This is a genomic window from Komagataeibacter sp. FXV3 (assembly GCF_015155755.1).
Lineage (GTDB): Bacteria > Pseudomonadota > Alphaproteobacteria > Acetobacterales > Acetobacteraceae > Komagataeibacter.
On sequence record NZ_VWPI01000167.1, the window covers coordinates 1 to 56304 of the forward strand.

Annotated in this window: 56 protein-coding genes and 1 pseudogene (1 of these 57 only partly in view); 24 read left to right on the forward strand and 33 right to left on the reverse strand. The window is 60.0% G+C overall.

Going from position 1 to position 56304, the window contains the following annotated elements:
- The first annotated feature begins 182 nt into the window (after window positions 1-182).
- Window positions 183-3266 (forward strand): secretion protein, encoded by a 3084-nt coding sequence (locus F1542_RS15760; protein ID WP_014106826.1) that lies wholly within the window; start codon window positions 183-185, stop codon window positions 3264-3266.
- Window positions 3267-3434: 168 nt separating this feature from the next.
- On the opposite strand, the gene F1542_RS15765 is transcribed toward F1542_RS15760, so the two are convergent.
- Window positions 3435-4667 carry a type II toxin-antitoxin system HipA family toxin gene (locus F1542_RS15765; protein ID WP_019087396.1) on the reverse strand — a complete coding sequence of 411 codons (1233 nt, stop codon included), beginning with the start codon at window positions 4665-4667 and terminating at the stop codon, window positions 3435-3437.
- The gene (locus tag F1542_RS15770) at window positions 4667-5044 is read right to left on the reverse strand and encodes a helix-turn-helix domain-containing protein (protein ID WP_019087395.1); all 378 of its coding nucleotides are present in this window, start codon (window positions 5042-5044) and stop codon (window positions 4667-4669) included. The genes F1542_RS15765 and F1542_RS15770 overlap by 1 nt, the downstream gene beginning before the upstream one ends.
- 211 nt (window positions 5045-5255) lie before the next feature.
- On the opposite strand from F1542_RS15770, the gene F1542_RS15775 reads away from it, so the two are divergent.
- Window positions 5256-6416, forward strand: a complete 1161-nt coding sequence (locus F1542_RS15775) for a pyridoxal phosphate-dependent aminotransferase (RefSeq protein WP_172155752.1) — start codon at window positions 5256-5258, stop codon at window positions 6414-6416.
- Window positions 6417-6626: 210 nt separating this feature from the next.
- On the opposite strand, the gene F1542_RS15780 is transcribed toward F1542_RS15775, so the two are convergent.
- Window positions 6627-7016, reverse strand: a complete 390-nt coding sequence (locus F1542_RS15780) for a hypothetical protein (protein WP_007396668.1) — start codon at window positions 7014-7016, stop codon at window positions 6627-6629.
- A gap of 326 nt (window positions 7017-7342) precedes the next feature.
- Here F1542_RS15780 and F1542_RS15785 point away from each other — a divergent pair, with 326 nt between their 5' ends.
- From F1542_RS15785 to F1542_RS15835, 11 genes are all read left to right on the forward strand, one after another.
- Window positions 7343-7801 carry a DotD/TraH family lipoprotein gene (locus tag F1542_RS15785; protein WP_039998412.1) on the forward strand — a complete coding sequence of 153 codons (459 nt, stop codon included), beginning with the start codon at window positions 7343-7345 and terminating at the stop codon, window positions 7799-7801.
- The gene (locus F1542_RS15790) at window positions 7794-8834 is read left to right on the forward strand and encodes a type IV secretory system conjugative DNA transfer family protein (RefSeq protein WP_172155697.1); all 1041 of its coding nucleotides are present in this window, start codon (window positions 7794-7796) and stop codon (window positions 8832-8834) included. The genes F1542_RS15785 and F1542_RS15790 overlap by 8 nt, the downstream gene beginning before the upstream one ends.
- Entirely contained in the window at window positions 8831-9994 is a 1164-nt protein-coding gene (locus F1542_RS15795) for a type IV pilus twitching motility protein PilT (RefSeq protein WP_193733882.1), read from the forward strand. Before F1542_RS15790 ends, F1542_RS15795 begins: the two co-directional genes overlap by 4 nt.
- A complete protein-coding gene (gene icmT / locus F1542_RS15800) occupies window positions 9994-10242 on the forward strand; it encodes an IcmT/TraK family protein (RefSeq protein ID WP_010511855.1) in 249 nt (82 codons plus the stop codon). Before F1542_RS15795 ends, icmT begins: the two co-directional genes overlap by 1 nt.
- A complete protein-coding gene (locus tag F1542_RS15805; RefSeq protein ID WP_129552106.1) occupies window positions 10239-10661 on the forward strand; it encodes a hypothetical protein in 423 nt (140 codons plus the stop codon). The genes icmT and F1542_RS15805 overlap by 4 nt, the downstream gene beginning before the upstream one ends.
- The gene (locus tag F1542_RS15810; protein ID WP_193733883.1) at window positions 10658-11167 is read left to right on the forward strand and encodes a lytic transglycosylase domain-containing protein; all 510 of its coding nucleotides are present in this window, start codon (window positions 10658-10660) and stop codon (window positions 11165-11167) included. Before F1542_RS15805 ends, F1542_RS15810 begins: the two co-directional genes overlap by 4 nt.
- Window positions 11164-12345 carry a hypothetical protein gene (locus tag F1542_RS15815; protein ID WP_193733884.1) on the forward strand — a complete coding sequence of 394 codons (1182 nt, stop codon included), beginning with the start codon at window positions 11164-11166 and terminating at the stop codon, window positions 12343-12345. Before F1542_RS15810 ends, F1542_RS15815 begins: the two co-directional genes overlap by 4 nt.
- The gene (locus F1542_RS15820; RefSeq protein WP_193733885.1) at window positions 12320-12925 is read left to right on the forward strand and encodes a hypothetical protein; all 606 of its coding nucleotides are present in this window, start codon (window positions 12320-12322) and stop codon (window positions 12923-12925) included. The genes F1542_RS15815 and F1542_RS15820 overlap by 26 nt, the downstream gene beginning before the upstream one ends.
- Window positions 12926-12928: 3 nt before the next feature.
- On the forward strand, window positions 12929-15271 hold the full coding sequence (locus tag F1542_RS15825) for a type IV secretory system conjugative DNA transfer family protein (RefSeq protein WP_193733886.1): 2343 nt from the start codon (window positions 12929-12931) through the stop codon (window positions 15269-15271).
- Window positions 15268-16578: a DUF1173 family protein gene (locus tag F1542_RS15830; RefSeq protein WP_193733887.1), complete on the forward strand. Its 1311-nt coding sequence runs from the start codon at window positions 15268-15270 to the stop codon at window positions 16576-16578. The genes F1542_RS15825 and F1542_RS15830 overlap by 4 nt, the downstream gene beginning before the upstream one ends.
- Before the next feature lie 1125 nt (window positions 16579-17703).
- Window positions 17704-19248 (forward strand): Fic family protein, encoded by a 1545-nt coding sequence (locus F1542_RS15835; RefSeq protein ID WP_193733888.1) that lies wholly within the window; start codon window positions 17704-17706, stop codon window positions 19246-19248.
- Between the two features lie 389 nt (window positions 19249-19637).
- On the opposite strand, the gene F1542_RS15840 is transcribed toward F1542_RS15835, so the two are convergent.
- The 5 genes from F1542_RS15840 to F1542_RS15860 all read right to left on the reverse strand — a co-directional run bounded on the left by F1542_RS15840 (window position 19638) and on the right by F1542_RS15860 (window position 25421).
- Window positions 19638-20123: a MucR family transcriptional regulator gene (locus F1542_RS15840; protein ID WP_193733889.1), complete on the reverse strand. Its 486-nt coding sequence runs from the start codon at window positions 20121-20123 to the stop codon at window positions 19638-19640.
- Window positions 20124-20749: 626 nt separating this feature from the next.
- Window positions 20750-23968 (reverse strand): MobF family relaxase, encoded by a 3219-nt coding sequence (mobF, locus tag F1542_RS15845; RefSeq protein WP_193733890.1) that lies wholly within the window; start codon window positions 23966-23968, stop codon window positions 20750-20752.
- Window positions 23968-24189 carry a hypothetical protein gene (locus tag F1542_RS15850; protein WP_232272588.1) on the reverse strand — a complete coding sequence of 74 codons (222 nt, stop codon included), beginning with the start codon at window positions 24187-24189 and terminating at the stop codon, window positions 23968-23970. Before F1542_RS15850 ends, mobF begins: the two co-directional genes overlap by 1 nt.
- Before the next feature lie 126 nt (window positions 24190-24315).
- Entirely contained in the window at window positions 24316-24609 is a 294-nt protein-coding gene (locus F1542_RS15855; protein ID WP_019086977.1) for an HU family DNA-binding protein, read from the reverse strand.
- A 59-nt stretch (window positions 24610-24668) separates the two neighbouring features.
- Window positions 24669-25421, reverse strand: coding sequence for a BRO family protein (locus F1542_RS15860; RefSeq protein ID WP_026018818.1), 753 nt, complete (start codon window positions 25419-25421; stop codon window positions 24669-24671).
- Window positions 25422-25475: 54 nt separating this feature from the next.
- Between F1542_RS15860 and F1542_RS15865 the strand changes: the two genes are divergently transcribed.
- The 6 genes from F1542_RS15865 to F1542_RS15890 all read left to right on the forward strand — a co-directional run bounded on the left by F1542_RS15865 (window position 25476) and on the right by F1542_RS15890 (window position 29059).
- On the forward strand, window positions 25476-25658 hold the full coding sequence (locus F1542_RS15865) for a hypothetical protein (protein WP_078524625.1): 183 nt from the start codon (window positions 25476-25478) through the stop codon (window positions 25656-25658).
- Between the two features lie 153 nt (window positions 25659-25811).
- The gene (locus F1542_RS15870; protein WP_078524626.1) at window positions 25812-26387 is read left to right on the forward strand and encodes a hypothetical protein; all 576 of its coding nucleotides are present in this window, start codon (window positions 25812-25814) and stop codon (window positions 26385-26387) included.
- A 3-nt stretch (window positions 26388-26390) separates the two neighbouring features.
- On the forward strand, window positions 26391-27221 hold the full coding sequence (locus F1542_RS15875) for a hypothetical protein (protein WP_078524627.1): 831 nt from the start codon (window positions 26391-26393) through the stop codon (window positions 27219-27221).
- Window positions 27221-27715: a hypothetical protein gene (locus tag F1542_RS15880; protein WP_019091963.1), complete on the forward strand. Its 495-nt coding sequence runs from the start codon at window positions 27221-27223 to the stop codon at window positions 27713-27715. Before F1542_RS15875 ends, F1542_RS15880 begins: the two co-directional genes overlap by 1 nt.
- A gap of 110 nt (window positions 27716-27825) precedes the next feature.
- Complete coding sequence (locus F1542_RS15885; RefSeq protein ID WP_193733891.1) at window positions 27826-28638, forward strand: hypothetical protein; 813 nt, start codon at window positions 27826-27828, stop codon at window positions 28636-28638.
- Window positions 28639-28651: 13 nt separating this feature from the next.
- Window positions 28652-29059, forward strand: a complete 408-nt coding sequence (locus F1542_RS15890; protein WP_193733892.1) for a hypothetical protein — start codon at window positions 28652-28654, stop codon at window positions 29057-29059.
- A 115-nt stretch (window positions 29060-29174) separates the two neighbouring features.
- Here F1542_RS15890 and F1542_RS15895 read toward each other — a convergent pair whose 3' ends face one another.
- From F1542_RS15895 to F1542_RS15910, 4 genes are all read right to left on the reverse strand, one after another.
- Complete coding sequence (locus F1542_RS15895; protein WP_193733893.1) at window positions 29175-29477, reverse strand: hypothetical protein; 303 nt, start codon at window positions 29475-29477, stop codon at window positions 29175-29177.
- A gap of 70 nt (window positions 29478-29547) precedes the next feature.
- Window positions 29548-30228, reverse strand: a complete 681-nt coding sequence (locus F1542_RS15900) for a hypothetical protein (protein ID WP_019087277.1) — start codon at window positions 30226-30228, stop codon at window positions 29548-29550.
- Window positions 30229-30750: 522 nt separating this feature from the next.
- Window positions 30751-31185 (reverse strand): cupin domain-containing protein, encoded by a 435-nt coding sequence (locus tag F1542_RS15905; RefSeq protein WP_193733894.1) that lies wholly within the window; start codon window positions 31183-31185, stop codon window positions 30751-30753.
- A 77-nt stretch (window positions 31186-31262) separates the two neighbouring features.
- On the reverse strand, window positions 31263-32282 hold the full coding sequence (locus F1542_RS15910; protein WP_193733895.1) for a zinc-binding alcohol dehydrogenase family protein: 1020 nt from the start codon (window positions 32280-32282) through the stop codon (window positions 31263-31265).
- A gap of 100 nt (window positions 32283-32382) precedes the next feature.
- On the opposite strand from F1542_RS15910, the gene F1542_RS15915 reads away from it, so the two are divergent.
- Window positions 32383-32796, forward strand: a complete 414-nt coding sequence (locus F1542_RS15915; RefSeq protein WP_193733896.1) for a helix-turn-helix domain-containing protein — start codon at window positions 32383-32385, stop codon at window positions 32794-32796.
- Between the two features lie 154 nt (window positions 32797-32950).
- The gene (locus tag F1542_RS15920; protein ID WP_346011983.1) at window positions 32951-33556 is read left to right on the forward strand and encodes a nuclease-related domain-containing protein; all 606 of its coding nucleotides are present in this window, start codon (window positions 32951-32953) and stop codon (window positions 33554-33556) included.
- Here F1542_RS15920 and F1542_RS15925 read toward each other — a convergent pair.
- From F1542_RS15925 to ssb, 6 genes are all read right to left on the reverse strand, one after another.
- Entirely contained in the window at window positions 33550-33984 is a 435-nt protein-coding gene (locus F1542_RS15925; RefSeq protein WP_193733897.1) for a hypothetical protein, read from the reverse strand. The two genes, F1542_RS15920 and F1542_RS15925, sit on opposite strands and share 7 nt — an antisense overlap.
- A 130-nt stretch (window positions 33985-34114) precedes the next feature.
- Window positions 34115-36166 carry an ATP-dependent helicase gene (locus F1542_RS15930; protein ID WP_193733898.1) on the reverse strand — a complete coding sequence of 684 codons (2052 nt, stop codon included), beginning with the start codon at window positions 36164-36166 and terminating at the stop codon, window positions 34115-34117.
- Window positions 36163-36498: a hypothetical protein gene (locus F1542_RS15935; RefSeq protein ID WP_193733899.1), complete on the reverse strand. Its 336-nt coding sequence runs from the start codon at window positions 36496-36498 to the stop codon at window positions 36163-36165. Before F1542_RS15935 ends, F1542_RS15930 begins: the two co-directional genes overlap by 4 nt.
- Window positions 36499-36507: 9 nt before the next feature.
- A complete protein-coding gene (locus F1542_RS15940; protein ID WP_193733900.1) occupies window positions 36508-36720 on the reverse strand; it encodes a hypothetical protein in 213 nt (70 codons plus the stop codon).
- 82 nt (window positions 36721-36802) lie between these two features.
- Entirely contained in the window at window positions 36803-38005 is a 1203-nt protein-coding gene (locus F1542_RS15945) for a DUF3991 and TOPRIM domain-containing protein (protein ID WP_193733901.1), read from the reverse strand.
- Between the two features lie 579 nt (window positions 38006-38584).
- Window positions 38585-39055, reverse strand: a complete 471-nt coding sequence (ssb, locus tag F1542_RS15950) for a single-stranded DNA-binding protein (protein WP_025812349.1) — start codon at window positions 39053-39055, stop codon at window positions 38585-38587.
- Window positions 39056-39418: 363 nt separating this feature from the next.
- On the opposite strand from ssb, the gene F1542_RS15955 reads away from it, so the two are divergent.
- Window positions 39419-39931, forward strand: a complete 513-nt coding sequence (locus F1542_RS15955; protein ID WP_193733902.1) for a hypothetical protein — start codon at window positions 39419-39421, stop codon at window positions 39929-39931.
- On the opposite strand, the gene F1542_RS17240 is transcribed toward F1542_RS15955, so the two are convergent.
- The 12 genes from F1542_RS17240 to F1542_RS16015 form a co-directional block, all read right to left on the reverse strand.
- Window positions 39928-40248, reverse strand: coding sequence for a hypothetical protein (locus F1542_RS17240; RefSeq protein WP_227672805.1), 321 nt, complete (start codon window positions 40246-40248; stop codon window positions 39928-39930). The two genes, F1542_RS15955 and F1542_RS17240, sit on opposite strands and share 4 nt — an antisense overlap.
- A 182-nt stretch (window positions 40249-40430) precedes the next feature.
- Entirely contained in the window at window positions 40431-40820 is a 390-nt protein-coding gene (locus F1542_RS15965; protein WP_193733903.1) for a hypothetical protein, read from the reverse strand.
- Window positions 40817-41200, reverse strand: coding sequence for a hypothetical protein (locus F1542_RS15970; RefSeq protein ID WP_227672806.1), 384 nt, complete (start codon window positions 41198-41200; stop codon window positions 40817-40819). The genes F1542_RS15965 and F1542_RS15970 overlap by 4 nt, the downstream gene beginning before the upstream one ends.
- Before the next feature lie 57 nt (window positions 41201-41257).
- A complete protein-coding gene (locus F1542_RS15975) occupies window positions 41258-42157 on the reverse strand; it encodes an ArdC family protein (RefSeq protein ID WP_193733904.1) in 900 nt (299 codons plus the stop codon).
- 72 nt (window positions 42158-42229) lie between these two features.
- Window positions 42230-42385 (reverse strand): hypothetical protein, encoded by a 156-nt coding sequence (locus tag F1542_RS15980; RefSeq protein ID WP_193733905.1) that lies wholly within the window; start codon window positions 42383-42385, stop codon window positions 42230-42232.
- 264 nt (window positions 42386-42649) lie between these two features.
- On the reverse strand, window positions 42650-43120 hold the full coding sequence (locus F1542_RS15985; RefSeq protein WP_193733906.1) for a DUF3085 domain-containing protein: 471 nt from the start codon (window positions 43118-43120) through the stop codon (window positions 42650-42652).
- Between the two features lie 123 nt (window positions 43121-43243).
- A complete protein-coding gene (locus tag F1542_RS15990) occupies window positions 43244-43552 on the reverse strand; it encodes a hypothetical protein (RefSeq protein WP_193733907.1) in 309 nt (102 codons plus the stop codon).
- Window positions 43553-43583: 31 nt separating this feature from the next.
- Window positions 43584-44615 (reverse strand): phosphoadenosine phosphosulfate reductase family protein, encoded by a 1032-nt coding sequence (locus F1542_RS15995; protein ID WP_193733908.1) that lies wholly within the window; start codon window positions 44613-44615, stop codon window positions 43584-43586.
- Between the two features lie 157 nt (window positions 44616-44772).
- Window positions 44773-45186 (reverse strand): hypothetical protein, encoded by a 414-nt coding sequence (locus F1542_RS16000; RefSeq protein ID WP_010511890.1) that lies wholly within the window; start codon window positions 45184-45186, stop codon window positions 44773-44775.
- Window positions 45179-45517: a hypothetical protein gene (locus F1542_RS16005; protein WP_193733909.1), complete on the reverse strand. Its 339-nt coding sequence runs from the start codon at window positions 45515-45517 to the stop codon at window positions 45179-45181. Before F1542_RS16005 ends, F1542_RS16000 begins: the two co-directional genes overlap by 8 nt.
- 183 nt (window positions 45518-45700) lie before the next feature.
- A complete protein-coding gene (locus tag F1542_RS16010; RefSeq protein WP_193733910.1) occupies window positions 45701-47626 on the reverse strand; it encodes a ParB/RepB/Spo0J family partition protein in 1926 nt (641 codons plus the stop codon).
- Between the two features lie 177 nt (window positions 47627-47803).
- The gene (locus F1542_RS16015) at window positions 47804-52903 is read right to left on the reverse strand and encodes a lactate dehydrogenase (RefSeq protein WP_193733911.1); all 5100 of its coding nucleotides are present in this window, start codon (window positions 52901-52903) and stop codon (window positions 47804-47806) included.
- 549 nt (window positions 52904-53452) lie between these two features.
- Here F1542_RS16015 and F1542_RS16020 point away from each other — a divergent pair.
- On the forward strand, window positions 53453-54127 hold the full coding sequence (locus F1542_RS16020; RefSeq protein ID WP_227672807.1) for a ParA family protein: 675 nt from the start codon (window positions 53453-53455) through the stop codon (window positions 54125-54127).
- Complete coding sequence (locus F1542_RS16025) at window positions 54124-54822, forward strand: hypothetical protein (RefSeq protein ID WP_007400691.1); 699 nt, start codon at window positions 54124-54126, stop codon at window positions 54820-54822. The genes F1542_RS16020 and F1542_RS16025 overlap by 4 nt, the downstream gene beginning before the upstream one ends.
- A gap of 289 nt (window positions 54823-55111) precedes the next feature.
- On the opposite strand, the gene F1542_RS17385 is transcribed toward F1542_RS16025, so the two are convergent.
- The 3 genes and pseudogenes from F1542_RS17385 to F1542_RS16035 all read right to left on the reverse strand — a co-directional run.
- Window positions 55112-55246, reverse strand: a complete 135-nt coding sequence (locus tag F1542_RS17385) for a hypothetical protein (RefSeq protein WP_010512539.1) — start codon at window positions 55244-55246, stop codon at window positions 55112-55114.
- A gap of 137 nt (window positions 55247-55383) precedes the next feature.
- A pseudogene (locus F1542_RS16030) lies at window positions 55384-56067 on the reverse strand (IS630 family transposase); the annotation flags it as partial.
- 87 nt (window positions 56068-56154) lie between these two features.
- A protein-coding gene (locus F1542_RS16035) for a replication protein RepA (RefSeq protein ID WP_010515665.1) crosses the window boundary here: on the reverse strand, window positions 56155-56304 show its 3' portion. 789 nt of this gene lie beyond the right edge of the window; the window shows 150 of its 939 coding nt (coding positions 790-939); the start codon falls outside the window, past its right edge; it ends in the stop codon at window positions 56155-56157.

Genomic DNA, 56304 nt, shown 5'->3' on the forward strand with positions numbered 1-56304 from the left:
ACAATGGCTCTGGACATATAACCATGACAGACCCAACATGGGGAACAGCGGGCTAACCCCCGCCCAGAAACTAAAAACAGCTGCCTGAATTCTCATTCAGCACCCCACTAAAAATGGGGGGATTACCAGGGAATGGCTTGATGCCGATCCCCAACCGGTCATGACATGACAGGATCATATCAATGGGCGGTATTCTTTCCAGTCTGCTGGCCGGCATCAGCCTCGGGCTGCGCCAGCCCCTTGCCTCATTCTGCGATGTGGAAAGTACGCACGGGGACCATCTCATCACCAAACGCGGTGAATATGTCTCCGTACTGCGCATCAATGGCCTGCGTCGCATGTGCACGCGGCAGGAAGTGGAAGCGCTCGCCGAGCAGCAGCGTATCGAATTGCAGGGTCTCCTTGAAGAACGTGGCCATGCCATTGTGGGATGGTATATTTCCGATCCCGAGCGCTCAGGTATCGAGATTGACCGCCTGAGCCTCAATGGCTGCCGGTCCATAGCCCGACAGATCGGAGCGGACCTTTCGGACGTCATCGAAGAGAGGCGCCGGCGCTGGCCAAACGTCATGCGCTGGGAGGCCACCTGTTACGTCCTGTGGACCCGGCCCAGCGTGCTGACACGTGAGGACCGCAAACAGGTGGCAGAGGAACGCAGGACCCTTGCCTCCCAGTTTCCCCGCGTGGGCAATACCCAACGTTTTGCCCTGCGCTCCGACATTATGGCCGCCCGTCATGAATCGTTCATTTCGCGCGTCCAGGCAGCCTTGCAGGGGTTCGACATTTCCTGCGAATTCCTCGGTCCACATCAGGCATTGCAGGTCGCGCGCGAAGCGACCTATCGTGAAACGGCGGGCTCCGCCTGGAAACCGACCTTGTTGGGTGACCGGGTAATGCCACGGCTTCCGGACGATCTGGATGACCCGCAGCCACATCCGCAGGGCCTGCTCTGGCCAGCGATCCGGGACCAGATCTTCAATGCCGACGCCGAAACGAAAGGCGGACAGCTCGTGACCGTGGGGGATTATACATACGCCCCGGTCGACATGACGATTGGCCCAGAGGATCCGCGCCCGTTTTCCGAACTCTCCAGCGTGCTTGGCCGCAAGAGACTGCCGTGGCGCAGCGCCATGATCCTGGAGGGTGGCGGCCGCGCCGCCTTCGGCTTCAAGGAAGCCGGAGCCGGGTTTCTGGCGATGTTCCCCGGAAATAGCGACATTCGACGGGCGTTTGCCGCACTCAAGCTGGAGCGCCAGAAAAACAACCATAATTCCGTGCGGATGCGCATGACCGCCACAACCTGGGCTCCGGTTGGAGCAGAGGCGAAGCTGCGACGGCAGGCGTCGGATCTCTCCCAGGCAATTGATGCGTGGGGCAACAGCAAGACAACGCGGATCTCTGGCGATCCGCTGGAAGCGGCCATGGGTTCTGTCCCTGCCCTGGCGCTCGGTTCGACTGCGACCTCATCGCTCGCTCTTGTCGGTGATGCGTTCTCCATGATGCCGTGGGCACGCAGTGCGTCACCGTGGCAGAGGGGATCCATTCTCTTCCGCAAACCCGATGGTTCAATCTGGCCCTATGATCCGACCGGGGGCGGGCTACGCCCATCCGTCGTAGACATTATCGTAGCTCCGCCTGGCGGCGGAAAATCCGTTCTGGCCAATACCATTCTGCTGGGCTTGATCCTCAGCAGCGCCGCGATCAGCAGCCACGGCACGAAGCTCCCCTATATCGGCAAGCTCGATATCGGGCCGTCCTCGCGCGGACTGATCGAGATGCTGCGCAACGCGCTTGGCCCCGAACGCCAGCACGAGGCGGTTTACGTCAAAATGCAGGCAATCCCGGGCTTCGAGGTCAATGTCTTCGATACCCAGGTCGGGCTGGAATATCCCCTGCCACTCGAGCGCGTCTTCCTGCAGAATTTCATCTCGCTCCTTGCCACGCCGCTGGATGGCAGGCCGTGGGAGGGCATGGACCATCTGGTAGAGGACGTGATTGATGAAGCCTACCGCCTCTGCACCGGGGTGCAGGGGGGCACGCCTAAAATCTACACTCCGGGGATCGAGCCCGACGTCGATGCCGCAATAACATCGCTGGGCATCAGCCTGCCCCACCATGCGGGAGAGGACGATCCGACATGGTGGCGGGATGTCGTCGATGCCCTTGTCAATCTCAGGGAATACCGCCTTGCAGGTTTTGCCCAGCGCCATGCCGTACCAGTCCTGCAGGATCTGCTGATTGCGGCCCGCAGCCCGGAAATCGAAAAACGCTATTCCAAGATCACCCTGGAAACTGGAGAAAGCCTGATCGACACGTTTGATCGCTACATCATGAACGTGATCAAGAATTTTCCCATGCTGGCGTCCCCGACAAGGCTGGATATGGGGGACGCGCGCGTGATCGTTCTCGATCTTGCCGAGGTGGCACCATCCGGCTCTCCCGCGGCCAACCGCCAGACAGCGCTCATGTATATGCTTGGCCGCCATATCCTGGCCCGGAATTTCTTTCTCCATCCCGATTATGCCGACGACCCGCATATGCCCCCGTCCATGCGGGACTATCATCTCGCCCGCTTCACTGAGATGTATGAAACGACGAAGCGTGTCGACTTCGATGAGTGGCACCGTACCGAACCAGCGCCCCAGGTAGACAAGCAGGCTGTCCGCGACGGCCGCGAGGGGCGCAAGCACAACGTCCAACTCGCCTTCATTTCACAGAACCATACCGATTTCAGCGAGGACCTTTACAAGATATCAACCGCCCGATGGGTCCTCAAATGCGGTGATCAGGAGACGGCAGACAGCCTTATCCGACGCTTTAAACTGTCCGATGCCAGCGCCTATGTGATCCGCAACGCACTGCCGGGACCGGCAAAGAATGGTGCGCCGTTCTTCGTGGACATGTCGGCCGGAGAAGCAAAGTATGAACAGCTTCTGGTGAACGTCCTGGGGCCAATCGAACTCTGGTCTTTCTCGACGACGCCTGGCGACACGGCGCTCCGTTCGCGCCTTTACAAACGGATCCACTTTGCCCGAGCCCTGCGGATGCTCGCCACCGTATTTCCCTCGGGAACAGCAAACAGCGAGATCGAACGCAGAAAAAGCGAGCGCATGAATGTTTTCGGTCTCGCGACCGATGAAGCGTTTGCCGGCGTTCTGGATGAACTGGCGGATGAGATCGTGGAAGGTAGAGGCGTGGCCGCAGGATTGTATGAAACCCTGCGCGCCATTGATGAACAATCGGAACTCGAATTTACCATTGGGTAGAAGGTGACCGATATTTTCCTGACGGCCTCACATCCCGATCATTGCGGACACAATGATGTTGACCATGCTGTTCGATCAATAGCGCGGCGGCGTCTGGCAGGGATAGATTCGACAAATTTATGTGTCGAATCTGGCATATTATACGATATTATCAGTCATATGTGACTATCAGATCGTTAGCGCGATCCCGATCTGATCGTTTATGAAGGCGGCTTCATAATGACGCGCCATCGCCCCGGAAACACCAACCTCTCGCAGAACAGGCCTCCACTCATCCGAAATTCGCCGCGCTGTCACGCGGATCATCTGCCGGGCCTCAGCAGGGGTAATTTCGAAGAATTCACACGCCTCCAGTGCCAGACGGATGGACCGATCATGCGGACCGCCCTCCAGTATCGCCGTTTCCAGATGCGGGTTACGGTCGGGTGCTGGATTCACATCGAAAACGGGGGATAACCGCCAGTGTCCAGCGCCCACATAGAGAAATCCGTGATTTTTCAGATGATCGTCCTTATTTGACACGAGAATAGTATAAACCAGACGCAGGAAGAGTTCGCGGAACTCTGCCTGGGGATCGGCGGCATAGGTCCGGATAAAATCGACAATCTCCGTATAGGAACCCAGTTCCGTTCCGGTTTTCCCCAGAGCAGTCCTCGCCGAAATATAAGGAATCCGGCCAGCCCCACGCCGATCAAACCGCTGGATCAGAGCCACAGGAAACGGCGTTTCAGCCAGTTCCAGCCTGACCTCTGGCGTCCGGATTCCGCATGCTCTTGCCAGACGAAGCGTGGCAACTTCAATACGTTCTATTGGCCACTGGTCGTGAACCGAGGTAAATTTTGCAAGCCAGAGCACATCGCCGTCCCGAACATTGGCCTTCGGTCGCGCCCCACCCGAACCACCTGCACCAGCGAGCGCCTGCATATCCCTTTCGGATATGTCCTTGCCCTGTTCATATGCCCGCGCGATAGCCGTAATAGCGGCAAGATCGACCAGACGCGGTATGATGTCATCGGCGCCGCCACGAATGATTTCTCCGTTATCATCGGCGAAACGAAGCGCACCCTGCCGACATACGTCATCCGACAGTGTGAGATATTCAAACTCGGAAAGCCCATTACCGTAGGCACGCTCGAGAAGCCTGCGCCCCCAACTGTCGGGCGCAGCATCAGCAAAGACACCCGCAAGGGCATCGCGCACGTTCCCTGGTTGGCCAGCTGCATGAAACGGCCCAGAGCCAAGGGGAAAGGTTGGCTGGATGGCAAAGGCCCGAGAATTCTCGACCCAGGCCGGATCATAAGTGAAGGTCGAAAACTGCCGTGGACCTGCCTGCGTAAAACGCAGTTGACCCACGGGAGTCAGGCTGTTGCCAAGAACGACATGGGCGCTGAAATCAGGCATCAGAACGAAGCACCGTCCATATCAATAACATCCGCTCCCCCATGCGTGGCCTTATCCTTATCCTGCTGCCTGCGTAACGTGGTCGCAGAAGACCGGCCTCGACGAGGCTGACGTTCAGCAGCCAACGCCAGTCCCAGATCATCCTTGCGGATATCAATCAGGTCGGCCAACCGGTCCAGAAGACCAAGCACGACAAGCACGTCAGCCAGAGTGCCGATCCCCACACCCGGGTCTCCCTTTTCCAGGCGCGCGATGGAACTTGCTGACGTGCCGGCACGAGCGGCTAGGTCGGCTATCGCTATGCCGCGCCGCAGGCGCGCGCCACGAAGGTCACGCCCCAGTCGTTCAAGAGCCGCGCGGGATTTTGGTGAGCCCATTACTATCACTCATATTTGACAGATAATGTGCCTTATACAGTCATATATGGAATTCTGCAAACTCCAGCCTCTGCCCTTCACAACACGTTCCTGGCAGGAACTGGCACGTCGCGTAGAAAACGCTGGGCAGACCGCCTGATTTCCAGAGGCAGTTTCTGGTCGCAGGGCGATCATCGCCCTATAAGTCTATTTTCTCCACCTCGAGGTCATGATGCCTGTGCCGCCAATCGATCCCTTCCACGCGCTGTCCATCAGCGCACTGGCGCATGAACTGGCCGCACAGGGGCGCAGCATCATTCATATGGAATTTGGTCAGCCTTCCACCGGCGCGCCAAGCGCGGCGATCGAACGCGCCCAGCACATACTGGCGACCGACCCCATGGGCTATTGGGAAAGCCAGCCCCTGAAGGAACGGATCGCCCTGCACTATGACGAAACATATGGCGTTTCGCTCCGGCCTGAACAGATTATCCTGACCTGTGGCGCATCACCCGCGCTGGTTCTGGCGCTCATGACCAGTTTTGTGCCCGGCGCGCATGTAGCCATGGCGCGACCGGGTTATGTGGCCTACCGCAATGTCGTGCGCTCGCTCCATATGAAACCGGTTGAAATTCCATGTGGGGAAAAAGAACGCTTCCAGTTGACCCCCGACGCCATTGCCGCGCTTGAACCTGCTCCCGACGGGTTGATCCTGGCCAGTCCCGCCAACCCCACCGGTACCATCCTGTCTCCTGATGAAATACGGCGCATTGTTGACGTCTGTCGCGCGCACGGGATCTGCATCATATCGGATGAAATCTATCACGGCCTGAGCTTTGGCGAACGCGCGCACAGTATTCTGGAATATGATCTCGATGCGCTGGTGGTAAACAGTTTTTCCAAATACTTCAGCATGGCGCCGTGGCGGCTGGGGTGGCTGGTTGTCCCGCCAGCCAAGGTGGAAGCCGCCCGCGCGCGAATGGGTAATCTGTTCCTGCCGCCCGCCGCCCTCAGCCAGCACGCGGCCCTTGCCGCCTTCGACTGCCGCGATGAGCTTGAAGGGCATATGGAAACCTACCGGCGCAATCGTGACCTGCTGCTGCGTGCCCTGCCCGAAATGGGGCTGCGCCATATCGCGCCACCAGATGGAGCGTTCTATATCTATGCCGATATCCGGCACCTGACGGATGACAGCATGGCGTTTTGCAAGCGCCTGTTGCTGGATACGGGTGTTACGACAGCACCGGGCATTGATTTCGACCCCATAGACGGGAAATACTTCATCCGTTTCAGCTTTGCGGTCGCAACGGACCAGATTGAAGAAGCCATCCGCCGCATGGTCCCATGGTTTCGTCACCAAAAGGACCGCTTACCCGTCAATGCAGTGACTTAAAGGGGGATATACGTCTGGAGCGCGTATAGCTGTGTTTCTGATCAGGAGACATGCGAATACGCACTTACCGCGACTCACTACTACGGACCATGCAGGGGGTTTCTTCCAACTTAAGTTCTGCGACACACGTCTTGATTATAGTCAGCCCCGGCTGCATGCCTTACCCAGATCAATACATTCATACCAAACCATTAACTGCCTGCGATATTACTACCTCAAGCCACTGCTGGAACTGAAATGCGAGGTGGCAAAACTATGCTTCAGCACGATCCCGTTACTCAACACAACAGTCAGCATCTTGCTTTTGTTATTTGATCTTTCTCCAAGCATGCCAAGTCCGACTACGTCCTGCGCTATTGAAAGACCATCCTCCCTGCCGGACGTAAAACTATAAATCCAGACCTCATAGCCATCTTCATAGGTTTTCTGCCCCGGTTCACCGTAAATCTGACGCACCTGGGATGAAGTTGTCACACCATCATGAATATTCTGATCAACTTCCGCGATGGTTGTTTTTTTTATGGAAGCATCACCCGTGGACGAACAGGCACTCGTGCCTGCAATGATCGCCATCACGATGGCCGTTCTGATGATCTTCATCCTGCACTCTACCCTCTCGGCTACATATCATCGACATACCTCATTGTGTCTCATCGATACAGATTGTTCAGCGCACATCAGATGCTTGGTAGGACTGTCAGCAACATGGATGGCTGCCGGTGATCCCCTCACGTTCAGAGCCGAAAACAGAAAAGGGTTGCTCCTGTCCCACGCAATTCTGCGCGTCAATCCGGCGACAGCATACCCCAAAAGAGGACACGAATCTGTTCTCGGGGCCTGCATGAAAGAAAAAGCAACGCAGCCAATTTTTGCTGTAGCAGTCGCAAGATGATCTTCGAAGCTGCTCCCATTATCCGGAGAAGCTCATGAAACATTCTCTGCTCATTTTTCTTTTGCCCATGGCGCTCAACGCCTGTGCGCAGAGCCTGTCGTCACCTTCTCCCATTGCGACGACCGGCATGGCCAATCCTGAACTGGCCTTGCAGCGGTCAATAGCAGAGACCACGACTGATCTTCGGGAACTTGGCAGCATCCGCCCGTCTCCGGTCGTTGCATCTACCAACCAACCCCCGCTCCCCGATGACCTGACCCGCCGGATCTGGTTCGTGTGGGACGGCCCGCTGGGCAAGGCCGTCGCAAAACTTGGCCAGGAGATTGGCTATAGCGTGACTGTCACCGGCCATCCCCGAGCAATGCGCGTCGCGACCAACAGCGTTGCCGCCGTGGCGGATATCCTTCGGACATTGGGCGATCAGGCCGGAGATCAGGCCATGGTCGAGGTAGACCCGCTTCACCACGCGATAACGGTGGCCTGGCATGCGTAAGATGGCGCTCTTTCTATCTTCGGCCATCGTCGTGACGGCCGCAGGTAGCCCGACCCATGCGGCGTCTGTCTCCACGGGGAAGGTTGTCATTGAGGAGGGGCAGCACGTCCGGCTACCGACATCGTCTCCATCCCCGCCATCGGCCCGCAGCGGCACATTGGTCCCGGAGCCACAGCCGCCCCAGCCGGGTGCGGATCAGGTGGACGGGGCTGACCCCGCCCTTGCCAATCCCATCAATAAACCGGTGACAGGGGCCTCAACGCTCGACGAGGTGGTTGGCGGCGAAGCGCCCCCCTCTCTTGAGGCCCTTGAGAACACCCGCCCCAATGACGAGCCAGGCGATGACCTGAAACCCGGTCGAATCGTCCAGCTTCGGGAGGCCGCGCATATTTACGGCGCGCAGGGCGGTCTGGCCGCCCGGGCATTCGCCATCAACGAGATGCTGCGGCGCCATGAGGAGACACTCGACGCCACTTATGATTTCCGGTCGATCGTGCTTCCGATCGGGAGTGGCCAGACCCTCATGCAGCCCCCGATCGTCACCGAGGCACAGATGGCCTTCGCGCTCAATGACACCGGCCAGGTGGCGCACGAGACAGAATGTGTTTTCGAGATCACCCGGGAGGCACAACTGACATCCGCGCCCCCGGACTGGCGCACGTATCTCGTCCGGACATGGGGCAAACCGCATCACCCGGTAGCCGCGGCCCTGCCCCGCACAAAGGCGGAAGTGTCACACTGGAACCAGTGGGTGGCCGAAGGCTGGGCAGATGGAGAAAAGCAGGCAACCGAGATCTTCCTCTCCGATCTGTCGCGCCTGCAGCGCGACATTACCGGCATGGCCCGCTACCGGGTGCTGCTGAACGCCGGGCGCGTCGAAGAACCACGCGTCGTGTTCGAGCACCAGGACGCCGTGGGAGGAGGAGACACCCTCCACCTCAATGACCGCACGATCCGGATCGCGAGCCAGCCGGGGCTTCAGGGCCACGTCCGGCGCGGAAGCGATTACGGTTATCCGGAGCATTGCCGATGAATATCACCATCCCCATCACGACCGACGAACGCTGGCCGGATGAAGGCAGGAAAGCGTTTGCCTGGGTCGAGGAACGACGGCGTAACGCACCGGGGCTGGACTCCCTGCTTCGCTGGGCGCATGGCCTCGGCGCCTCGCGCATCGACATCAAGACGGGCCACCCGGTCACGATCAAGGTGCACGGCGTGATCCGCTATGCCACATGCAAAGCGACGGACTCCCTCGCGCTGGCGGATATCGTCGGCCATGTCTATGCCTCTGACGGGATGGCCATGCTTGGTGTCGGCCATATCCTCGATACAGCCTATAGCGTGGCACTGGACCGCAAGGTCAATCTACGTTTCCGGATCAATCTTTCACCCATTTCGGTCAAGCGGGGCAGTGGCGTCCACATCGTCATGCGTCCGATCCCCGCCCGCCCCGCCAGCCTTGACCAGCAGATGGTCGAACAGGAAATCCGGGACACGAACAGGCTCAAAAGCGGCATGGTCCTGTTTGGTGGGGCAACCGGTTCCGGAAAGACCACGTTGCAATTCGGGCTCGCCATCGAAAAACTCATGGACCCGACCGTATACTGCGACATGGCAACCGGCGAGGAGCCCATCGAGTTCCTGCTGGACGACCTGCGTCCGCCTTCAGGTTCGCGGATCAGCCAGACGGAGATCCGCCCTCCTACCCTGACTTTTCCCACGTTCACCCGCAGCCTGACACGCCGCGAGATGAGCGATGGCATCATCACGGAATGTCGGGACGGCGAGACCATGAATGCAGCCATCAATATCGCCATGATGGGCGGTATTCTGGGCACAACGCTACACGCAGACAGCGTCTCCCTCATGATCCAGCGCGCGATCGCGCTCTGTCCGCCCTCGGAACGTGACAACCTCGTCTCGGCCCTCGCTCAGGCACTGCGGTTCTGCATCAACCAGCGTCTTGTACCCCGCAAGGGCGGGGGGCGTGTTGCGATCCGCGAATTCCTCACCTTCGACCGTGATCTGCGCCGCAAGCTGACCCGAACCGAGCCAACGGACTGGCCTGACGTCGTGGCCGATGCGGTCGAGGCGCAGGGCCAGTCCTTCGGCAGAGCCATCCGCAAACTGCTTGATACCGATCTGATCACCGAAGACACCGCTCTGGCGGAAGAAAGGAGAGACGCGTGATGTGGCGTGCAACGGCCTATCCTGTCCGGGTTTTCATTCTCGATGCCCGCAGCTGTTTTCCCATTCTCATCTCCGTGACACACTGGAGCCTCACGACCCTGCTGATCGGGGTCTTCGGCGTGGTGTTTTTCGGCACGATCTCGTTTTTCGGGCTGACGCTGCCGGCCGCGATACGCTCCATGCGACGCTTCCTCATCGGGCCGGTCCGCACCGCCCTGCCGACATGGCAAAGGAGGCGGTTCTCATGAGCGCGATCGATCTGGCGGCGATCAGTGCGGCGCAGACACGGCTTCTGGCCAAAATCGGCAAGCCGATTGAGCTGCTGGACCCTGGGACCGGAAAAAGGGTGGTCGTATCACCGGCTGACGCGGCACACCCTGAAGCCTATCTGCCCGTTTTCCTGATCAGTGCCGAAGCCCTGTGGCTGGAACTGACAGGGACGGGCTTTGCCCTTGATGTCAGCAGGACGCCCGACAGCGCGCTCGGCTATGCCGTACGCACGGTGCGCGCCGGTTCATTTACGGTCGTGATGTTATGTCTGATCGATGTCACGATGAGGCTTGCGGAGATGGACGACGCGCTGGTCCTCAATCATCTGATCGACTTCTGGGGCGAAGCCCATGGCCGGATCGCCGATGTCGCGCCGACCCTGCAGGGGGCGACATGATCCCTCGCCTCGCTCTGGCGGCACTCGGGGTGTTTCCCCTTTTTGCCGCCAGCACGACCGCCCGCGCCGCGAGCATCGAAGAAAAGGGCCGCCAGATTGCAGCCTGTCTGGAGGCTTCGGCAAAAATCTCCGGCGTGCCCCGTGGCGTGCTGCTCGTCCTCCTCTATGTCGAGGCCGGCCGCCCCGGAATGGTCAGCCCGAACGGTAACGGCACGGCGGATCTCGGGCCGATGCAGGTCAACACGATATGGGTCGATCGCATCGCGAGGCGATGGCACAGCACGCCCGCGCAAACATATGCGGCCCTGCGCGACAGTTCGTGCGCCAATATCGAGGCAGGTGCCTGGATCCTTGGTCAGGCGATGCAGGAAGCACACGGTGACCTCTGGCAGGCCGTGGCCTTCTACCATTCCCATACCCCACGCTACGGCGATGCGTATCTCCGGCGTTTCTACGACATCGCCCTCACGATGATGGCCAAAAACCGCAGGGACGATCACTCATGAGCACGAGCCGCGTCCCATGGTCATCCAGCGATGACTATCTGCTCTTTTCCTCGATCATCATCATCGTCGGGGTCCTGCTGTTCAGCTACATGGCCTGGAGCCTGTGGCATACGCAGATCACGGCCTTCTATTTGCGGGTCATGCTGGGGCAGATCAACCTGCTGCATACGTCCGATCCCGACCTGATGCGCCTGCGGTTCCAGTTGCAGGCCGCGCAATATCGACCGGACCTGGTGCGGGCGATCCAGCTTTATTATGGACTTGCGATCCTGGGCAATGCCCTGAAATGGCCGGTGGCCATCGTGATTGCGCTCATGGGCGGGTTATGCATGTGGCGTGCTGCCCCCGGCCGTTTTGCAAAGGCACTCGATCTGGAAGGTCTGATCGCAGTCCAGGCAGAAATGTTTCCGACGTTGAAAGGCTTCGTCCGACGCCGACTGGACAGGCTTGTAACGCCCACGGATGGTAATCCCCTGCCCGCAGACCCGGCCCTGACACGTGCCGAATGGGGCGCGCGCTTCGCTGTCGATGCACAGGACCGCTACAGTGAAACCGGCGCGCTCGAGGCGTTCACACGCCAGTTGGGCCGCCACTGGTCCAGCATCAACGCCGCATCCCCTGTCGAACAGGTGCTTCTCGTTGCCTTTGCGATGCACTACCTCCAGAGGCGCCGGGAAGCCCTCGCCCTGCTTGGTGAACTCTCTGCCGGTCTGGCCGACGTCGGCCTTGATGGTCCCCATGGTCCGCTGGCGCCGCTCACAGTGCCAGAGTCCGTTGTGCGAAGCGTCCGTTCTGCCCTGCAGGACAAGGAAATCACAAACTGTATGGATACGGTCTGCGAACGCAGTGGGTGGAGCGTGACCGCGCTCATGACCCTGCTGCACGAGGCCCGGCGGCAGGCGGGCGTACTCGCGCCCTCCTCATTCGCCATCGTGAAGCTTATCGACCGATCACTGTGGTACGCGCTGCACTCACTCGGCTTTCCTGCTGAAATCCCGGCCGAAGACCTTCATCCCAATCCCCGCATCGAGGCCGCCGGCGCGCGTGCGCACTGGAGCGAAGAACGGCGCTACCAGCGTCCGATCTACATCCCTGCGGTTGAGAACGCGCTCGCCATCCTGCGCCCGATGCCCGAAGCACAAGGATCTTCCCATGACCCGTATCATCCTGCACGCTGATGGCCGGGCGCCCATCACCATTGAACTCGACGGGACAGGCTTACAGCCGCTCCATTTCCATCTTGGATCTGATTTCGGGCAGACGGAGACAAACGATGCGGCAGCCACTTTACCAGAAGCGGCAGCAGCACGGCGCTGGCGCCTGAAAAAGGCATTGCCCGCGCTCATCGCTGGAGGACTGGCCGCCATCCTGATCATCGGCACACGTCAGGCCATGGTTTCCGACCGCGCTGTTCCCGACACGGGGCCCGCTGGCATGCTACGGCCGCCTGCAATTCTACCCCCACTCTCCGGTGCGCCCATGACGGACGAAGGCGCGCCAGGGGTCCGCTCAACCTATGTCCCGGGCGCGCGCATGCCGGTCGATGGAAATGTGGTCGACAATCCCGACGGTCACCCGGCGAGCGCGGAAATCGATGCCGCACGACGCATCATGACGCAGCGGCCAGTCGTCACTTATCCGCAACCCCCAGGTGGCGCGCAGACAGCGCCGACGGCGCCGGTCTCCCCCACGGCACCAACCGCTCCCGTGGCGCCCACGATCGACACCGGAAAATCTCCTTTTGGGCTGGAAGACTGACGCATGGTGAAGCGCGAGACCGGCGGACCGCAGGTCCACCAGCAACTGAAACACGGCTCTACCTATCGCGATACGCGTCCCTTCACGGTCCGGATCGCCGAAGAGCTGCAATCCAGCAGTTCCGGGTTTGCTCTCATGATGCTGGCAGGGCTCAGCGTGCTGGCTCCCGCGATCGTCGGGATCACCTTTCCCCTCGCCCTCTGCCTGACGCTCTGGGTCATGACCCGCCAACCCGTGTTGCCTTTTCATCTGCCCCGGTATTGCGGACTGAAGGATAAACACGATCTTGATCCCAAAACCCGTCGGCCGCGGACGGCGGCAGGCATCATATATCTTGGAACGGACGGACTGACCGGCCAGCAACTCTGGCTTTCATCCGACGCGGGGCGCCAGCACGCCGCCGTGCCAGGCACGACCGGTGCGGGCAAAACGACATCCGCCATCTCCCTGCTCGCCAATCCGCTTGCGCATGGATCCGGGTTTATCCTGATTGACGGCAAGGGTGACAACACGGTCCACGGCGATGTGCTGGCGCTTGCCCGCCGCTTCGGGCTGGACGACCAGGTGCTCAATCTCAACTTTCTAACCGCAAGCGGCATCCGCCAGTCCAATACGTTCAATCCGTTTGCGACCGGCAATGCCGACGCCATCCGTGAAATGCTGGTCAGCCAGCTTGGTGAGCCTTCCAGCAACGACGCCAACGGCGTCTTTCGGGATCGTGCTGTCGGCCTTGCCGGCACGATCGCGCCGGTGCTGACCTGGATGCGCGACACGCACGGCGTGCCGATCAACATCGAGACCATGCGCTATGCCATGGAACTACGCTGGATCGGCACGCTGGCCCGGCATCGCGTATTCCTGATCCGCAATCCCGGCTCCGATCACCCCATTGAGATCAGCGTTCCCGAAATTCCCGACGATATCCTCTATCCGGCTCAGGCCTATCTGGGTGAACTGCCGGGGTATGATTCCTCGCTGGCGTGGAATGAACAGAAAGAAAACAAACCGAGCGAACAGCATGGCTACGCCAAGATGTATTTCACCCGGGTCTTCACGCAGCTTGGCGTCAGTCTCGGGCATATCTTCCGCGCCCAGACGCCCGACATCGATATGCGCGATGTGGTGCTGAACCGCCGCATTCTCGTCGTCACGCTGCCCGCGCTGGAGAATTCCTCGGATACGCTGGCCGGACTGGGCAAGATCGTGGTCGCGGCCGGTCGCGGCGTCATGGCCCAGCTTCTTGGCGCCCGCCTCGACGGCCCCGCCGAGCAGGTCTTCAAGCTCAAGGCAGGCAGCGGCGACGCGCCGTTCCATTTTTTCTACGATGAACTCTCCGCCTACGTCACGGACGGCATGGACCGGCAGCTGGCCATGGGACGCGGCCTGAACTGCATGTTCTGGCTGGGGTTTCAGGATCTTCCGGGTCTCACGACACGCATCGGCGACAAAGCCTTTACCCTGCTCGGCAACGCCAACCTTACCCACGCCATGCGCCTGCAGGATGCCATGCGCACGCGCGAGTGGATCGAAAAGCAGTCCGATCGGATCGAGGTCAGTCAGGCCACGCATTTTGAAGGCAACTCCGCGGGAAGTTACCGGGAAGGACGGGGTGCCGAAGTCCGGGAAGTCGCCCGTATTCCCTGGGCAGACCTTCAGTCGCTCATCGAGGGCGAGGCCATAACGATGTATGCCGGTCGCATCGTCCATTCGAAGACGTTCTTTGCCGCCGTCAATGGGCGGTCAGGCGCGATCCGCATGGCCCAGCCGGTCATGCTTGCAGCGCCGCTGGACCTGAATCGGGTGCCCCCGGACCAGCAGTTGCTCGCCCTCCTCGCGACGATCGAAGGCAGCCTGTTTCAGTCTGAACTGACCACGGCACACGACGAGCCGGATGTTTGCGCACTCCAGGACGCAGTCGACCGCCTCGGTTCAGGTTCTCAAGACATCCTGCGCAATTTTGCACAGATTGGTGCAGCAGTCGCCGCCGCACCATGCCGGGTTGCGACCGCCAATGACGATGAAGGGAACGAACACGCAGCCAGAACAGACATGCTGACACCGTTCTCCTATATGCTGCGTGATGCTGCCTCCACCCCGAAACCCGGTTTTCAGACACCGCCCCGCACCATACCTCCCATCGACGGTCATCTGCTTGGACGCCTGGAGGCTATTGAACGCTGCGTGGACCGGCAGCCAGGTGTAGCCCGGCGTCAGGCACTGCTTATATTGGGTGTCAGGGACGCGATGACAAAAGGCGCACCGAAGGAGAGCGCGGCCAGCACCGGGATGACCGAGAAGGAAATCCTCGCCCAGATCAGGATATTGCGAGAAAAAACCTCGGCATGACCGGCACGATCATCATCCTTCCCGGCGGGGAAAGGTTCCAGCTCGAATGGCGCCGGACTGACCCGGAGCGCTGGGGACGCCGCCTGAAGGCAAAATATGATGAGAGCTGGAGCGCGGAGCGTTCTGACAAGGCGCGATGCCTGTGCCAGCATCGCGGGGCCTCACTGCCTCTACAGATCCGTTACCGGGCGGACAGTCACAGTTATCACCTCGCCGTATGGCCAAATGAAGGGCCACTTCATGAAAAGACATGCCCCTTCTACAAGCCTGATCCGGAGAAAAGTGGGCGCGCCAGCTATGTAAATAGCGTAATTCGCGAGGGTGAGGATGGGGATGTCGCTGTGACCCTGTCGATCGGCCTGCGCCGCAAGGGACCACCCCGGCCAGTCGATGACACGCCGCTGCCTGCTTCAGATCGGCCCGGACAGGCGCGACAGCGTCGAATGACGCCTCTCGGGCTGCTCCATCTCCTGTGGGAACGGGCGGGGCTGACCGAATGGCGACCGCAATTTGCCAGACACCGCACACCGACGGTTGCCCTGGGCCGGATCGCCTCTGCCGGAACCCGGATCCGGGCGCAGGGCAGACTGATCTCCGATCTTCTATGCCCTGTTGCCCCAGGGCATGAAAAGTTCGGACGGCGTCTCCATGCCATTGTCCGGACGGAAGGAAAGGAAAACCATCTGTTCCTGATCGGGTTTGTGGAGGCTCTGGAACCAGATCCCAGGGGCAATTTCACCATGGCCCTGAACGGTCAGCGCGACGGTTACCGCTGCTTTCTGACAGTGCCTGCAGCCGAGAGGAACCGTCTTGCCCGGTCGCACCAACTGGCGGCAGCCACGCTCGCCCTGCCCGAAGCGGCGCGGCAGGCGCATGTTGTAGCGCTGCTCTATGTGACGGCACGAAACATCATAGCCCCCAATAGCCGATGGACGGGCTGGATCCAGGCGGAAGTCAGGACCGGTGCCCTGATGACCGTCTCTCGCAGCATGCTGCCGTTCGAAAGCAGTCATGAACTGGCCGTAGCCGACGCCCTCGTGGCGGCGGGACGCGCATTCGAAAAACCACTGCGTTTCGACGCGGAACGGAATCTCGTTTTCCCCGACTTCATCCTGCAGGACACGGCACGGAGTGCCGGATATCCAATGGAAGTTTTCGGCCGTACGGACGAAGCCTACACTGCCAGACGAGCCGGGAAGGAAAACTACTACAACATGACTTTCGGCGCAGGCGGATGGTGGTCATGGGATGCAACAACGGCAAGCCGGATTCCAGCCTTTCCGCCCGCGAGAAAGGAGCGACGCTGAGCTGATCACGCCAGACAATGCCTTTCATCCGGCTTGACTGGGCTCCAGACTTTGTCGACGCAACCGAACCCTATCGGGACCACATCATTGGACACCGCGCATGGAATGAGAAATGCGGGTTTCATCCAGGACGCTGATATGAAACATCGAGACTTCTGCGGTCTGCAGCATTATAATTAGAGACATGAAGACGAACTCCCGTCAGGTTGTTTTGGCAGCAATCAGAAAGCAGACTCTTGCGAACACCAGGAGCAAGCAGGCTGCTCATGCGGCGCTTCAGCGAATGGGAATTATTGATCACAAAGGCGAAGTGACGAAAGAATACACGCGTGACCCGCGCGTCGAAGGGATGCTTCGAGCGTAACTGCATGGACGGCTCTCCACACATTTTTTATGTCCGATTATCACGGTTGTTCTGAAGAAGGCCGTCGAAAACTGATGATGATTGGCTTGAACCTGGTTTCTACATCCGGGAGTTCGATCCAATGCGGGCACAGAAATGGGCACACCAGAAACAGCGCAAAGTGTAGCTTCCAAGTTTCTGATCCGGTCACCTTATACGGCAACGGCCGAGGTTGTCCGCCAGTTCCAGATCGCCCAGAATGAGACGGGCAGGCCAACATCGACCATAGATCCCACCCTGTCGGCGTTGAGCTTCTTCATCACCCGGACACTCACCTGATCTTGCGCATCGGCTACTCCAGATCAAACGGGACAAGGGTGCACGATACCGGAACACCCTGCTTCCGGCAGACCTGCCGTCCTTGCTGCAGGAGTGGTAAAGGCCGAACGCCAGCAGGACGTGATGCATTCTGGTAGCTGGCTTTTCCCCAGGCAGGACATCATGAATCCCATCGGCACACGGCAATTACATCGCATGTTTGTCGCTCCGGCACGGGCAGCTTCGATCACCAGACATATGGGGCCGACAAAGGCAAACCCACTTATGTACGACAATGAAGACCGCCTGGATCTGGCTGCGTCCGAACATGGCAGTCAGAGTTGCTGGACAATACGCGCAGCTAAGGCTGTTCATATATATATTTTTTTACACAAGACACCGTTTATATGCGATTTTAAGCATCAATAAACGGTTTTGGACAATTCAGCAGGAATTTAATTCCAATGGCAGACCCGATCGGCGGCATGTGGCTCGCACTGAAATATGATGCAGAGCCATTCGGCGGACTGGCTGTCAAAAGCCAGCTTGGAAGTCGCCGGTCGAGCAGTCATCATAATTTATACAGCATCGAGACGTATCCCGAAAACATGCGTCCGGCCGACGCCGCAGCCGCGCATCTGCAGTTTCATCTGCGACACGAACCCACCAGCCTTGAATTGCTGGCGCGCGTCTTTGCGAAGACCGGACCAAGTTTTGTCCAGGAGTGGATAAACAATGCACCGACCGGACAATATGCCAGACGGGCATCGTTTCTCTATGAATTCGTCACCGGACAAACGCTCCTGCCGCCAGTCGACCTCGGCGGCAACTACGTTTCCGCCCTGGATGCATCTTTTCAGGTAACAGCTTCTCCGGACAAGATGAGCAACGTCAGCAGATGGCGCGTCCGTGACAACATGCCCGGGAACCGCTTTTTTTGTCCCTTTATCCCGCTTTCCAGTCAACTCAAGACGGCTGCGGAGATGGACGTATCTGCCGGTTACGGTGAACTGGTGCAGGAGTTCGGCGAGAGCATGCTTGCCCGGGCCGCAGTGTGGCTGACAAATCGTGAAAGCAAGGCAAGTTTCACCATTGAAGGCGAGGAGCATCAACTTGACCGGATCCAGCGCTTCAGCCACGTACTCGCCACGAGAACCGGACAAGGGGCAGTTCCCCTGACAGATACTGACCTTGCCGAATTGCAACGCAACATCCTCGGTGACGTCACAATAACCGAGCATTTTGGATTGCGGCTGTCACCGGTATTCGTTGGAGAATACACGATGAGGTATGAGAATGTTGTTCATTACCTCGCGCCTCCCGCAGAAGACGTAGCCGATATGCTTGAGGGATTAAAAATTTTCCTCGACAGGACTGAAGGACAGTCTCCTGTCATGCGCAGCGCCGTGGCAGCCTTCGGGTTCGTCTACATCCATCCTCTTTCTGACGGGAACGGCCGTGTACACCGGTTCCTGATAAACGACGTTCTCAAGCGGGACGGCGCCATCCCCGACCAGATCATCCTTCCCATCTCAGCTACCATCATTGGAGACCCGACGAGCAGGCGAAACTACGACCAGATTCTGGACAGGGTTTCAAAACCCCTGATGCGACAGATCACGGATCATGTCTCTTTCGATCGTGACATGAAGACCTATCCTGATGGGATAAAATCCAATCTTGACTTCTCGAACCCTGATCTGGCGAGACCGGCCTGGCGCTATATCAATTTCGCCCCCCACGTTATCTATCTCAGCGCAGCACTAGAGATGACCATCAAGCACCACATGAAAGAGGAAGCCATATATCTCCGGTCACACCATAATGCCCGGCAGGCACTCAAGGAGCTTGTTGAAATGCCGGATATGGATGCCGACCGCATCATCCGGTCATTACGGGACACTCATTTCATACCAAGCGGCAAGATTCAGAAAAAATATCCCATGATCGAAAAATTCAGGCTTTGGAACGCCATCTCTGAGGCGCTGAGGCGTTCATTCTCTGAATGATTGCGCGTGGACCGACCGTGATAAGTAGAAAGTTGTCCGTCACCAGATATGGGATCTGAAAAAGGATTGTCCGAGCTGAAAAGGCAGGCTGCCCTCGTGAGAGCACAACTTTGTAGTCATCGCCTATGGATTTTCACTGAGAACTGAATTCTTCCACAAGGTGCATAACGCAAGGGCTTAGGATCGCAATCCGCAACCTGGATTGTATAAAAGGCATCTTTCGTCCGGATTTATCGACGTAACGCCCCGAACTGGATCATGGTCCGGTCAAACAGGAACAGCCGCAGTCGGCACCCTACGGCGTAGCGAAGAAGTTCTGCCTTCGCATATTGCTGCGTTCCTAAGCCAGGAGATCGCCGCGCCGCCCGGTCCGGCGGCGCGTTCCCCTTTTAGTGGACGGCCTTCTTTCTACCGCGGCGGCGTCCTTGCGGCCTGTCAGGCAATGCAGGCTCTGTCGTGCCCTCATCACCAGATTTGGTGGCAGTGGACGTTATATCCCGCCCCAGTCCAATCTCTCGTGCAAGTTCCGATCGGCGTGCTGTGTAATTGGGAGCGACCATAGGATAATGAGACGGAAGTCCCCATTTCCGCCGATATTCTTCAGGCGTCATGCCATAGGATGCCTGCAGATGCCGTTTGAGCATTTTCAGCTTTTTCCCATCTTCAAGACATATGATATAATCCGGAAATACGGACCGCTTGATGGGAACGGCAGGTATCTGTTCTTTTACGCCCGAAGTAGTCGGGACGGACAATGAATTGTAAACAGTCCCAATCAGCCTGATAAGTTCGTCCGGCGATATTTTATTTTCCGATACATAAGCAGTTATGATTTCCACGGTCAGCGCCAGCTGTCTTTGTTGTTCTTCGGGCATTGTCCATCACCTTAACAGACGAAAAAACTGTGGCCCTGTATATAACACCGCTATTGGGAATAGTCCTCGACGTTTTCGACGATTTGGCAGATTGCAGAACAGGTATGCTCTTGAGCAGATATCCAATAGGATCCTTCGCCTGCTCATCTGTATTTTATCTGACCGTCAACACTTCTTGCTTTCTACGGCAATCCTGTTACCCGTTTCCTGCCCAGCATCAAGACGCCATATCTGCGATACGAAATTATTTGGAGCCAGTGTCAGCAGAACACTCAGACACAGCTTCCTCCTCGGCCCAGGAAGGTCTTGAGGTGTGAACATGCCCGGAAGCTTCAGTCGCGCCAATAATGCGCAGCAGACTTTCAGGGATCGGTTCACGCACAACATCATTGAACCGGGCACGCAATTCGTTCTTCAACCAGCAGTCGAACGGATCAGGATCTCCCCGGAAAGACACATCGTCCATCATTGGCCTGTTATCTGCTACTCCCCGCCTGCCTAACGATACGCAGCCGACTTCGTTGCGCAAATGACCAAAGCGTGCGTCAGATCTGAGATGTTGTCGCGGTATGGCACACTGTCAGCGGGATCCAGATACGGGTGAAAACAGCAGAAAGCCGGACGCTCTAGCTGGCGGCACCTGGCGACGCAGATGGCACAGGGGGACGCCTGCCCAGCACCTGGGCGGCCCGTTGGCTCCGAAGCGTCTGCTCTGCACCCGTCATGACCGCTGGTGCGTTCCTGATCATGACCTGCAGCCTGGCGTCGATCTCGGCCAGACGCGCCTTATGCAGGCGCTCGGCCTGCCGCGCCTGCGTTTCCAGAATAATCTCCCTTCCATAGGGGCGACCTGACTTCGTCAGTGTCTCCTGCATGCGCCCAAGCACGATCAGTTCCCGGATCCTCGCATCCCGGGCCTTGCGGGTTCGGGCAACCAGATCCGTGCCCAAGGATTTATATGGTTTATATGCCATTTTCTTTGCCACGTGATTCCACAGGTCGTCACTGGTGATGGGCGTGGTATCCCCGAGCGGCCTCTGGTTCCGGACCGCCTCAAACGTCACGCCATCGGAGATCATGGTCCATGTGGTTCCACGCGCCCGGCTTTCCGCGACGTATGAAGTAAATCCCGTTGCCAGTTCAACGCCTCGCGGCAGGGCGTTGATATGCTCATCTGAAGTAAGCCCCTGTGCCGCATCAATCGTCATGGCATGTCCGAACCCCAGCAACACCCGACCAGTCTTCGCGTCACGAAACCGCCGCCATTCAACATCGGCAACAAGCCCCTCCTTCGTGCGGACGCGAAGCCCCACATCGCCATGAGCCAGAACCTCTACCACATCACCGTTATTTCCAACCGTGGCGCCCTTTCCATCCACGCTGCCCCATGTCCGACGATACAGCCGAAGCCGGTCGCCCGTAGCGATCGCGAGATCATAGGTTTCGCCACGCTGATCAATAGCCTGCACGGTGATTTCATACGTCGAGATCTCGCCGCGCTCCTGTAGGATCTTACGGACTGCCCGACTTAGATCGGCAGCATCCTGATTGGTCAGCGCCGACATGCTGATCGTCTTGGTCCGACCACGCCGCGGGCCGGTACCCTCGGCGACCAGGGCATCGCGACGCGTCACATACAGCCGGGCAATATCCTGCAGGACTTCCTCATGGTCGCCACCGACCAGACGGATCGTTCCATCCGCTCGTTTCATATCAATCGCGTCCCGGACTTCCTTCAGATGGAACCTGTTACGGACGTCGTCATCATTTTCCTCGTCCGTATGCGCGTTTGCTGCAGCTCCCCTGAACTCGTGGGATTCCAGATCGCTCTCTTCCGGCTCTGCGCCACGAAACAGATCAGCAATCTGGCGATTTCTCGCAGATACCTGCCGGACACTGGACAGAAGCTCCGGCATGTCTTCCGGATCCAGAACCCGGCGCAGCATCTCGATGGAGTCCCCTGCCTCGATATTCTGCGCCTGCTCGTGGTCACCCAGCGCCTTGATCGTGCAACCAGTATCGCGCTGCAACTGTAACAGGCGAAGCATCTGGCGCGGGCCGACCTGACCGACCTCGTCAATCACCAGCACCGTATTCCGGTCCACATCAACGTCACCCCGCTCCAGCCGCGCCAGAAAAGGCAGCATAGCGCTTGTGTCAAAGATGCCGGCCTCACGTAATGCGTCCGCCTGGCGCCAGGCATTGGCAATCCCGATAACCCTGCGACCATTCGTGTCATAACGCGTATCATGTTTCCACGCATCAACCAGCGGAGACAGCAGCGCCGTCTTTCCGGAGCCCGCGACGCCGGTGAGCATGGAGAGCGCACCGCCCCGGCCAAGAGCGTAGATAGCGGCCTTCTGGGTCTTTCCATGATCGCTTGCAAAGTCGAGGGATGATCGTCCGATCGCTTCCGTGATCTGGCGGTCCGACAGCGCCCCGCTTCGGTCTCCTGACGCACGAGCCGCCTGAATCGCGAGGTCCTCCTCGATGGCGATCTGCGCGGAATTCGTCACCCTCAACCTGTCGCCGCGCATCTCCTGAATCAGCGAGACCCGTTCCCCGCCGAGTTCGAGACCACGCTGTTCAATAAGGGCCACGACATGATCAATGTCCTTCACCCCACCCTCGATGCCGGTGCCGATCAGGCCCCGGGCCGCATACGTTCTGAGTTTGTCGTGATCGATCACGGCGGCTGTTTCAAACTCCCTTGCGAGATGGCGCGCAGCGAAACGATAGGCAATGTCGTATCGTTGTTCCCTGGTGCCCACGGGCGCTACTGGCGTGCCAAGCAGGCTTTTTTGCTCCCAGCCAAGACGCCTGGCCTGTTCTCGCCATATCTCATGGTCGCTCGTGCCTTTGTCCTTGTCGAGCCGGGCTGCCAGGCCGGCCATGGACAGGATGCGACGCTTGCGTTCGATCGGCATATGCGCCCAGTCCGCTCCTTCCGCCGCGGCGTAATCCTTGGCCGCCCTGATGACGTTCCGTCGTCCCTTGCTGAAGAAATCCGATATATCCTGTGGCACGGCTGAGATAACCGTCGCCTGCTCGTTCGCGTCGTATTGCTGGGCAATGCCGATCCTGCGCAGTTCATCCGCGAGCTGTGCCTGGAAATATGCTCCAAATTCGTGAACGCGCGATCGCAGCCGCTTCGTGTCGAGTGAACCCACATGCCCCTCTTCCGTAACCACGACATTGAACAGGGCATTATGGATATGGGCATGGGGATCGCCGCCTGCTGGCGTATCGATCAGATAGGTCTGGCCTGTCGCCGCGTCACGCGCCTCGACCGTCGGGCGCGCGGTATCATGCCGGAATGACACCCAGGCGACCTCGCCCGGGTTGGCACCGTCTTCGCCCCCATGACCGCGCCGCGCGAAACCGATTTCCCGCGCGACATAGAGCATGGTGGCGTCGTTTGCCCGATCAATGGCATGCCAGATGGCTGCCCTCTCGGCCTCGGTCGGCGCAAACTCGGCCGCAAGCGTCACCGATTTGTGCGGCGCCAGGGTCAGATCATAGGCACTGATCTTGCGGGCATTCTTTGACCAGTCCTCGCCATCATCAGCCCGCTTTGCCTCGAACAGGCGATTTAGCTGCCCGTTTTTCGGCGGTATAGTGGGATCGATCCCGAGAACCGCCGCGATCTCCGGCTTCATGTCCGGCCGCCACGAGGCGCGGCCATCGCGCCCAGTATAATAACTGGTCAGTCGGGCACCGTCCGCATCAGAAACCTTTCCTGGCTGGGTTCGGAAATCATGTTCCGGATCCGATAGCTCTTGGGTGAAATAGGCGGTGATCAAGCGACCGGTGCTCTCAGCCGAAATTTTCCGGAACGTCATCATCAGACGCCAGTTCCGTCCTTTTCCTCGGGCGATGAGGTGCGGGGCGTCCGGCCCTCCTGAATGTCGAGGATCCTGCCAGTCGTAAGATCGATGCGCCTGAGAAGAGGGCTCTGCGCGGCGATCAGTGTCACCAGTCGGCCAAGGATTTCATCAAGTGTCGGACCATCAGATTCTTTCGGGGAGAGAATTTCAATGATCAGAGACAGCTTGTCTTCGATCATTCGAAGCCGTTCCCGGATGTCGTCGTCCTGGCCTGCTGTTATGTCAGGTCTCCTGGCCGTCTCGCTCATCGTCATCACCTCCCATGTCAGAACCACGGGAAGCGTGACGCGGAATCATGCGACCGTTCAGGCCTTCTTTTGATCAGCTCCGGCGAGCGCGTCCTTGACGGCCTTGGCCGGCGCGAAAACCAGCTTGCGCGAGGCTGGTATCTGCATCTCGGCACCGGTCGCCGGGTTGCGACCCGTGCGGGCGGCGGTGTGCCGGACGGTGAACTTACCAAAGCCGGGCAGCGATACCTCGTCGCCGACCTCTGCAGCCTGAACGATAGAGGCTATGACGGTCTCAAGAGCGGTCTTCGCATCGGCCTTCGTGCCACCCGTGGCTTCGGCAATACGGTCAATCAGATCGGTACTTTTCATCAGCGCTGTCTCTTTCAGTTAAGGGAACACGGAGAGATCGAATCACAACCGTAGCGGATTTATGATTTCTCTCGGGCGGGCAGGATGACGCTGCGGGACAGGTCCACCCCGATGCGAATGGCGTCATCAAGCTGGCGACCGATACCACTCTGCAGGACGGGGGAGCAATACATCGCCCCGTCGATTTTGCGGCATATGCTCCAGACCGACCCGATCAGGTTCATGGCGTGAACCAGCCCTTCCACGTCGTGACGATCCAGGTCGCGGATGAATTGGTGAGGATCAACCTCCTCAATGTATGGCTCCTGTCCCGGCATCACAAAAACCATGTGAGGACCAGGCCGCGAAAGGCGCCTGAGAAGATCCATCTGGGTACTGGTGATCGTGAGTTGCACGGCACTTCCGGGGCCTCCACCGGGGATATAGGCGCCAGTTCGACTGATCTGTGGCATCACCTCTCCGGTAATCCAGCGCCGAACCCGTTTGGCAATAGGCTTTCGAGAAATGAACGTCAGGTGATTGGCTCCGCTTTCACTGACGAAGAGCTGTTCCTGCATCCCTCCTGCGGTCACCACGCTGATGCGGCAATATTCATCATCATCGAGCCGTCTGACTGTCGCAGAAGGATTGCTGAGGCCCAATATGCAGCAAATCTCCCGGGCCGAGATCCATCGCCTTCCGGTGACTTCCCGAACTGATATCCGGGTATCTTCGAACGTTAGATAGTCTCGTTCGCTCTTATGCAGAATAGGTTGAACCGGATCACTGACCGGCTTCCTGGCTCGCGGCCTCCTGATGGTGGTGTCTGGCATATCATGTCTCCCCTTTTCCTGAGAAGATTGTGCGCGGGAAGCATGCGACCTCTCATGGAAAACGTGCTCAGCGGCATCCGCGTCATCCGCAAGGGTCTAAGCATTGCTTATACCCTTTCCCGCTTGCCCACTCCTGGCGGCGTAGCCGCCCGCACCAACGGTGCAATGGTGTATGAGGACCCGCTATTTATGGGTAGGCGCAATGTCGGCCTCGGGTATATCGATGGGTCGTCGTAAGGGTAGTTGTTGGGTCGTGAAACAGTCGTTCCGTCCGTGCGTCAAGGGTAGGTATATGGGTCGCTCATGAGTATGCGCGCGCAGATCACATGTGAGAATCTGCATGCTGACGAAGCTGCGACCCAGGTATGATGATGCAGGAGGGGATGAATCATGACAGGCAGGTTCGGCAAGGAACGGCTGAAATCGCTCATCGAGAACCATAGCGCCCGAGACAGTGCGACACCTCTCTATCGGTGGCTGCTCACCAACTGCGAAGACATAAGCGCACTGCGATCAAAAGGGGATTCCTGGGCTCCCTATGTTGCGGCAGCCCGAGAAGATGGCCTTGACCTTCCGGACGAAAAGGAAGCGATGAAGCGTATGGAGCGCTATTGGCGCCGTATGGCCGGCACCCGCCGCATGCACCCGGAAGCTGAACAGGTTCCACAATCTCCTGACACTGAAAGCACCATGCAACCCAGCCGCTTCCCTCACGGCTGGACGCCCGCTTTTGCGGATGACGGTCGCGTGAGCCGCGCGCCCGATGGAACTGGCGTTCCCGCACAAATAGTACCCGCCGAAAAAAACGCACAGGTCGCATCATTGCCCGCGACAGTGCCGGGGTGCTCGGGCAGCGAGACAACCGGGGAGAAGAACTTTCCCATTGGTCGCGCCCGGGCCGAGGCCATCAAGCGGGACCTTCTTGCGCGGCTGAAGCGAAAGGAGCCCGGTTTTCATCGGGAGTAAGGCATGGCATCCGCCACGATCACAGACGCCGCAGAACCAACGGTGCTGGTGACACGCCCAACCCTGCTCGTAGCCATCGGGCGCCAGCGGGTGGGAAAGACGACATTCCTCAAATCACTGGCCGAGATCACGGCCCAGCAGGGAGGCAGACCGGAGATCTGGAACACGGATTCCATGAACCGCTCGCATACGCTTTCATCGCTTGGTCCGCAGGTTCTGGAAGCGGACAGCACGTCCCCGACCGGGCAGGCTGCCTGGCTCGAAGGGCAGATCGAGAAGCTGGTTGAATCCCGCCATGATGCGATTCTCGACATCGGGGGAGGATGGACTGCGATGCACGAACTGATCCGCTCATCTCCCCTTGTCGCGGCGCTGGACGAGCTTGGGGTCTCGCTTGTGACGATCTTCATGATCGGTATGGAGAATGCGGACATCGACTATCTGCAGGACCTTCAGGAGCAGCATGGCTTCCTGCCACGCCGCACGGCGATTGTCATAAATGAAGGCCTGCTTCCCGTCGGTATCGACACACCTCAGGCGGTAAGCCAGATCCTCGAAAACGAAGCGGTGCTCAACGCTCTGGACCGAGGCGCCGCGCACGGTGTGTTCCCCGCGATCAACGGGCTGAAGAAAATCGCGGATCGTGGGCAGTCGTTCATGGATTTTGCTGCGAACAAGCCGGTTCCCGGACAGCCGAAAAGCTCGGTCTTCGACAGACTACGGGTCAATCGCTGGCTCAAGCGGGACGTGCCCCTCTTCCTGCGCGACCTCGGAGCGGACTATCTGCCCCGGATGCCAAAGGGGCTGCCCGACGTGGTTATGGAGAATGTCTGATGGCAGCCCAGGGCGACATCGAGGCGGCAGACCGTGAATTCGCGGTCCGAATGGAGAACCTGCGCAGGGTCGCCGCCCAATGGGTCGAGCGTCCGATCGCGCCCGAAGTCGAAGTGCTTTCGGCACTGGTCGCAGCGATAGACCAGATCGGCACCCTCTGCATTGAAGCCAGGCGCGCCTCCATCCGCTCCGTTGCCGAGAGCAGGCTGGTGGCCGAACAGCAGCGCGAAACCCTGGCGCAGGACACGATCGCCATCCGCAGCCACCTCAGGGACGGAATTGAAGCGGTGCACACGCTGCGCACCATCAACGAAAAACTGGTCGAGAAGAAACTCCTCGCGATCACCGCGGATATGACGAAAGGATTAAGGGGCGCCATCGAGAGCCAGGCCACGGCCATGACCAGACGGTACAACCTGGAGACGGCCTTTCGCATCCTGGGCTACAGCTCCATCGTCCTGATAGCGGGATTTGCACTCGGACGGATGCCATGAGCATGTCTGCAACGGTCACGCTCAGGGCCGGAACGGAAACGCCGTACGAAGTACTGACACAGGTCGCATGATGCTGGCCGATCCTGTCCGCCTCGCAACAGGAGGCCAAGGTGATCCGGCTCCTCTTCCCATGCCGCCGCACGGCGCAAGCGACCGTGGTCCTTGTAACGTGCGGCTTCGTCATGCCCCCCATCGGGCGGGCACAGACAGTAAACGTGCCCGGCGGGCTCCCGACACATGTCAACGCAACCTATCAGGAACCGGGGCTCGGTGGCTGGACCCCGGACACGACAGGCACAGCCCAGGCCACCAGCGGAAGCGGCGCCGTCACCCAGACAACGACAGCAGGCACGTCCGACAGCGATGCGCTCGAGACCCTATACCAGCAGTCATGGGGCTATGCGGCAGCCCAGAACGCCGAGGCGCTGGGCGTCAATCCGTCAGCACTGGCCGCGACCTGCGTGGTGGAATCCGGCTGCCAGAACCTCTACACGGCCGGAAACGGCAGTACGATCACCGGCGCGTTCCAGATGAGCAACGGGACCTACAGCCAGACCCTTGGAGAGGCACTGGCAGCAGACCCCTCGCTGGCCTCATCCATCACCAGCGGCACGGCAGGCCAGCAGGACCCGGCGACGCAGGCGGTGGCTGCGGCGCAGTATCTCAAGGATGCCGCAACCAGTCTGCAGCACAGCGGCATCAGTAACCCGACAGCCCTTGATGCCCGGGCCTATTATAACTTTGGCCCGAGCGCGGGTGCTGAAATCGCGACGGCCGACGACAGCAGCCTCATGTCGTCCTACATATCGAGCACGGCAATGTCGGGGAACAATATCCGTTCAACCACCACGGTCGGCCAATGGCGCGCGGCAGTCGCAGCAAAAATGGGCAGTGCCGCGTCCAGTTCGATCCTGACCGGCTGACGAGGAGTCCAGCATGAGGTTTTCCTACCGGGCCGCGATCCTTGCGGCCATCACCTGCAGCATCAGCCACCCGGCCTTCGCGCTGCACAGAACCCCGGTCCGTGCGCTCGACGGGTACAGATGCATGGCCCTTGATGCGCCGGAACGGGTCATGATGGATTTCAGGCATCCGATCCCGCTGCAGAGCGAACCACGGGACGGTGCCCCGAGCCTTGCGCCTGCGCTGGCGGTACTCCCGATCGCCACGGACGCACCATCTACGAACGGCTACGTCCGGAGCATGACCCTCGCATTGCGTCCCGGCTGGGTCTCGACAAGGTGGCTGAAACCCTACGACGCGGTCCATCCCGGCATGACCTGCACGCCCTACGTCATGAATGACGGCAAGCTTGGCTTCGTGTTCGGCAGGGCGACACAGTAGGTTTGTCATCTCCACAGTCCGGCATGCTGGTGTCAGGGCATTTTTTTTCCAGCACGATGGTGCCCCGGACACCAGAAGCAGGAACCCGGTTTCCGGGCTCCTGCGGCGTGGTCTCTCAAGGCGTCGGATCGTCAGGCCACCAGGGGTCGGGGGCGTCCGCGATCTCGCGCGCTTTCGCTTCGGCTGCGGCGATGGCTGCGGCCCTTGCGGCCTCGGTCGCCTCCCGCCATGCGTCGATGCCGTGGTCGGCAATAAAGTCATGGGCGCCGTCATCTTCGGGATGCGGCATTTCCGGGCCATGATAAAAAAGATTGCGATGCCAGACGTCCCGGTCCGTCAGGACCCATGCGTGGTGGGGCGCAGCACGCGAAAGCGCAAGGGCTTCGTCGCGGTCTGCCATGGATTCATATTCGCTCATGCGGGTCGATCCTTGCGGAAAGGTACCTTGCCGTGGGTGGCCGGACCCGCCTTGGGTCCGGCCGGGTCGGTCAGAAGCCGAGGGCGTCCATCTCGGCAGCTGCGGCCCGCTGGTCGATGGTGCGGGCGTTGCTGGCCGTGTAGGGCTTCCACGGGGTGCCGATCATGTCCTCGTAGGCCGCAAGGGCCCCGCGGGCGGACGCAACCAGAGCGGCGGCCTTGATCCCCTGCTCGGCTGCAAAGCGGCGGGCGTTGGCCGCCCTGTTTTCCAGCCCGTCGACGCCCATCCGGTCCTCTTCGCGATATTCGTTGAACTGTGAGGACAGTTCGCGGGCCTGCGCGCGCTTGGCGTCGTAGAACTGGGCGGCCCCGAAGGCGGACGCGACAGCGGCACCAGCCATGCGCTGGAGGTGCATTTCCAGCCCCTTGTCGTTCTGCTCCCCGTTCCATGTGGTCACGACCAGCACGGGCGAGAGGCTGCGGGCGATGACGGTGAAAGCCTGCCGGGCCGTTTCCGCGAGGGCGTCGGCGTCGAAGTCCTCAAGACCGAAATGGGAAACGATCTTGGTGATCTGGTCGGGAACGGGGATCAGGGCTTCGGCGGCCTCGATGGTGATGACAGGCACGCGCCGGGCCGCTTCCTCGAAACGGCGGGCGGCGGGGGCCTTCTGGCCCGATTTTGCCTTGCTGGCGGCTTTCTTCTCTTGCGCGGAAGCGAGGGCGGCGGTCATTGTGTTGGTAGCGTTGGACATGAAACCTAACCTTTCTGTCTGGCGTCAGCCCTGTCCGGTGTGTCACCACCGGGCGGGGCGTCTGTGGCGGGAACCATTTCCCTCTCCACAAATAAATAATAGTACAGACAGAATATAAATACAATAAAAAAGACAATATATTATCAGTAAACATTAGTTTACTACTGTTTTTATTCCCTTTATTTCCTTATGCCCCTTTTATTAATCGCAGTATTATAAGAAATCTCATAAGTATTCATCCTGAAGAACCCCAGGGCGAGCGGTCGAACCGTTGCGCGAAAGCGTGGAGACCCCGCAGGGGGCTCCAGTGAGGTTAGCGGCGCAGCCGCTTAGCGAACCAGAGTGAGAGAACCCCGAAGGGGCCGCCCCTGATTTTCTTTTTTCCTGTTGAACAGAGATGTTTCCCGGACCAGGTCTTTCAGGAAAGGAAACCGTCTCCAGATGCCCTGGGCTTACGCCGCGTTTTGCGGGCATGCGCTGCAGGGACACAGATCCAGTTCATCTGTGACCCGCGACATTACTTCAGATACTCTTGATGAAGCCGGAAGGCGTGCCTTCGGCAGGATCGACAAACACCACGTCATCCGGTGCCCGGCGCGGTGTGTCGATGGCAAGAAAAGTGACAGGATCACGCAGGATACGCGACACCGCATGCACCGCACGCCGCGGAAAGACCAGCAGGTGCCCGGGAACAAACGGCGCTTCCTCAGCCGGATCATCAATCCAGAATGTCCCTTCTCCGGAAAGCACATGGAGGACTTCATCACACTGGGTATGATAATGCGGCGGCACGTTCCGATAGATCTGGAACACCCTGATACTGGCTTCAGGTTTGTCGGTCAGATAGGTATCCAGCAGCATCGTATCCGCGGTTTCCGGGAACGCCGCGGCAATCCTGTTGAGATCGAACCGTCCACCGGTACGGTTCATGGTCATCAGATGCTCTTCATCAGTCATGAGGCCTGTTCTCCGCCCATGTTCCACACCATGTCTCGACGAGCGCTTTTGCGGATTCAGTCATGGTCTTCTCCATTTCAGCCAGGAAAACCTTCGAGCACGATCTTGCCCTTTGCCTGACCGCTCTCGATCAGGGCATGGGCCTCTCGCAGGTTCGCCGCCGTGATCAGGCCGAGGTTCCTGCCAAGCGTGGTGCGGATACGCCCGTCATCCACGAGGCGTGAGACGTCGTTGAGAATCTCGCCCTGCCTGCCCATGTCGGCCGTGCCGAACAGCGGGCGGGTGAACATCAGCTCCCAGTGCAGCGACAGGCTTTTCTTCTTCAGCGGCAGGGCGTCGAGCGCGGCCGGGTCATCAATCAGGCCGAAATGCCCCTGGGGCGCGATCAGCTCGACAATCTCTGACATATGCCGGTCCGTCTGCGTCGTGGAAAAGACGAAGCCGGGAGCGCCGGTCGGAAGGGCGGCGACCTGCGCGGCAAGAGGCCTGCTGTGATCCACCACATGATGTGCCCCGAGGGATTTTACCCAGTCGCGCGTTTCTGGCCGGGAGGCGGTGGCGATGACCGTGACATCGGTCAGGACCCGGGCCAGCTGGATGGCGATGGAGCTAACCCCGCCAGCGCCGCCGATAATCAGCACGGCCGGCTTCACGCCGGGGACTGACCGACGGATATCCAGGCGATCGAACAGCATCTCCCAGGCGGTGATCGCTGTTAGCGGCAGTGCCGCGGCTTCAGCCCAATTCAGGGAACGGGGCTTACGGCCGACAATCCGCTCGTCGACCAGGTGGAATTCGGCATCGGTTCCCGGGCGATCGAGCGCGCCAGCGTAGAAAACCTCATCCCCGATGGCAAAATCCGTCACTTCAGGTCCGGTGCCGACAACGATCCCGGCGGCATCCCAGCCCAGGACCCGCCATTGACCCGCGTCCGACGCGGCGCTGCGGCGGATTTTTGTATCGACCGGATTGACCGACACAGCCCTGATTTCCACCAGGAGATCCCGCCCTGAAGGGACCGGCTTCGGCAGATCGATGTCCTGAAGGGACGCGGGATTGTCGATCGGGAGAGGCGTCTGGTAACCGACGGCGCGCATGATGTCTGCTCCTGTGTTGATGAAGGAGAACAGTGAGCATTATGCTGGGTTCGGACAAGAACGCACTTTTAACGCCCATAGTATCGGAAATGATACCGTCATGGCCCGTATCCGGCATAAATCACTTGATTGCAGTCCCGGCTGTGCCGTTGAAGCAACGCTTCAGCTGATCGACGGGAAATGGAAAGGGGTGATCCTCTACCACCTGCTTGAGGGAATCCTGCGCTTTAACGCAATCCGCAGGCGCCTGCCCAATATCACCCAGCGCATGCTGACAGCCCAGCTCCGCGAACTGGAACAGGACGGGTTTGTCCTGCGGACGGTCTACGCCGAGGTGCCCCCGAAGGTGGAATACAGCCTGACGCCGCGGGGACGGACCCTGGAGCCGGTCATCATGGCCCTCAAGAAATGGGGGGACGAGAATACCGGGTTCAGGCGGGATCCTAAATCCCCTACGGACCTGGGCAAACATGCCGCCAATTGTCCGGTCTCCTGCGTTCAGGCTGGCGGGTGAGCGGGCACTGTTGGTGATCCGGATCCATGTTGCGGACATGCATCCGGACACTCACCCCGAGCATGCACGATTCCCGGTATTTCCCGCCCCAGTCGCATGACGGACAGATATATGGGACACGCTATCGGGCCACGGAACCACAGGGGGAAACTGCGTGGTAAGACTTCGACGTCATCGCGTGAAGCCTCCCGGCAGCTGCCGACTGACGACCCATGAGGCGCAGGTCTGGCGGTCCTTTCGCGCCGCCATCCAGGGCGAGAAAGGAGAGAGCGCCGTAGCCCACCTGCTCGACCGGAGCGGCCTGGCCGTGCTACACGACGCCATACTGCCGGCGGGTGACGGCAGGACAACCCAGATTGACCACCTGTTCCTCAGCCCGAGGGGCATCCATGTCGTGGAGACAAAGCGGTATGGCGGCGAACTGACCGGACACCCGGAAGATGAACGGTGGCGACAGCGTTTCGCGGGCGAGGCGCCCGACGCCCCGCCCCGGCTGATTTACAGCCCGGTGATGCAGAATGCCGCCCATTGCCGCGCCGTCTACGCGCTGGCCCGCCTCGTCGACCCGACCATCCAGATATTCAGCCATGTCGTGCTGACGGGAACTGCGGTCCTGTCACCTGCGCTTGTGGCCTGCACCCTTTCCCTTTCCGCATTGGAAACCCTGCTGCATGGTCTTGAGCGCAACGTGCCACGGGGCACACTGATTGACGCATGGCGGCGCATCGGGCTCGCCTGCCATGCCAGCGGGCATCAGTAAGCGGCCTCCCTGTCGAGAAAATCGAGCAGTTCCGCGATTTCCCCGATTGAAAGCATGCGCCCGCGACAGGCCTCGCTATCGCGGGGAAAATCGAGCGGCTCGCCGCCATGGTCACGGTTGCCGGCACTGATCCAGAGTACCCGCTCCGGCTCCTCGGGGTCATAATCGAGGCGAACCCCGAGGCCATCTCCCAGGTCGATAAAATCGGAGAACAGGTCATCCTCACACCGAAGCGGAAGCGTGCCGATTTCCACACCGACCCACCTGCCGGGAAATCTGGCCCGAAGGAGATCGGTGATCTGGCGCGTATGGGGCCTGAGATCCGTCGGGTCCCGGACGGGCGGCGGTGGCTCCAGAGGCTGCAGGAAACCCGCCTCGTCATCATCCCAGTCATCGGGCTCAATCGGCGGCACCGGCTTTTTCGCCATAAAGCAGACGTCCTTCGACCAAAAGAAAAGCAATTTAAGACCGAAGCGTCGAACGGGACCAGCCTGTTTGGTGCAATGCCCCGGCCACGCGAACGCATGTCGCCGCTGCCGGGGCATGCATTGTCTGCATTCACAAGCCAAGCGCATTCAGTTTCTGATCAACCTGCCTCCAACGACTGTCAGACTGGCGTGGTTCGTTCCTGCCGTGATTCCAGCTGCTGACCCGGTTCTCGAGTGGAATTTCGTCAATGAACCGGCTCGGACGGGAAGATCCGCCCTGGCGATAATCACAGAACGTGATCGTGGCCTGCTCCATCGCCCGGGTCAGCGCCACATAGGCAAGGCGACGCTCCTCTTCGGGATTGCGCGACATCGCACCGGGGAAAATCGCCTCTTCCCACGCAGGAAGAAAGACGTGCCGGAATTCCAGTCCTTTCGACCGGTGCATGGTCATGAGCTGAACGCGATCACGACCTTTTTCTCCAGGTGCTCCGCCTGCCAGTGCCGCATGCTCCAGCAGGTGTTCCACGCGCCGGAAACCCTGGGCCAGTTCGATCAGTTCCGCGAGGTTTTCGCGCTGGGTTGCGGCTTCATCCGAATCATCAGCCCGCAGCATGTCCAGATACCCTGTTGCCTCGAGCAGGCCGGTAAGGCGCTCCCCAAGGCTTTCCCCTTCCCGACATCCGATCTGTCTGAGAATCTGGACGAATCCCTGCAGCGCCACGGCACATCTCGGGGACAGCCGGGTCCGTGTGGCCGCCGCGCATAGCGACAGACCACCCGCCGAAGCCTCCATCTCGATTTTCCCCAGGCCCTTGGCGCCAAGGCCCCGCGGGGGCCGGTTGGCCATCCGCCGAAAGGCTTCGTCCGACCTGCGCTCATCGGGCCATGCGCAAAGCGTCAGCAGGGCCAGAGCGTCCTTGACGGCGGTACGCCGATAGAAACCCACATCTCCGATGATCTCGTAGGGGACACGGGCGTGGAGCAGTGCTTCCTCCAGCGTTCGGGAGAGCCTGTTCTGGCGGTAAATGATAGCCATGTCATGCCAGGCGACGCCGGTCGCCGCGCGGCGGCCAATCTCCCGGATGATCGCCGCAGCTTCCTCGGTGGCGTAGGAGAACCCCAGAACCTCGATCGGGAGGCCCTCGCCCCGACGTGTAAACAGTCTCTTTTCGATCCGCGACGGGTCAAATGAAATCACCGCATTCGACGCATCAAGAATATGGCGGGTGGAACGGAAGTTCTCCTCCAGCTTGAACATCTTCGCATCAGGAAACTCATGCGGGAAGTTCCGCAGGAAGCCGACTTTCGCCCCGCGCCAGGAATAGATGCTCTGGGAATCATCCCCCACGCAGAACAGTTCACCAGACGTCCTGCCAAGCAACGTGAGCCACAGGTACTGGGCGCGGTTCACATCCTGAAACTCGTCCGCCATCACGGCCGTAAAACGGGCGGACCATCGGCGATGGTATTCTGCATCATGCAGCATCGCGAGGGTCGGCCACATCAGCAGATCACCAAAATCCGCCGCGTTCTGCTCGCGCAAGATCGCCTGGTAACGACCATACAGCCCGACCACAAAGCGCCAGCTTTCATGATCCACATGGAGATTCGCCGACTGTCGCCTGCGGATCAGGCTTTCAACATGCGCGAAAGCAGCCACCGGTGTGATCAGATCCTCTTTCAGCCGCGCAATCCGCTCGGCCATTTTTTTAATCTGTCTCGCGTCTCCTGGCGCTCCTTCCTGCGGCACGGGAAGCTTTTCCTTCGGGACAGTCCTGATCAGGCGGCGGACGATGACGAGACTGGCCTCGGCGTCACGAATGTCAAAGCCGCTACGCAATTGCGCCATTTCAGGCTCGGCCCGTAGCTGTCGGGCAGCCAGGGCATGAAAGGTTCCAAGCCATGTCGGTACCGAGTACGGCCCAAGAACGTCTCCGATGCGCTTGCGCATTTCCTGGGCGGCCTTGTTGGTAAAGGTTACACAGAGGATCTGGCCAGGAACCATGCCATGCAGTCCGACGCGGGTTGCGACCCCGGCTGTCAGGGTTTTGGTCTTACCGGTGCCTGCCCCTGCCAGAACCAGAACATATCCCAGCGCCATCGCCGCACGCCGCTGTTCTGGCGTCAGACTGTCAAGGACGGGCGCAAGAGCGCGCGGAACGGGAAGATCACCGGTCATAGCTCTTCCAGCCCTTCCGCCACGCAACCCGGGGTGGTGGTGATCTTACCGGTCGAGAGCAGGATCGTCGCCGGACAGGAAAGATCCCAGTTCCCAAGCCCGCGTTCCCAGCGTCCATCGATAACCAGGCCCACAGGACAGCCCGGCCGCTCGTACAGGCGGACTGTACTTTGCGGTATCGGGGGATCATCTTCTGCCCGCGTCAAGCGCCGGCGCAGGTGGCGGTTCCAGATGGTCTGGGCCGGGCGCGACCGGGCAAACGTCCGTGAAAGGTCCGCCTTCATCGCCAGACGCGCGATCCCCCAATCCGCATAGTCTGAAACAGATCCCATGATCCTCTCCTATGTGAGATGATCCTGCGCGCAGGATCGCTCGGCGCCCACCTCTGTGGCATGCCAGCCGTAAATGACGATCATCCCGTGCTCGTCGGTGAAGGAGGCGATGCGGCCTGCCAAGTCCCGGCCTCGAGCCATCGAGGCCGCGCGTTGCCCCGCAATCAACGCGCCACGCATTTCCGCATATCCGTCGCCACCCTGGCAGAGCCGTTCGGGCATGCGCGCGGGCCTGCAGATATCTGGACAAAGCCTGCACCTCGTGATGCCGTCTGTCCGGTGATCCCAAAGGATTTACGCTGGTTCACAAGGACATCCCCGGCGATGAACCTAGCCGTGGTCCGGCAGGCTTCCCGACAGGTTCAGACGGAGCAGGCAATGAGGCGTCCGAAACCCGCAGCGGCCGCTGCGTGCCGTGCGCCTCGGCCTGACCCAGCCATGACGGGGAAACCGTCTCCGGCTGCGTCGTTTTCGACCCCGAACCCAGGACTTCGGACAGGCGGCACAAGGGCGCAACGGGAACAGAACCTGCCTCCATTCCTTCCCTGCGGGTCCTCAGGACCGCATTCCAATCCTCTCCCGGCCCTTTCGGAGATATCCGTCCTGACCAGAGACCGACGTCCCGTGCCATCGCAGCGAATTTCCCGGCATAACGATCCCCCTGCAGGTCGTTATCAACGGCAACAACCAGTCGCGCTTCAGGCTGGGCGGCGACCTGCATCATGACCCGTTTCAGGTTCGCTTCGCTCTCTGGGCTCATGCCGCCACCCGTCGAGGTATAGAGCGTTCCTTGCTGGAAGCGATCGAGTGCTGCAAAGGACAATGCATCAATGGCCGCCTCGGTGACGACAAGGCGCGTCACGGGCGCTTCTCCCCCGTCGGCCCGGAAACCGAAGAGACGCTTGCCAATGCCGCCCGTCGAAAACCCCTTGTAATCCGGCCCCCGCATTTCCATGCCGGTGAACTGCCCGTCCGCATCCCGATGGCCAAACCAAGCGGTTCCGTGCGGGCCTTCCTTCAGCGCCCCCTGCTGTCCGGCAATCGCGACAATATGGTCGGGCAACCCACGGATCTCCGTCAGATAGCGCCATGCAGCCGTCCCCTGCCCGGGTGCGGTGCGACGGTTCCACAGTTCAGCGGGATCGCGGCGCGGTCTGTCACCGGCTCCCTTCGTACGCTCGACAACTTCGAGCGTCGGGCTCCTGCCGATCAGGCCGCGAAGTTCCTGCCTGACATGACCGAGGTTCTTCGAGGGATCGAGATACTGGACAAGCTTGAAGACATCACCTTTGCCGTCGCCCTTGGGGTCCCACCAGCCCTTGCCATCGTGATTGACGATAATGGCCTCGCTGTCACGGCGAAATTTCAGGTTACGGGCGGAACGCTGCGCGGTGGCCTGCCGATCCAGCCGGAACCCGGCTTTCTCCAGCACAACGGCGCAGTCTACAGCATTACGAAGCTCATCAAGTTCTTTTTGCTGTGCTTCTGGGGAAGACGTGTAAGCCATGAAAGACACTCCTTCACGAACAGCATGGGTTATGTTTCAGACCGCTCCGGTATTTACGGTGAGTATTTGAGATGATCGTGCGGAAAAACACTACGACCTCTGTATGGTTCGTCGAGATATTGCGTCCTGATGATCCGCGTTGAGGGTTTTATTCTGCGTGAACTGCAAAAGAATACAGGACGCACGAATGGCCGCAGTCTACGCGCAGCAGCAAACGGCATGTGCCCGCGCCACTGCGCACGCATTACCGGGACCATGGATGAGCGGGCACTCACGACGCCAGATACTCCCTGTGGAGGATCCCGTCTGCGCCCACATCATGCGACCGACGAAAAAATAAGGTTCACGAACCCGCTTAAAGGTTGATGGAGAAACAGGAGAGACACAGTTCATCCCCGATGTGGACGGACGACCGGCGTTCCAATATCGGCCGACAGACTTTCCCGATCGCCCACGCCATCAGGTCGGACAGGCCTCACAAGTATTCATGACGGGAACTGGCGCAGCAGAAACCGCACTTTCTTTTCCCTGAACAGGCACAATGCTCCGGGTCATTGACGACCCGGAACATCGCGCGGCTTAAAACGGGATTTCGTCATCCACTTCCTGCGCGTTGGAAGTTGCGGCAGGAACGGGGCGCTGTGCAGCGCTCCGCGAGGGACGCTCTTCATCAAAACGTCCATCGCCCGTGCTTCGACCATTGGCCAGCACCTTCAGGTTTCCATCAAACCGATCAATGATGATCTCGGTCACATAACGGTCCTGTCCCTGCTGATCGGTCCATTTGCGTGTCTCGAGATGGCCTTCGACATAGACCAGCGTTCCCTTCTGGCACCGACGTTCGATCACGGCTGAAAGGTGATCGTTGAAAGAGACGACACGGTGCCACTGGGTTTTTTCCCGGCGCTCACCGCTGGCGCGATCGGTCCAGGTTTCACTTGTCGCCACGCCGAAGGATGCGATTTTGCCCTCCCCTTCCCTACGTGCGGCAAGATCCGGATCCCGGCCCAGGTGACCGATGATGATGGCGCGATTGACTGACTGGCTCATGGTCTTGTTCCTTTTTTCCTTCCTGGTCGTCTCCGGCCCCTGCCGGATCTCTGACCTGGTGCGGTCGCGCGGAAGCGGACCACAGGCGGCGGGCGCAACCCCTCGGGGCGGCAGTGGTGCGGAAGCCGCGCATGCGGCTTCACGGTGCCGTCCCGACCGCAGGCCTGGGGGTTGCGCCCGACGACGACCGCTTCAGACCGCAGAAACCAGGTCGGAGACCCGGCAGGGGCCGAGGTCATGCTTTTGGATTTTGAATTTTTATTCTGTTTTATTTTTCTATTTCGCTCATAATCGTGTCATTTATTCTTGTACAATTATGATAGTCGTCCTAGAATTTCCCTGTCTCTACATTGGGAGTTCATCATGGCCGTGATTACTGCGTCGGAAGGACGCATCACCCTGAAGGCCGACTTTCATCCCGAACTGGCAATCCAGGCCCGGCGTTACAGGGGACGTTTTCTCGGCAAGGAAATCGGCTGGTCCTTCCTCCCCGAACATGAGCCGGCGATCCGCCAGCTCTGCCAGACCCTGTATGGTGTGGATGGCACGCCATCTGCATGGAATGACTGCTGCACCGTGCAGGTCGAAGTCGACGAGCAGGATGTCCGGGCACCGCTGTGGCGCCAGTTCAACGCCGATATTTACCTCGGTGGCCGTCACGTTGTCGGCGTTTTTGGTCCACGGCAGGCAGTTCGCACCGGCAGGGGCATAAAATTCCTGCGCGGCCAGCCGCATTGCGCCACCCGGATCGGCGCCTACCACATGGAGGTACCCACCGGCAGCGTTCTGGAAATCCGGAAATATCCGCGTGCCGCACTGGCGTTCCTGGGCAGGTGCCTCGACGGGCATGGCTCCTGGCGCATGGCCCAGGGCTAGAGCAGCCCGAGTTGCACGGTGGGCACGGGTGCATCCGCTGCCGTCGCTGTTCCGCCATGCTTTGCCTGCAGACGGGCCAGCTCCGCTTTCTCGCGCGCAACCTGTTCCTCGCGGGCACGGGTCGTCCATGCCTCGACCAGCAGGTTTTCCCGAACGCGCAGCCTGATTTCCTTCTCTACATCCGACCAGACAAAAGTCGGGTCGCCCCAGCAGGGATATCGCGCAACCTGATCGAGGAAATCGCGCCGTGTGGCTGCATTGTCGAACCATGTCTGCGCGAAGCCGGTCCGATTATAATGCGCGATAAATCCGAACATATTGCTCAGCCGGTTATACAGGGCCGGTGTAAATTTTTCTGCAGGCATTCCGAGTGCAATGAACCGCAGGATCGCATTACCAAGCTTTGCCTTTTGCTGGGCCGTCGCCCATTGGGTGGGTTTCAGGACAGCCGGGTCGAAAGGCGGGACCCGAAGCCGCTCACACAGGATCGGCCCCGCCGTCATGACACCTGGCTCCGGCATCGATAGCCGTTATGAAAGCGGCTCACATCCGGCAGATCAGGATAATGCCCCTCGCCCAGGCCCTCTTCACTCATCCTTTCCAGATAACGCACCGCCACGGTCACACGTCGGGCACTGGCGAGGCTGCGCAATACGACCAGATCCGAGCGGCCTCGCATATAACGATCTTCCCGGAGACCGGTGACGGGGTTAAGCGCAGCCGCCCCCATCGTGGCGTTCAGAAAGCATTCCACGATCCACGGCCGGGTCCGATAGGGACGTCCCGAAACAGGAGCCGGAAGACGGAAGATGGTTCCTCTGGCAATGGTCCCGACCCGGAGCGGGTTATTACCGCCCTGGAATGGAGACGTATAATACTGGCGGATCATGCCACGTCTCCTTTGCAGGACGCCATGTTTCCGGCATCGGTTGCGGATCGTCCATGCAGGATCCGTGCGCCATCAGCGTCGTTATCGACCATGAGAACCCATCTGTCGGTCCCCAGGGCGCCAGTGCGGTAAGCCGCATCAAAGCCACGTGGCTTACGATCGCCCCGACGGATATGCACACTGATGGAAAACGGGCGCCCGGGATGCGCGCTGGCGATCCTCTCACCGTAAAGCGTTACGGCAGTCGAGATTTCCGCGAGCGTCCGTGCTTCTGTCATCCCCCGTGCACCAAGGTGTTCCATCGGCAGCGCATGAAGGATGGCGCAGCCGTCGGAACGGATGCGCACGGCGGGAGTGGCAATCAGGGCAAAGACTGGCATGATGAACTCCATCACTCAGCGCGCCCTTGCGGGCGCATATATTTTCAGGGTTGGGTTTCAGGCGGCAGACGCCACGTCCTCGACGGATGGCTGACGTGTCGATGAGCTGAAAATGTATTGGGCCGCGGCTGAAGCAGCACTCGCTGCGGTGAAAATGGCGCGCTTGTCAGCCTTCAGCAGAGCCAGCCAGTTCCCGATGTAATCAGCATGGCGGACCGTCGGCTCGATCTGCAGTTCCGCGCATACGAAAGCTGATGTCATCTCTGCGACCAGTTCCTCGGCTGCGTAGGCATGGTCCCCAAACCGCCTGCCGAAGGTGCGCGACAGCCGGCTTTCGGCCCCGGTCCAATGCCCGATCTCGTGAAAGACGGTTCGGTACCAGTCGAGCTGGTTGAAATAGGACTGCTGGGGCGGAACCCGGATGAAGTCCGCATCCGGGGCATAAAATGCCTTGTCACCACCGATGCGAATGTCCGCCCCGGTTTCGCGCATCAGCGCTTCCGCGTGCGGCACGATTTCGCGTTCCGGCAACGGCGCGGTCGGCGCGACCATGCTCTCCGGCAGGTTCTCGCACTGGTCAACATTGAACACCGTAAACCGCTTTAGAAACGGGATCTGGCGTGGCTCGTCGGAACCTGCTTCCGATTTTGGCGTGAAACGGTCAGCATAAAATACCGTCGTCCCTTTCTCGCCTTTCCTGACATTGCCGCCCTGCGCATGCGCCTGGCGGAACGTCAGCCATTTCTGGGTAGAAAACCCCTGCATCTCTACCGAACCCCACAACATCAGGATGTTGATCCCGGAATAGGCCCGATCGGTCGCGGCATTACGCGGCAGGGCAATGCCGCATTTCGCGCGGTTCCATGGGCAGACCCATGGCACGGTTCCCGCTTCAAGTTCGCGGATGATGCGGTCAGTGACGGACTGGTGGATGTCGGTACGTTCGGTCCTGGCCATGATCAGTCTCCAGAAAATACAGACGCCGCCCCGAAGGGCGGCGCGGATGGGCAGCGGATGGCGAGGGTGGTGTCACCTGAGATCGATGATGCCCGTGCACGGATTGAGGAAGACGTCGGGCAGCAGGAGGAAAGTGACCATGGAGGCCGTCCAGAGGAGCACGATGGCGACGAATTTGGCGATTTCGACGGCAGGGCGGGACGGCGGCGCGATGCGGTTCTGTGCCATTTCCAGATCCTTTTTTCGGGGGTTTCGACCCCTTCCGGCGACCGCAGGCCAGACTGGCGGGCAAGGGCGCCGCACAGCGGCGGCACCGGAGCCGCGCACAGATGGCGCAGCCATCGCGCACGGCGAGGAGTCACCCCTTGCGCGGCAGGCTGGACTGTGGTGCCTGCCTCCTTCCTTTACTGCTTCATTTATTTATATATTTTATTTTTATTATATTTTTATTCAGATTTGGCTCTTTCCAGAGCCGCCGTATGCTTGTTCGCGTCAGGGTGTTTTCGGGGATGCCAGATAGGGGCAACTGATCTGCGCAGGCGTGACATCAATCCACAAACGACTGCCCGCAGTCGCCTCCAGTGCCTTGCGGATGGTGTTGGCAGAAAGAAATTCCGCGCCATCGTCACCGCCAAACGATGCGCGTTTGACATCGTACCAGTCGTCAGGACATGTGCGCGGATCAGCTTCGACGGCATAGGCGACAAGGTTCCCCTGACCCTCAGCGTCACTGAAGTCCGGATAACCATTCGACATCAGGTACACCCCATGATCGCCGACCAGCATGAGTCCTGCCGGTATTCTGGTACGGTCGACATCCGCACCGATCGGATGGCGCGACGACACGCCAGCCTTGAGAAAGGCCGGGTCAACAAGCTGATCATAGGTAGGGGAATGTTCGCTCGCGGCTTGCGCATGAGCGAGAAGACGCGCCACGAGGGCACGATCGAAATGCAGTTTCATTGCAGTATTCCTTTGTGTAATCCCCTTGCGAGGACACAAAAAAAAGCGGGACACCGAAGTATCCCGCCTTAAGAAATAAGAACCGGCGCCTCTGGGCCGAGAGAAGCCCGATGCCATTGCCGGTTATTCATCTTCATCGTCATCAAAGAAACGAAGCGCGGCATCGACCGGACCGTCCGCATCAAACAGGACGTAATCACAGTCGTGATTCCGGGCCAGGGCGAGAATGGCCCGCAGTGACCGCGACCCCGGCCAATCATGGGAGTATGGATCCAGCGGGACATGGACAAACCATCCGTGCGGGCCGGACAGGCAGGTGAGCCCAAAGGAACCACCTGACCTTGCATATCTCTCAAGGTGTCCACGGTCCGACAGGGGGAGGTGGCCGGTGCTCAGGTCGAGGAATTTCCGGATCTGGAAAGGCGCTAACATCGGGTTTCTCCCTGCTGGAGGATGAGGCGGGTCAGACCGGCCCGACGCTGTCGCCAAATGCGCCAGCGGGCATGACCCATTGTTCGGGGGATGTGAGGACACGGCCACGCCAGCGGTGGTAGAGCGCGCGGCGCACCAGACCCGGGTACCGGCGCACGGGGCCGTAGACCGTGCCGCCACTGGCCAGCGTGCCAAGGTCCCGGTCGCGTCGGATGGTGCAGCCAAATGCGCGTTCCCACTCACACAGCCGGGCGAACCGATCCGGGTCCATGTGACGCAGCGTTGCAGCCTGATCAGCAGACATGAATACACATGCCAGGCAGGACAGACGGCCAAACCCGAGCTGATAGGGAAGCGGCGGAATCACGCCATGCCGACGCAGGATCTGCCAGACAGCCGCTTCACTCCAGGCATGTACCGGCCGCCAGTGATCGATATGCCGTCGGGCCCGACCATCACGACAGTCTGCCCGATGCCGCTCAAAGACAGCGTAACGGGCACGGTTCGCGGATTCCGCCGTGCGTTCTCCGGTTACAAACAGGGTCCGGGCATGACTGAAGCGCGCCTGGTTCCGCAGGGCGCCATCCGCAACCATGATCTTGGCGTATGGGGAACACCAGCGGACCGACAGGTTCGCCGAAACCTGCGGGAAGCGGCGTCGTGTATTGGGCGGTCCCTTGCCACCGACAGTGACCCGCCCTGTCGGCGTATCGAACCAGACCGGTGCGGTCGGTGTATTCTCGCGCAGCATTTCCCGCACGATCCCACCCTGGCGGGCGGAGAAATACAGCCTGACGCCAAGGGCTGCAGCCAGATGCCGCCCGTAATCGGGCACATGCGGCCAGTCAAAAACGTCCCCGTCATCGTCCACAAGATGGTGCCACCACTCGATGCGCTGCGGCGTCACGCCCTTTTCGAGCAGGTGCAGCGTACTGGCGAGGGAATCCTTGCCAAAGGAACAGGCGATGATGACGTGATCATAACGCGCCAGATCAGGTATCTCTCCGGACTCCGGCACGATAGTTCCCTGGCGGGATGACAGGCTTGCGGTCACCATGGACATTCTCCTTGTCTGAATGTCCTCTGGCGGTCCGACGGGATATCGCGGGTCAAACGCGGCGCGTGCGCCGGCATCGCAGGCCCGCGGAGCGGGACAAGAGCCACCGTTTGAGGCGCGATGTCCCTTCGGGCATATTTTTTCCTGTTTCTTCCTGCTTTTCCTATGCGTCCGCGTTCAGGTATTCGTGCAGATACCGGCGCAGCACCATGCAGGCTGCATGGGTGTCCCGCTCACCATCATCCGCAAGGACACGATCCATCACCCTGGCGAGAACGGCGGCTGCCTCTCGGCCCGGGCTGAAAACAAGGGAAAACCCAAACTGTCCCTGCAGCACGCCGGTTCCCGCATCGTGGACCATGGCCACGATCTCGCCATGGACGACTTCCTCGACCTCAAGGTCCACTTCCTGACCGTCAGGCAGAATGGTGGTCCGGATCCCGTCAGAGTCCACACTGTCGGGGACGGCATTGAGGACGATCCGCGCAGCCGCCTCGGCGTCCGTCGCCGTGACCCTGAAATCGCCGGCATCGGCTTCAAATAGGCGCTCAACCAGCGTGACACGAAAATCAGGCATTGCCGTCCTCCCTTACCAGGACAAATTCGCTCAGTGTCTTGGCTTCGCGCCATGGGCAGTGCCACACCATCACGTCCTTTCCGCAGATTTCGGCGACAGAGCCACGCTCTCTCAGCCGGGCCAGTTCGTCCGACGTGACTCTGGGAACCGCCGTGAAAGCGGAAAATTCGACTACTGCCGCCTCCACGCTCTTATAGGGTCCCCGCCATCGGCGGGCCGCTGGCGGGTAGATTTCAGGCGTCCGGATCAAAACCCCACCATCCGGGTGGAAGCCCAGTTCAACCACATACCTGCCGATCAGACGCTTTTCCGTCATGTATTCATGGGTCATCACGGTTCTCCTTCGCCGACGCAGGTGAACGCGTAACCTGACGTTCCGGATAAGCCCGGTTGGGGCGCATCGCAGAATTTCCCGGTCGACGTCCTGCCAGAGGCCGTTGCTGGCTCACCGCCCGACGTCACCACTAGGGGCGACGGGCCGTGAGCCAGAGCCGTACGACGGCAACAGCCTCGCTCAGCTGAAGCCTACAAACTCAACATGCGTCCTGAGGAATTCTTCAGGTGTCTGCGATGGCGGAGCCAGACTTTCGGCCCTGCCGTGCGGCACCTCATCCCCCTGATCTGCCGCCAGGTCTGTGGGCGTGTCAGTCACTTCATCGAGCTCAACGCCCGTCGCAGCAGGATCATCGGTTCCCGGGCCACCAGTCCGCGCACCGGCATCCGCGTCGTCTTCCAACTCGGTCTCGTCGTCATGCGCCAGGTCCCCATCATCGTCATCCGCTCCGGATGGCGGGGCGAGCGCTTCCGCGAAAGTGGCGTTCAGCGCTGCGACATCGACCTGGAAACGCGCTGCAGGATGCACCCAGATCCCCTGCCCGACATGGTCCATCAGGACGCGGCGCATTTCCTTGCCGGTATTGCGCGGCAGGATGCCTTCCGCCTTTATGGCCTTCGTGATGCCGGACTTGCTGAGCGTTTTCAGGAAATCGTCATCCGCCATGGCAGGCAGATGGTCGTCCGCTTTCACGATATGGCCGACCAGGACACCCCAGTCGCCGCTATTCGTCGCGTTCTTTTCGCAGGACAGCACGGCTTTGAGCACGTCGACAGCAGCGCCACGCAGGACCGCCTCGTCCAGAGCCATCTCGCCATCCTGGAACAGTCCGGCGGCAGCCACGAGCCGGCGTGACGGACGGCGCTGCGGGTAGTGCGCGTTGGAATCCCCATCCACCCGGACGTTCTGCGCGTTGAGGGCCGCGATCATCAGTCCGAGCAGGATCCATGGATCGGCAGAGCCCCGCATGCCATCCAATGCGGCATGCAGCGCCTGGGTGCGGAAACTGCCGATCATGTCAAAACCACGCCCCGAGATATCGGGCCGTTCCCGTGGCCCTTCGGGCAGGGCTTCAATGACGGCGGACGGCGTCACGCGGCCTGCCGCCTCGCTGCCCGGCAGGACGCACCAGCCCTCGCGAACCTTCAGGCGATGATCGAGCCAGAAGAATTTCGTGGCGCCCTCGCGCTGCCAGTAGATCCGGACCATACCGGGTTCGAAGACCGGCTCGCCGTTCTCGTCGCTCTGGAGGATCAATGCGTCTTCAGGCGTGTTCTGACCCAGCCACTGACGCTGCGCCTTCTCATAGGCGAAACCGTCATCGGTATAACGGCCGTCCTTCCCGGCTTCACCGAACAGATCTTCCTGCCAGGCGATCCGGCAGCTTTTTGCAATGGCGTCATCAAACGAGGCCTCGATTGCATAAAAACGATCCTGCCGCAGGGCTGACGCAATCCGGTCCCAATCGGGGATGGCAGCACCGGGTTCCCAGTTTCCGTCGGGCAGTTGCGCGCCCTCATCTTCGCAGGGTTCGACATCCTCGGGCGGCGCCGCGCCAACCGGAAACCCGAAATGGCCCCAGACCTGTTCCTGCAGCGCGGTTGACGCAAGGGCGATGCTCGCCAGTTCACGATTGCCGGGACCCTTGCCCGCCTCGATCCACGCCAGAATCTCGGGCAGGATGGCAGACAGGCGACCGATCTGCTTCAGCTGCACCGGTGTGAGCATCAGCGCCTTGCAGATCGCGGTGTCATTCCACTTTTTTTCCTCCCGGAGCCTGGCGACAACCCGCCACTGTTCAACCTGGGTCATGGGCTGACGGATCATGTTCTCCGACGCGGCACGCATCCGGTCCAGTTCCGCATCGTCGCCTGCCACCGTCACCTGAATGGTTTTCAGGCCGGCCTTGACCGCGGCACGCCGGCGGCGATGCCCCGCAACGATCATCAGGCCGTCAGGAGTTTCGCGGACCAGAGGCGGGTGGATGATCCCGACGGCCTTGACGTTCAGCGCCAGCTGGCGCTCTTCCGCCTCGTTGGGCGCGGATTTCCGCGGGTTTTCGGGGTTGTCGAGCAGGGTTTTCGGATCGACTTCGCGCAGTTCCATGGTTCTTACTCCGTGTTCTCAGGACGCCTTTCCTGATGCACTCCGGCGGCCAGCACCGGGCTGGCGGGGCAAGGGCGCCGCGCAGCGGCGGCACCGGACCCGCGCGCAGGCGGCGCAGACGCCGAGCACGGGGAGGCGCCACCCCTTGCGGCGCCTGACCGGAGATGGCAGCCCTTCTCAGGCTGCCGCCTCTTTTTCCTTCTCCCTGTCCTCGGTGTCGTGATGCACCGGGTCTTCATCGGTCGCGGTCGCCGCCAGATCGTCTTCCAACGCTTTCAGCTCAGCGCGCTTTTCATCAAGCATCGCCTGTTCCGCGAACGGCAGGCCCAGACGGGCCCGGTAGGATGGCAGGCGACGCTGCGCTTCCTCCCGCATCCGGATTGCGTCACGGAGCGCGTCATCGATCCGAAGCAGCGCATGCTCGAGACGGGACGTCAGCCCAAGGCCCTTCGTGTCGTCCTCGACGGCGATCTCAATGCGACCCGAGCGCGCTTCCACAAACAGCGTCACGTCGACCGCGCGCTTTTCGTAGTACACGCGACGGCCAGGCCCAGCTTCGCACATGACGGCGAACCCACCGATGCGTCCGAGGTTCCAGACCCCTGCCTCGCCGTTCTTCGCCGCCAGGCGGACCTGGGACAGGAGCCATGACCCGGCCTTCTCGCGCTCGGTGAGGTCACCCTTGTCCCGACGCAGTACGAACGCATCCCCCTTCGTGGGCTGACGGCTGGCAATATCCGCCTCGATAAGCGGGATCTGGCGCTCCGCGCCCGTAATCTCACGCTCGGCCCGGTCGATGGCACGTTTTACGGCGAACTGGTCGTCATAATGGGCGGCCGCCAGTCTCTCGAGCCGCGCAAGATCGGCCTCCAGCCCGGCTTTGTGCATCAGCCGGGCATCGCCTGAGGCAAGCGCCTTGGCCATGGCGAACTGGTTTCCCCCTTCCCCGCCAATGTCCTCAATCCGGCGGATGGAACGGTCACCTGACATCGCAAGGCCAATAAAGCGCTGCTTGCGCTCGAGGAGCTGCCAGTTGGTCGCGTCAACGGAACCCTGCTGGGCGTAGGCGTAGAGTTCGATTTCCGCGTGCTGGTTGCCCTGCCGCTCGATGCGTCCCTCGCGCTGGATGATGTCGGAGACCAGCCACGGCACGTCGAGATGGTGCAGGGCCTTGAGGCGCTCCTGGGCGTTGACGCCGGTGCCCATGGTCGCCGTCGAGCCGATCAGGATCCGCTTGCGGCCGGCATTGAGATCACCGAACAGCTTCTGCTTCGCCGCACTCTTCCTGTAGTGCTGCATGAACGCGATTTCCGCGCGCGGCACGCCCAGGCGGATCAGTTCATCGCGGATCCACGTATAGGCGGAAAAACCGCGTGTCTCCATCGCGCTCTCGGTGCCCAGATCCGAAAAGATCATCTGCACCGCTCCCGGCAGGTCGTACGGCCGACCGGTTTCAGGATCGCTGTAACGGCTTTCCGATGTCTCCTGCCAGATCCGGAACACGTTCCCGATCATCAGGTTCAGCTTCGACGTGTCATCATTCGCGGCAAGAGGAGCGACGAAACGCAGGTCGATCGCGGCATGACGGGCATCCGTGATGACGGACAGGAGGATGTCATCGCCCTTCTGGGGACGCCCCTGGCGTGCTTCGATAGCCTTGATGCGGGCCGCCAGCGTCTTCTGGTAGGCCCTGAAGTTATCGTTTGTCGGCGCGACAATAATCTCGCGACGTCCGCCCCGGATTGCTGGCAGCGTCACGTACTGGCGCAGGTCATCGTGCTGCACGACATCCGCGAAGTCGCGATACATCGCCATGAGGTCGGCGACGTTGACGAACTCGGTGAAGCGCGTGACCGGCTTGTAAAGCCCGCTTGGCTGCAATTCCAGTTCGGTACGGGTTTCGCCGAAATTGGCTGCCCAGGCATCGAATTCATGCAGGTAGCGCTTCTGCAGCGCCTCAAGATCCATATAGCGGCTGACCGTCCACATCTCGGCCAAAGTATTGGTGATGGGGGAGCCGGACGCCATGATCAGCGGACGTTCCGGATTTTTTGCCGCCAGGTAGCGCGTCTTTACGAAGAGATCCCATGCCCGCTGCGAGCCGTTCGGATCGACCCCCTTGAGGTCGGACTGGTTGGTTGCAAAACTCAGCTTCCGGAACTGCTGCGCTTCATCGACGAGGATCTGGTCGATGCCGATCTCTCCCAGATGCACGAGATCGTCCTTGCGAGCGGAAAGGCCTTCCAGCTTCGCCTGCATCTTCTCCTTCATGCTCTCGACCCGCTTGCGCGACAGACGGTCTGACGCGTCGACGCTTTCGAGCACTTCCTCGTAAGACGCGATCTGCGCCTCGATCATCTGGCGCTCGAAATCCCCCTCCACCGGGATGAACCTGAATGCGTCATGCGTGATGATGATCGCATCCCAGTTTCCGGTCGCGGCCCGGGCGAGGAACCGCTGGCGCTTTGCCTTCACGAAGTTCGTTTCGTCGGCGACGAGGATCCGCGCGGTCGGGTAGAGCATGAGGAATTCGCGGGCCATCTGGGCGAGGCAGTGACCGGGGACGGCGATCATCGCCTTGCTGACCAGGCCAAGCCGCTTCTGCTCCATGACGGCCGCAACCATCGAGAAGGTCTTTCCGGAGCCGACCGCGTGCGCGATATACGTGCCGCCCGCGGCGATGATCCGCCAGATGACCCGTTTCTGGTGCGGGCGCAGGCTGATCGTGGTGCTTGCACCGGGCAGGCGCAGATGGGAGCCATCAAACGCGCGAGCCACGAGGTTGTTGTAGGTGTCGTTATACAGCCGGACCAGCCTCTCGGCCCGATCGCCATCCTGCCAGACCCATGTCTCGAACGCACGCTTGATCGCCGCCAGTTTTTCCTTTGCGGCTTCCGTCTCCTGTGTGTTCAGTTCGCGGTGCTCATTGCCATCGCCATCACGCCAGACATCCCATATTTTTGGCGATGCCTGCGTCAGGGCATCTTCCAGCAGTTCGCCGGCATGTCGCCGTTCCGTTCCCCAGACTGACGTCGCCTCGGCCTTGCCCATGAACGCCCGTTTCTCCACGGTCCAGCAGGCGACCGCGGGCGCGTGATAGATGACCGTTTCGACCCCGAGCACCTCGGCGGTAAAGGCGATGATGTCGCTGACCGGCAACCACGGAGCGCCAAGGCGCGCGGTGATCTCCGACGGACGCAGATCGGCTGGCTGGACGGCTTCCAGCGCCGTCACGTTCCGGGCGTAGCGTCCATCGATCCGGGCTGCATCGCGTGCATCTTCCAGCTTGGTCCGCACGGCGCCGGAGAGCATTTCATCAGCCGTGACCCAGACATCGCGACCGTCCACACTCCGTACCGGATCGAGATAGACCGCATCCCCCAGTGCGGCCGCGACCTCAGCTTCGGACTGTCCCATGAGTTCCGCGATCCGCGGCATTTCCACGCCGCCTGTTTCATGCAGGCAGACGGCCAGGGCGTCGTGCGCGGAATGGATCTCGGGTTCGACAGGCGCATGAATGACCCGTTCCGAGAAAATTGGTCCCATCCGGCCTTTCTGTGTCGCCTCGTCGTATTCCTCGATGGACGAGACCAGCCAGACGTCGGGATCATCGTAAAATGGCGTCAGGTTCGGTCGCCGCTGGGTTTCGTTTTCGACTCCGGTTTCCGGATCGATCCTGACTGTCACATTCATCAGGTTGATCGGGCCGAACTGTCGGACAAAGCTGAAATAGGCACGCTTCAGATCACCCTGCAGGCGTCCGTAGGGCAGGTTCTCCATCTGCGCCCGCAGCACCGCGCGTGCCGCATCCCGGACGGGTATCAGCGCGGTAATGATCCGGGCATGCTTCTGGAAGAGACCGTCCTTCTGATCCCCTTTCCTGATGGCGACCGTGGCGGCCTGTCCGTCGCAGATCTGTTGCAGGACGCCTTTCGTGACGAAGTAGGAGCCCTCTTTCAACTGGGCGCCATCGGCAGCCGTGCCGACCAGCACACCGGCTCCCGCCGGCCGGACAATGCGCTGGTCCAGGGGTTCCGGAAAGCGCACGTCCTGCCCGATCCGGCTCAGGGCCTCGGGCAACATCACATCGAGCCTGCGCTCGGCACGCGCGTCGCATGTGTAATCGGGACCGAACTGGGTGGTGGTCCAGCCGTGACGGCCAAGCACCTGCTCCGGATGGTCGAGGAAGTAGCGATTGACGAGGAGCGGACCGTTACCCTGGTCGCTATTCGCAAGGGCGCCGGTTTCCAGCCAGGTCTCGTCATCGGCGATGTCGCCGATCATGCGCTTGCGGAACACCAGTACGTCCACCACCACGTCCGTGCCGGCGTCATCGCGCATTGCTCCGGCCGGGAGCCGGACCGCCCCCACGAGGTCAGCCATGTCGACAATGGTCCGGCGCGCGGTGCTGTCGGTCTTGTCCAGTGTATGGCGGGACGTCACGAAGATTGCGATGCCGCCTGGGCGGAGTGCTTCGACGGATCGGGCGATAAAAAAATCATGCAGGCTCAGGCCAAGCCGTCCCAGACCTTCCGGGCCACGCACGGTGCGATTGGAAAAGGGTGGATTACCGATCGCAAGGTCATACCCGTCTGCGAGCTTCACTGTCGTGAAATCCTCGCTGCGGATCCACTGGTTCGGATAGAGCCTGCGTGCGATCCTTGCTGTAATCGGATCATTCTCGATCCCGGTAAAGGCGATGCGTCCCTCGAGCCTTTCCGGTCGGGCCGCGATGAAGAGACCGGTCCCACAGCCGGGTTCAAGGACGGAACCGCCTCTGAAGCCCATCTGCAGCACTTTGTTCCAGAGCGCGTGCACGATCAGTTCAGGCGTAAAATGCGCATATTGTGTCGCGCGCTTCAGTCCTGCCCTTTCAACGTCTGTTGTGGAGGCATGGATCGCCTCGCCAATCTCTTCCCAGCCTGGGCGGGGGCTGTCGCTCCCGGATGGAAACAGGTTGTTCGCCAGTTCTCCAGCTCCAAAGCCGATGAAGCGTGACAGGACGATCTGTTCGGGGGACGAAGCGTTTCGGTCTGCTTCTTCGATCTCCTTGAGCAGCGCGATTGCCAGCGCGTTGTCACGGGCCCGCTGTTTCCAGGTGTCAGCGAGGCCTCGGTCGGCCACCATATGAAAGTCGATCTGGGGAAGGGCCATCGGGGCCGGTGTGACGGGCGAGACAGGGGAGGTGCCGTCTTCGCCTTCAAGTTCGCCCCAGAAAAGGTCGTTCTGAGTATCTGCAAGAGCGGTTGTGCCGAAGAGGTTGAGCTGGAACGACATGGCCGTGCTCCGTACAAACGCCGGCACCCGGCGCTGCTTCTGCAGGCCGGGATGTTTCCGGGACAGGTTTTCGGGATGTCAGGAACGGGCGTGCTAATCAGGTTGTGTTGCCTGATTACTCTTTCCTTCAGCTCTTATTGCGACCGGGTCGGGCAGTGCGGGGCAAGGGTGCCGCGTAGCGGCAGCACCGGACCCGCGCGCAGGCGACGCAGACGCCGAGCACGGGGAGGAGCTACCCCTTGCGGCGTGCTGGTCGATCTGGTGCAGTTTTGTCTTATTTAGACCTTTTTTTGGCCGTTCCTCTTCGGCAAACAATGGGCAATCGGCTCAAAGCTCTAGCGCTCCCGACCATAGGTAATCTAACTGTATCCCCAGACGATACGTCCTGCGCAAGCAACGCACCAAATCAACAGACAAAAGCGTTTTACGCGGTAAAAATTTTACGGCGTAAAAGATTTGGAACTCTTCTCTTGTCTTCAGAAAGCTGTCCTGTAAAAACTCCTTCTATACGGTGGCGGTCCGCGGAACTCCTGCATCGATAAGGTCCCAATGACAAAACATCCCTCTCCATCAAAACAATCCATCGTGATGCTATCATCGCCAAAGGGTGGTGTTGGAAAATCGTCGTTATCCCGGAATATACTTGTTTTAGCTGCTCAATCTGGCAGACAAGTATTAGGACTGGATATGGATAAACAGGCAACTCTAGCCACATGGGCGGAACGCAGGGAACGCGTCCGTGCGAGTATTCCGGCCGTGTCCCATATTCCTGTACATCGCGCGTCCCTTGATGACTGGCGATCTACCCTGAAAATGGCGAGGCAATCCTCCGCCGATTTTATTGTCATCGACACGCCGCCCTCGATCGAAATCAACATGACAGCAATCTTGGGCTTGTGTGAAAGTTCTGGTTTTGTTCTGGTTCCATGCCAGCAAAGCCAAGACGATTTAGACAGCGTGATACCGTGGATGCGCCATTTGAAACAGAGCGGTGCGAAAGCAGCGTTCATCATTAATCGGGCGAATATTCGAACTCGTTCCTACGCGACTATCCGCTCCAAATTGCTAAATGTCGGACCCGTGTGTCCCGTAGAAATCGCCCAAGCAGAGGAAATATCACTCGCAAATGGTAAAGGGTTAGGCGTCATGGATCTAAGTCGGCCCAAAAACGCGGAAGCGTTTGGCGCACTCTGGTCATACTTGCGACAGGAGTTGGACCTGTGAGCAAAGCCAATTCGACGCGCGGCATCTCGCTGCGAGCCTTGCAGGGCCTTGATGCTGACGAAATACAGCCATCTGATGCGCGTCCTAGCGAGCTACATGAACTCACCACCGTATCTTCTGAAACCCTGGAGACAATTGCATCAGTATTTTCCGGAACGGACCTTGCGAAGGACGAGGGCCGCATCCGGATCATTCTTGATACCCAGCGCGCCGTAACATCTGCGTGGGAAAAGGCTGCGCGTTCCTTTCTGGAAATCGGCCGAGCATTAAATACGCTAGAAAATGCACTTTTTTCGAGAGAAGAAAAAAACCGTCTTAAAGCCAGTTTCGAACGCTTTTTCCCTTTCTCCGAACCGGTGGCCTCCCAGTTGCGTCGGATCGCAAGCATGGTGGATAGTGGCCGAATTAGCGAGACGTTACTACCGGGTTCATATAGTGCAGCGTATCAGCTGACTTTGCTGGGACCAGAGGAACTTGAAGCGGCGCGCGAGAAGGGCCTCGTCGGACCCAGCGCGTCTCGTTCTGCAATCATAGCATTCCGAAAGTCAATCAAGCGGCCTGCATCTCATGTTGATTTTGCCGCGCTCGTAACAGAGGCGCGGCGCCTTAGATCCACTAGGCGCCAAATGCTGGAACAGCTTGTTGCCATCCGAAAGCGCTTACGTGAAATCGATGAACTTATCGGTGACGAGTAAAAGTTCCGAGAGAGCATTCGGAGGCCAACCCCTGCATCTATTACGGGATCGGCAACGCGACCTTCTACACAAGACGATCGAAATACGGTGGGCTGGAGGTCTCGAAGCTTGAGGAGCAGCAAGTAGGAAACTCGTGAGACGCCCGGCATTACGGCATAATGCTCTGACCAAGGCGGTGTCCAAACGGGATTACTCGCAACGGCGGGGGCGGGCCTGTAGTCGCATCACCGTCGACTCGAGGACGTGGCGCTATGCGTCGTACCGTCCATGCGATACCGAGGTGCGCGGCCTACCGCGCCACCTTGCGGGCGAACGATGCCAGCTTCCCTATCAGGGTCGGCACATCTTTCTGGAATGCGAAGGAGTAATCCTGATCCACAAAAAGCTGTTCCGGTTGTATCGCAAGGAAGGGTTGTCGGTCCATTAGTGTGGTGTCCTGAAACAGGAAATGGGCACCTACTCGCCGACGCCGGTGCCCGACGGTCCTAATTAGCGCTGGACAACGGATGTCGCTTCCGCGTGCTGACCGTTGAGGACGACTACACGCGAGAGTGCCTAGTACTAGTCACCTGAATCTGAAGTTCGGCTCATTGTCTTATGACAAAAGCGCTTCACCGAGGCGAGGATCTGGTCGGCTGATTTGACCCACCGATACGACCGTGGGTTTTTGTTATGTGCATCGATAAAAGTTGTGATGTCGGCTTCGAGTGCAGTTGTTGACCGATGCACGCCGCGTTGGAATTGCTTGCGCGTCAGTTCGGCGAACCAGCGCTCTACCTGATTGATCCAGGAAGCCGAGGTGGGCGTGAAGTGAGCATGCCAATGCGGGCGGCGGGCGAGCCACGTCTTGATCGTGGTCGTTTTATGTGTGGCGTAGTTATCCATCACGAGATGAACATCCCGGTCATCAGGGATCACGGCGGCGATACGTTTCAGGAAATCGAGAAATTCCATGGTACGATGACGTTTGTAGCATTTGCCGATTACCGCACCTGTTGCGATGTCGAGGGCTGCAAACAGCGACGTCGTACCGTTCCGGAGATAGGTATGGGTACGTGGTTCCGGCACGCCCGGTACCATGGGCAGGACGGGCTGTTCGCGGTCCAGCGCCTGGATCTAGGATTTCTCGTCGACGCACAGCGCGATCGCGCGGTTCGGTGGCGACATGTAAAGACCGACAATATCCCGAACCTTGTCGACAAATAGCGGGTCCGTCGACAGTTTGAAGGTTTCAGTCCGATGCGGCTATCTTCGACTGTTTGTCCGCAATTAGTCTACTGATTTGCCTCTATGCGACGCAGATGTTTTCATCGTCTACTTTGAGTGAGGACTTTAGCGGGACCTAGGAAACGCGACTACCGTGCGTTTTGGCTCAACAGGTGGAGGTGAGGGAACTAATGTCAGACCCACAGCACTCAGTTTGACTACCGCCTCTGGATATACTGCTAGCGCCAAGTTGAGTTGAGCGCAGAAGGTATCACG

Excerpts from the sequence above, each read along its gene's own strand:
- F1542_RS16015 (WP_193733911.1), bottom strand. The coding sequence starts at position 52,903 with ATGTCGTTCCAGCTCAACCTCTTCGGCACAACCGCTCTTGCAGATACT.
- F1542_RS15935 (WP_193733899.1), bottom strand. The coding sequence starts at position 36,498 with ATGGGATCTGTTTCAGACTATGCGGATTGGGGGATCGCGCGTCTGGCG.
- F1542_RS15865 (WP_078524625.1), top strand. The coding sequence starts at position 25,476 with ATGGAAAACGTGCTCAGCGGCATCCGCGTCATCCGCAAGGGTCTAAGC.
- F1542_RS15875 (WP_078524627.1), top strand. The coding sequence starts at position 26,391 with ATGGCATCCGCCACGATCACAGACGCCGCAGAACCAACGGTGCTGGTG.
- mobF (WP_193733890.1), bottom strand. The coding sequence starts at position 23,968 with ATGATGACGTTCCGGAAAATTTCGGCTGAGAGCACCGGTCGCTTGATC.
- F1542_RS15840 (WP_193733889.1), bottom strand. The coding sequence starts at position 20,123 with ATGCCCGAAGAACAACAAAGACAGCTGGCGCTGACCGTGGAAATCATA.
- F1542_RS17385 (WP_010512539.1), bottom strand. The coding sequence starts at position 55,246 with ATGGACCGACAACCCTTCCTTGCGATACAACCGGAACAGCTTTTTGTG.
- F1542_RS15770 (WP_019087395.1), bottom strand. The coding sequence starts at position 5,044 with ATGGGCTCACCAAAATCCCGCGCGGCTCTTGAACGACTGGGGCGTGAC.
- F1542_RS15895 (WP_193733893.1), bottom strand. The coding sequence starts at position 29,477 with ATGAGCGAATATGAATCCATGGCAGACCGCGACGAAGCCCTTGCGCTT.
- F1542_RS15790 (WP_172155697.1), top strand. The coding sequence starts at position 7,794 with ATGCGTAAGATGGCGCTCTTTCTATCTTCGGCCATCGTCGTGACGGCC.
- F1542_RS15870 (WP_078524626.1), top strand. The coding sequence starts at position 25,812 with ATGACAGGCAGGTTCGGCAAGGAACGGCTGAAATCGCTCATCGAGAAC.
- F1542_RS15825 (WP_193733886.1), top strand. The coding sequence starts at position 12,929 with ATGGTGAAGCGCGAGACCGGCGGACCGCAGGTCCACCAGCAACTGAAA.
- F1542_RS15985 (WP_193733906.1), bottom strand. The coding sequence starts at position 43,120 with ATGAAACTGCATTTCGATCGTGCCCTCGTGGCGCGTCTTCTCGCTCAT.
- F1542_RS15880 (WP_019091963.1), top strand. The coding sequence starts at position 27,221 with ATGGCAGCCCAGGGCGACATCGAGGCGGCAGACCGTGAATTCGCGGTC.
- F1542_RS15980 (WP_193733905.1), bottom strand. The coding sequence starts at position 42,385 with ATGGCACAGAACCGCATCGCGCCGCCGTCCCGCCCTGCCGTCGAAATC.
- F1542_RS15970 (WP_227672806.1), bottom strand. The coding sequence starts at position 41,200 with ATGCCAGTCTTTGCCCTGATTGCCACTCCCGCCGTGCGCATCCGTTCC.
- F1542_RS15990 (WP_193733907.1), bottom strand. The coding sequence starts at position 43,552 with ATGTTAGCGCCTTTCCAGATCCGGAAATTCCTCGACCTGAGCACCGGC.
- F1542_RS15900 (WP_019087277.1), bottom strand. The coding sequence starts at position 30,228 with ATGTCCAACGCTACCAACACAATGACCGCCGCCCTCGCTTCCGCGCAA.
- F1542_RS15855 (WP_019086977.1), bottom strand. The coding sequence starts at position 24,609 with ATGAAAAGTACCGATCTGATTGACCGTATTGCCGAAGCCACGGGTGGC.
- F1542_RS15940 (WP_193733900.1), bottom strand. The coding sequence starts at position 36,720 with ATGCCCGAACGGCTCTGCCAGGGTGGCGACGGATATGCGGAAATGCGT.
- F1542_RS15765 (WP_019087396.1), bottom strand. The coding sequence starts at position 4,667 with ATGCCTGATTTCAGCGCCCATGTCGTTCTTGGCAACAGCCTGACTCCC.
- F1542_RS16005 (WP_193733909.1), bottom strand. The coding sequence starts at position 45,517 with ATGACCCATGAATACATGACGGAAAAGCGTCTGATCGGCAGGTATGTG.
- F1542_RS15995 (WP_193733908.1), bottom strand. The coding sequence starts at position 44,615 with ATGTCCATGGTGACCGCAAGCCTGTCATCCCGCCAGGGAACTATCGTG.
- F1542_RS15805 (WP_129552106.1), top strand. The coding sequence starts at position 10,239 with ATGAGCGCGATCGATCTGGCGGCGATCAGTGCGGCGCAGACACGGCTT.
- F1542_RS15905 (WP_193733894.1), bottom strand. The coding sequence starts at position 31,185 with ATGACTGATGAAGAGCATCTGATGACCATGAACCGTACCGGTGGACGG.
- F1542_RS15785 (WP_039998412.1), top strand. The coding sequence starts at position 7,343 with ATGAAACATTCTCTGCTCATTTTTCTTTTGCCCATGGCGCTCAACGCC.
- F1542_RS16010 (WP_193733910.1), bottom strand. The coding sequence starts at position 47,626 with ATGGAACTGCGCGAAGTCGATCCGAAAACCCTGCTCGACAACCCCGAA.
- F1542_RS15835 (WP_193733888.1), top strand. The coding sequence starts at position 17,704 with ATGGCAGACCCGATCGGCGGCATGTGGCTCGCACTGAAATATGATGCA.
- F1542_RS15910 (WP_193733895.1), bottom strand. The coding sequence starts at position 32,282 with ATGCGCGCCGTCGGTTACCAGACGCCTCTCCCGATCGACAATCCCGCG.
- F1542_RS15760 (WP_014106826.1), top strand. The coding sequence starts at position 183 with ATGGGCGGTATTCTTTCCAGTCTGCTGGCCGGCATCAGCCTCGGGCTG.
- F1542_RS15890 (WP_193733892.1), top strand. The coding sequence starts at position 28,652 with ATGAGGTTTTCCTACCGGGCCGCGATCCTTGCGGCCATCACCTGCAGC.
- F1542_RS15810 (WP_193733883.1), top strand. The coding sequence starts at position 10,658 with ATGATCCCTCGCCTCGCTCTGGCGGCACTCGGGGTGTTTCCCCTTTTT.
- F1542_RS15925 (WP_193733897.1), bottom strand. The coding sequence starts at position 33,984 with ATGGCGAAAAAGCCGGTGCCGCCGATTGAGCCCGATGACTGGGATGAT.
- F1542_RS15775 (WP_172155752.1), top strand. The coding sequence starts at position 5,256 with ATGCCTGTGCCGCCAATCGATCCCTTCCACGCGCTGTCCATCAGCGCA.
- F1542_RS15815 (WP_193733884.1), top strand. The coding sequence starts at position 11,164 with ATGAGCACGAGCCGCGTCCCATGGTCATCCAGCGATGACTATCTGCTC.
- F1542_RS15915 (WP_193733896.1), top strand. The coding sequence starts at position 32,383 with ATGGCCCGTATCCGGCATAAATCACTTGATTGCAGTCCCGGCTGTGCC.
- F1542_RS15860 (WP_026018818.1), bottom strand. The coding sequence starts at position 25,421 with ATGCCAGACACCACCATCAGGAGGCCGCGAGCCAGGAAGCCGGTCAGT.
- F1542_RS15850 (WP_232272588.1), bottom strand. The coding sequence starts at position 24,189 with ATGATCGAAGACAAGCTGTCTCTGATCATTGAAATTCTCTCCCCGAAA.
- ssb (WP_025812349.1), bottom strand. The coding sequence starts at position 39,055 with ATGAGCCAGTCAGTCAATCGCGCCATCATCATCGGTCACCTGGGCCGG.
- F1542_RS16020 (WP_227672807.1), top strand. The coding sequence starts at position 53,453 with ATGACAAAACATCCCTCTCCATCAAAACAATCCATCGTGATGCTATCA.
- F1542_RS15945 (WP_193733901.1), bottom strand. The coding sequence starts at position 38,005 with ATGGCTTACACGTCTTCCCCAGAAGCACAGCAAAAAGAACTTGATGAG.
- F1542_RS15965 (WP_193733903.1), bottom strand. The coding sequence starts at position 40,820 with ATGATCCGCCAGTATTATACGTCTCCATTCCAGGGCGGTAATAACCCG.
- F1542_RS15795 (WP_193733882.1), top strand. The coding sequence starts at position 8,831 with ATGAATATCACCATCCCCATCACGACCGACGAACGCTGGCCGGATGAA.
- icmT (WP_010511855.1), top strand. The coding sequence starts at position 9,994 with ATGTGGCGTGCAACGGCCTATCCTGTCCGGGTTTTCATTCTCGATGCC.
- F1542_RS15975 (WP_193733904.1), bottom strand. The coding sequence starts at position 42,157 with ATGGCCAGGACCGAACGTACCGACATCCACCAGTCCGTCACTGACCGC.
- F1542_RS17240 (WP_227672805.1), bottom strand. The coding sequence starts at position 40,248 with ATGTTCGGATTTATCGCGCATTATAATCGGACCGGCTTCGCGCAGACA.
- F1542_RS16000 (WP_010511890.1), bottom strand. The coding sequence starts at position 45,186 with ATGCCTGATTTTCGTGTCACGCTGGTTGAGCGCCTATTTGAAGCCGAT.
- F1542_RS15830 (WP_193733887.1), top strand. The coding sequence starts at position 15,268 with ATGACCGGCACGATCATCATCCTTCCCGGCGGGGAAAGGTTCCAGCTC.
- F1542_RS15930 (WP_193733898.1), bottom strand. The coding sequence starts at position 36,166 with ATGACCGGTGATCTTCCCGTTCCGCGCGCTCTTGCGCCCGTCCTTGAC.
- F1542_RS15955 (WP_193733902.1), top strand. The coding sequence starts at position 39,419 with ATGGCCGTGATTACTGCGTCGGAAGGACGCATCACCCTGAAGGCCGAC.
- F1542_RS15820 (WP_193733885.1), top strand. The coding sequence starts at position 12,320 with ATGACCCGTATCATCCTGCACGCTGATGGCCGGGCGCCCATCACCATT.
- F1542_RS15780 (WP_007396668.1), bottom strand. The coding sequence starts at position 7,016 with ATGAAGATCATCAGAACGGCCATCGTGATGGCGATCATTGCAGGCACG.